Source organism: Candidatus Nitrospira neomarina (assembly GCF_032051675.1).
GTDB lineage: Bacteria > Nitrospirota > Nitrospiria > Nitrospirales > UBA8639 > Nitrospira_E > Nitrospira_E neomarina.
On sequence record NZ_CP116968.1, the window covers coordinates 461,371 to 518,187 of the forward strand.

Here is a 56,817-nt window from a genome sequence, read left to right on the forward strand (position 1 = left end):
TATCTCACGGCGATTGTCCTTGGATTCGCTCATACCCTTGGCGAATTTGGTGTGGTCTTGATGGTGGGAGGGAATATTCCAGGAAGAACAAAAGTACTCTCTATTGCCATCTACGATCATGTGGAAGTATTGGAATATAGCCAGGCTCATGTCCTGTCGGCAGGACTTCTCGTCTTTTCATTTCTGGTCCTCCTTATGGTCTATACGGTGAACCGCCGTTTGCCTATCCACGTCTCATGAGCGAGTTGACAGCCAGATTCGAGGTGGTGTTTCACTCATTTCGCTTGCAGGTGAAGGCGAGTGTACCCGCCGAAGGGATCACGGTCGTCTTCGGTCCTTCCGGATGTGGTAAGACCACCCTCTTGCGCTGTCTCGCCGGATTGGAGCGATCCCCGGATGGCTTTCTCGCCCTCGGAGAACAAGTTTGGCAGGATGAAACTCACAATATTTTTCTTCCACTCTCCCAACGTCCGGTTGGCTATGTATTTCAAGAGCCCCGTTTATTTCCCCATCAGAGCGTCCGATCGAACTTATTGTACGGATGGAAGCGGATACCGAAATCGGAGCGCCGCATTTCACTTGATCAGGTCGTCGAGATCCTGGGTTTAAACTCGTTGTTGGAGCGCCGTCCAACCCACCTGTCTGGCGGAGAACAGCAACGAGTGGCCATTGGGCGTGCTTTATTAACCAGCCCGCGACTGCTCCTCATGGATGAACCGCTCAGCTCCCTTGATATCCAACGAAAGCGGGAAATCATGACATTTATCCAACGGCTGGATAAGGAATTCAGGATACCCATTATTTATGTGAGTCATGCTTTGCATGAAGTGGTGCAACTCGCCAGGACTCTCATCCTGCTGAAGGAGGGGAGCGTGGCCGCTATCGGGCCACTTGCTGAAGTGTTTTCTCAAGTAGGCAGTCGCCGCGTCATTCCGGACAGCCACATTGGTGCAGTCATTGACACTCGTGTGGCGGAGCATGATGTAGAATTCGGGCTCACCACTCTCAATTTTTCCGGAGGTCAACTGTCAGTGCCCCATCAACATTCATCCATAGGAGAATTATTACGCGTGCAAATCCTTGCCCGGGATGTCAGTCTTGTGGCAAGCCCTCCTGCATTCCAAACCAGTGTGCTGAATGTGTTACAGGCGACGGTCCTGGAAATCGGCCCCATCGAGTCTGGTCAACCCTTTGTCGATATCAAACTGGATATTGGTTGTCCCTTGCTGGCCACCATTACCCGAAAATCATTAGCGACCCTCCAACTCCATCCAGGGCAGAAAGTTCATGCTCAAATCAAAGCTGTGGCCCTTACCCACGATTCCCTGGAATAAATATCTATTCTCCCTAAATTCTTTCTGGATGCGAAAGGCAACACGTTTATTTCTTGGTTGTGGGTGCAACCCAGAATGCCAAAGTGGCATCCAGACTGTTTCGACGCACGATTGCAATGGGTTGTAGTTAATGATCACCAGGATATGTATAAGGTGCTGGAGGATCGGCTGACGGTCTTGGGTATGGCACGTTGAAAGCCAACAATGGGACCATTGTGGTCCTTCCAGTTGTCACATGTGCAATGTCGTGGGATTGTGAAGTCACGGGAATGAATGGACTCTCTCTGGTGAGTGAACAGCACATCAATTTTTGTAACACTTTTTACGGAGACAAGACTTAAGCGAAAAAATCTGGTTCTTGTGTGGACTTACATGATTTGTGATCGTATGAAATTTATGTATGTGGAGGCTCTATGAGTTTTTGGCCCATTCCTATTGACCATCTTGAGGTCTATCTCTTTTTGGCCTCAGCGCTTTCCCTGGTAACCTGGCTCTACCTCTCGTTTGGGCATGGTCGCTTCTGGTATGCCGACCAGCGACTTGGTAGCGAGGGGTTAATGACTTTCAACACCACACAATGGCCAACCATCGTTGTCGTAGTTCCCGCCCGGAATGAGGCGGATGTCATTGAGCGGACGTTGCGGTCTCTCTTAGAGCAAGACTACCCAGGGGAGTTTCACGTTGTGATGGTGGATGATCAAAGTGAGGATGGTACCGGCGACATTGCACGTCAGCTTGCTATCGAACACCCAGGGGGAGCACGCCTTACTGTGAACGTCGCTGAGGATCGGCCCTCTGGATGGCTGGGAAAGGTCTGGGCCCTCCATACCGGATTGCAATACGCTGAGCAACACTGGCCCAATGCCGCCTATCGATATTTGACGGATGCGGACATCGAGCACAGCCGGGGAAATCTGCGTGAGCTGGTTTCCAAGGCCGAATTCGAGGAACTTGATCTGGTATCGCTCATGGTCCGATTGCATTGTGAACATGCCTGGGAGAAGCTGCTGATTCCAGCATTTGTGTATTTTTTTCAAAAACTCTATCCCTTTCCCCTCATTAACGATCACAAATCAACTGTGGGAGGTGCAGCTGGAGGTTGCATCCTTGTGAGGAATCGTGCACTGCTTCAAATTGGAGGGATCGAGGTCATTCGTGGTGAAGTAATTGATGATTGTGCCCTTGGGACGGCAATGAAGCGAATAGGAAAAATTTGGGTGGGTCTTACGGATTCAGAGCACAGCATTCGCCCCTATTTAAGGCTTCATGACATCTGGACCATGGTAAAACGGACGGCTTACACGCAACTGAGATATTCCCCTTTGATGCTTGCGGGTACCGTCATGGGTCTGGTGGTTGTCTATCTTCTCCCACCGCTTGTTGCTTTGACCTGGCCACTTCACGGAAGTGCTTTGGCGGGAGGGCTGGCGGTCTTCGCTTGGCTGATCATGATGTATACGTTTCAACCCACCTTGCGATTATACGCACTGGCTCCAACCTATGGTTTGGTATTGCCCATAGCCGCCTTCCTTTACCTGGGAATGACTGTAGACTCGGCTTACCGATATTGGTTAAAGATCGGGGGACAATGGAAAGGACGGACTGGAATTGGCTGCACTGATTGAGTTTTGGTTTTCTTTCAGGATAGTTGGCTGCCAGGGAACACTCAGGATGCCAGTCGCCACGTTTTTCAACCTGCCAATTTTTCCAAAAATTTTTCAATATTCAATAATGGTTAGATGGATAATGGTATAGGAAAACCAACAAAGGAAAAGGACCACTGAAGGGTCAAGAATACGGATTTCGGCCAGTTTCCGCTATAAGTTCATGGCGGATTTTTTATAGAACAAGGAGCCTGCTGGCCCCAGCACTCTGCTGATCATAACTCCAGCACACTTCGATTTCCTGATATGGAGTTGGACGCACCGGTTCAACGGTATCCGTGTGCGTCCATCTCTCGGTTTCAACGCTTTTGAAGTGCAACGCGCCGGTTCCACGTTCCAATAACATTCAACAACGGTTATCCTTGATTCAATATCTTGCCTTCATCCAATCCGGGGAGAGAGCTTTAATCTTTCTCTACAAAAGCCACATCGGTGACCTTATCTTCATCATCGACAAATAGGACGACTTCTTGCCCTGAAGAAAGCTTTTTGAGCTTTTCCTGAATCAGAGGACGCACTTCATACTGGTGTTCCTTTCCCCCATCCGGTTGAACGGCAATCATGTTATTTTTCAGGGGTTGCTTCAGAACTCCTGAAACCTTTTTGAAATTCCCTTTCAGAGGAGACTTTTTTTCCCCGAGATGTTGGGCTTTGTCCACTGTTGTCTGATTCTCGAATGTGACATCCACGATCTGATCCATTTCATCAATAAGGAAAGTGGCTTCCGCGCCAACCGGAATGGACGCCACTTTGCTCCTGGCCATTGAAATGATCTTATGCGATTCCTGCTGTCCCTCCTTCAACTGAATGACGGCCTTTTCGTGGCCGGTCACCAGTGGCTGGGCCAAAACACCATGGACCGTTCGATGATGTGACTCCTCTCCTGGCAGATGAACATCGACAATGAGGTTTTGGTCGTTGACGGTTATTTCAACGCGATCCCCATTTTTTAGAGGGGGGAGCCCTTTCTCCTCACGGAGATTCATGGGCAGATATCGAGGTTGCCCTTCCCCTGTGTTCACCTTGGCCTGCTCCCCTCTGATTTCTTCCACAGTCCCAATTAAGACACGCTCCCCGGACAGGGATTCACTACCTTTCGTGTTGTTTCCTTCATGGGCAATAACCGCACCGGGAATAACCAGACATCCAGTCAAAAAGCACAATCCAACCAGACCTAAGCGTCTCATTGAACCTTGTGCCGGTGGCGTCTTTGACGGTTGTTGCAATACGTTTGTGAAAGGCATGAAACGCTCCTTTGTTAATTTTTAAATGTTAAGAGATAGTACAACGTCTGAAATATACTCAATTGTTCCTCCCGGGAGACCTGAGGAAAACCCTGGGTTTGCACCTCACGATGTTAAAGGGAGAGAAAATAGCCTGGGAGGACACAAGGAGAGGGGACTCTAAGCTATCGCTATGAGGGCCGTTTCCCATTGGGCGTTTGAGTTGATTTCGATAACAGGAGTAAGCCAAGACAGGCAGAGAGGCAGGATGCGATTAAAATAGCTAATTTGGCCGTTTGCAGATCGGAAGATCCCTGAAAAGCTAACGTTCCAATGAAAATAGCCATGGTAAACCCAATACCCCCCATAAATCCCAAACCAATAATTTGAGGCCAATGAAGGTGAGATGGAAGATCAGAGCTACCAAATCGGACCACCAACCAGGCTCCAAGGCAAATGCCCAAGGGCTTGCCGAATAATAATCCCAGACCAATTCCTAGTGAGAGGGTATTGCTGAAGAGTGAAGAGTCGGTGGTCATTACCACTCCCGCATTAGCCAGAGCAAAGATAGGCATGATGGCAAATGTGACCCACGGGTAGAGAACATGTTCGAGTTTTTGCAGAGGGGGTTGGATTAAATCGTTGGCCGTTTCAAGTGCATGGACGGCTTGTGCCTGTTCTTTATTTTCCAGAATTGAAACCCCAGGAACTTCAGCTCTTTGGAATTCCTGACTGAACTTTTCGCTTTTATGCGCAAATTCTTTTTTGGTCATGGCGGAGGTGGCTGGAATAGTAAAAGCCGCAAGCACACCGGCAATCGTGGGGTGAAGACCAGAAAAAAGAAACGCCAACCATAGGCCACCAATGCCGAATAGGCCATAAATAAATGGAGAACGGATTCCCAACCGGTTTGCACTCATCAAGATTACTAAAAATCCTAAGCCAGTCCCAAGACTGATCCATGAAATATCCGAGGTATAAAAAAAGGCAATTACGAGAACAGCTCCTAGATCGTCAACGATAGCCAGAGTCGTTAAGAAAATTTTAGCCGAAAAAGGAATTTTTGAGCCCAATAGACCCAACAGGCCAATGGCAAAAGCAATATCGGTGGCCATGGGAATTCCCCAACCTGAGCTGTAAGGGGTTTGAAAATTAAGCAGAAGATACACCATTGCGGGAAGAACCATTCCGCCAACAGCCGCCGCAATGGGAAGTATGGCTTGACGGGGTTCGGATAATTCTCCGACCAATATTTCCCGTTTAATTTCGAGTCCAATGACAAAAAAGAAAATGGCCATCAATCCGTCATTGATCCACAGTAATAGGGGTTTTTCCAATAAAAAAGGACCAAAGCCAATGGTAAACGGTAGTTCCCAAAATGCCGAAAAATGAGAGCCATAGGCTGAATTGGCGAGAACCAGGGCGATTGCGGTGCAAATCAAAAGCACGATACCACCGGAGGCATTTTGTTTGGTGAATTCCTCCAAGGGCGAAAGGAGTTTTTCCACTGGGCGGCTTTTAACGGATTGTTTGGCTTCTTTTACAAGATCCATGGAATGAAAAGTCCTGGAATAATGTTGTTGCTCACAATTGGGGATAAATCTGCGGACTCCATGAAAATTTGCCTTCCCACCATTTCGTGTAACACGTTCAATAATGTTGGCATACGTTTTTTGCTTGTTGAGATCGGACGGATTCGTCTGTGTTGCGGGGATGCTTTCTTCCCAGAATCGGAGTGAGGCGATACCAAAAGCCCGGATGTAAACACCTGAAGATTATCGAGTTCCCATTCGCGATATTGCTTATGATACTGCGCGTTAAAAATGAAAATCTAAGACAAAAGTTTAAGAAAGGAGGTAGTTTTGTCTCTTGAGGTGTATCTGCTCCCATCTAGTAGGATGAGTGATATTTATTATGTGAGAACACCATGCAAGGTTCTATGTATGGCAACAATTATTAGAGGAGGCAGGCCATGTTGAAAACCGTTCAAACTTTTTTAAAGATTGCGGTGGTAATGGGATTGTTGGTGGGGTGCCAATCTATGACCGGACAGTCCACTGGAGATTACGTTGATGATGCCAGTGTCACTGCCGCAGTGAAAACCAAACTCGCGAATCAACAACCCACTTCATTGTCTCGGGTAGAGGTTGAAACCGTAAAGGGTGTGGTTCATCTTATGGGTGTAGCCAAAACTGAAGAGGACAAAGCGGAAGCGGGCCGTCTGACCAAGCAAGTCAAAGGCGTCAAGCGAGTCGACAATGATCTGAAGGTACAATCCCCTTAGTCAGATCCGTCATGAACCGGAAATCCCCGCCTCGGAGGAGGGGCGGGGATTATTCATCTAAAGAAAGAATAAAAACGGAATCTTCAGTCTCAAACCAAACGGCCTCCGAAATTTCGAATCCAGGGATGTGGCCTGACTTACAAATACCACGATAGGGATGACGGGTAGGACGATCATTGAAAAATGGGATCTCAGAAAATACGACCATGGTGGATGCGTGCCCTTATCCTCACCTCGGGGATTATGGGTTTCATCCTACTGCTCTTGGTGGTCACCTCATTTTTTATTGATGAATCGTTGCGGGCCTACATTGAAACCAATCTCAATACACAACTCAAAGGCTATACGGTTGAGTTAGAGACCGTTGATTTTCATCCACTTGGTTTCTCCATTGACTTTGAAAATTTGACGTTACGACAAGAAACAAACCCAGAGCCTCCCCTACTCATCATTCCATTCTGGAGCGCGAGTATTCAGTGGACGCAATTATTCAAAATGGAGATTGTCAGTGATCACCTTATTAAAAATGCCAAAGTGGTCTTTGCCTACCCTCAGGCCGAAAAAGAGGTTAAAGATATAACAGACGTCAAAGACAAAGGTTGGCAAGAGGCCTTATACGCATTGTATCCCGTCACCATTAATACTTTTCGAGTTGAAGATAGTTCATTGTCATACCGGGATCAGTCTGACCATCCTCCTTTGGAACTGACAAACCTGCAATTAAATATTGAAAATATACAGAATATTCGTTCAAAAAAGGGAGAATATCCCACGACCGTCCATCTGGAAGGATCTCTTCCCCAAGCAGGGCTTGTGAGTATTTCGGGAAAAGGCAATTTCTTGGCTGAACCGTTTCCAGGAATAGCCGTAGATTTTGATATGAAAAATGTCCAACTCCAATCGTTTCTTCCTGTCTCCACCCTTGTCAATGTGGAAATACATTCCGGAACGTTGAACGGACATGGACATATCGAATACTCCCCTTGGGCAAACATGGCTCAAATTGTCAGGTTGGAAATAGAAAATCCCTATATTCACTATGTGGAGAAAGATTCTCCTACCAAAGCACAAAAGGCCAAGCGGGAGTCCTCAACGCCAGACACGGATGATTCAAAAAAATCCCAAGACCCCTTCAAGGTGGCGATAGACTCCGCATCGGTGAAAAATGGCGAATTTGGGTATAAGAACCAAACAACGACCCCCCCGTATACGATTTTTGTTAATCATGTGGACATCCAGGTAACCGGGGTGGGAGTTCCAAAAGTTACCCAAAAAGGAGAATTAGAACTTTTCGGGAAATTTATGGGAAAGGGGAAGACGTCAATCAAAGGAGGATTCCGGCCGGAGGTGAAACATCCTGATTTTGATATAAAAGTGAAAATAGATAAAACAGATATGACCACCTTAAACGACGCATTCAAAGCCTTTGCAGGATTTGATGTTAAAAGCGGGGAATTTTCGTTAATTTCTGAATTACATACTGATGGTGGCCGGGTCCAGGGGTATATTAAGCCATTTTTCGATAAACCTGAAATTTACGATCTTTCACAGGACAAAACCGACAATATCTTTCAACAGTTATATGAGGGTGTGGTGAGTGCGGTAGCTTCTCTATTGGAAAATGTGCCGAGGGATCAGGTGGCCACGAAAACCGATATTACCGGAAACCTGGACAATATCAAGATAGGGACATGGGAACTGATATGGAATCTTTTCAGAAATGCGTTTGTTGATGCTATGACACCCGCCTTTGAAAATTTAAAAACCCTTGGAAAGAAGAATTAGGCAATGAGGAATGTTTATTCCACCAAAAACAAAAAAAAAGACTGGGGTTATATGTGGGGAAGTATGATTCCTCATTTCGGCTGTTCAATGGAAATGGTTCTCGAATTTTCTTAACCACAAAGGAGGCGAAAAATGAATATTAACCATTATGTGTGGGTAGTGTTTTTGATCACGTTGTTGGCGATAACCGGATGTAATACTATGGAGGGTGCCGGCGAGGATGTGCAAAAAGCAGGCAAATCAATTGAAAAGGCAGCCGATTAAAATCCATTCCTAAATAGAAGGCGGAATTTCCTAATCCAAAATTGGGAAATTCCGCCTTCTTCTCTCGAAAATATCTTCCCCCTTCCCAAGCCTAACACCTGAGGCAATCCTGCATGAGCACGTGTCTGGATTCCTTTCCGCATCTCGCCTCAACCCTCCTATGGAAACGAACGAGCTGGCCTCTGTAGTCGTCTGAAAATAAACATCTGGATAAAAAAGAGTGAGTAGAAAACCAATTTATACGTTGGTGAAGAGGGGTTTGTCTTGATATTAAATAGTAAATAAGAATGAAGAAGTGGGTGGTCCGCCCACAGGATTTTTAAGGTGTAGGAAATCCCATTAAAGGAGGTGGATAAAAAAAGCGAAGGAAATGGTTGTAGAAGCAGTTTGAAAATTTTTCATATTTACACAACATTCAAGGAGAACAACATGAACAAGGATCAATTCAAAGGAAATTGGAACCAGTTTAAGGGCGAAGTGAAAAAAAAGTGGGGAAAGTTTACCGACGATGAATTAACTCAAATCGAAGGTGATTACGATAAATTTAAGGGAAGGGCTCAAGAATTATATGGAGATCAAAAAGACGAAGTAAATAAATGGACTGAGGATTGGCAGGCGAAAAACCAACCAGTCCGATAATCCTATTCACTTCACTTATAGTGAAGATCAGGATACCCATCATCCCCAGGAGACGGGAGATTACAGCCCCGCTCCTGGGTAAATGAGAATGCCTTCGGTGATAGTAAGTGCCTCCACTATTCATTCTGGAATGTTCTGTTCCACCTTGATTTACCCAAGATACGCGGACGAAGGAGTAAAACAATGAATATGACGCCAGATATATTAAAAAATAACATAGCCGCAACCGTGGCAGCCGTTTTTCTCATGAGTGCTCATGCTTGGGGGGCAAACGGGATGGATTATTCTGTTACCGCGGAAGAAGGAGTTGAAAAGGGGTATATCCATAAGGTGTATAATGAGGACCAATTCTATGGTAATTGGAAGCAGCTCAAGGGAGCGCTCAAGGAAAACTGGGGAGAGTTTACGGATGATGATCTGCTGGCAATTGAAGGGCGCACAGACCGTTTCGAAGGGAAACTTCAGGAGCGATATGGAGAACGAAAAGAAGAAGTCAGGGCATGGGTGGATGAATGGTTGGAAAACCATCCTTATGATGCCCGCGATCAGAAGAATTAATCATAGGGAATCTGAAAGACCGAATTGATTCCGGCGCGAGAGGGCTTTCCCGTTGCGCCGGATTTTTTTTGCCACCTCAAGAAAAAAATACTGTTGTGATTACTCTCAAACTTTCCCTTTAATCCACTATGCCGTTTATTCCTGCCTATAACAGATTTGAGTGTACCTGAAATAGTATTAAGTCCCCCGTACCTTTCGAATAGCGGTGGGTTTTTCCTCTGCCGAATAACGGATTTCCGCTGTGTCGCCCACTTCAATTCCTTCATCTACCAACGTCATGGAGGTAGTCTCTACACGAATTTCCTTATTTTCGGAGTCCTTGATCATATAAGTTTTGTCATCAATAGACATGACTTCGCCTACAACTAATCTGGCATGTTCGGAAGGTTGGTCGGTGGAGGAGGGGTTCGCAGTATTGGAATCCACGGGCGGAGGGGGAATTTCCTGCGAATTACCGGAAACCGTGGGTTCAACCGGTGGATTATTAACGGGTGCGGTTTCATCCTGACAACCAACCATAGCCAAAAAAAGTAACGGCACATACCATCGGAAATTTTTATTAGACTGTTGTTGGTTCTTATGGTGTCGTCTCATTGGTTGTTCCTACCTTTCTTGTTTTAAAACTTGCATAATTGATACTTCGAATCGCTTGATAATTTGAAAACCTTGTGATTCTTCATAGTATGGTTAATAAGTCGGGACTTGCGAAACTGTTGAAAACCCTGGAAATGCAGGGATTTTCTTGCGGGGTTGAAGGGGAAAACCCTAGCCAAGACGGCGTGCTGGCTGTGAAATCTTACCTACGATGGTAGGAGTGATAGGGTACGCCTCTGTATTCTTTCGGTTTCTCAGCTCAGGAGAGGATTTGTGTTTTCAACCAAGAGAGATGAAAAGAAAAATCCCCTCCCTGAAAATGGAGTGGAGCACATTTTTGTAAAATCCGGAAAATTCTTGTCTGATCCCTTTTTCAGTTGGTTCCATTCTTGTGAAATCATTGTAATGGGAAGAGATACGTAACCTCGATTCTTCAAGAAGGCTTGGCCCTGTTGACTATAGAGGAACTTGAATAATTCAATTGCCGCCTCGTCCGGATGTGTTTGCGGATTTAGGTTCAGATACCCGTACAGGTACTGTGTAAAAGCATATGCCGTGTTCAACCTGGAATTTTTGTCAATAGGTAATTGTTTGGAACTTTCCCGTAATGGAACAATTCCTACCTGCGGCGTAACCGAGCTGAGTTTCGTAAATCCAAGAGCCCCTTTTTCTTTCCCCACAGCAAAAACGACCTGACCGGAACTGGGATGTCGATGAACGCGATTATGAAAGTCCTTCCCCTGAAGGGCCTGAAATTTGAAGAAATCATGCAAGCTGACTGATGCATCATAGCCATGCAGAATTATTGACCGGGAACGCCAATCTCCTTTGAGATCCAGATCACTCCATGTCTTCATTGGGGGAATTTCTCGTGAAGGGGTTTGAGAAAAGATAGCATCTATTTCCTTTTGAGATATTCCCCGCTGAATAAGCGGATTTGAAAGATGAACAATGAGTACGACCGGATCAGCGGCAATCTTCAATTGGGTTGGCTCGTATCCCCAGTAGTCCATGAACCCCAGGCGCTCATGGTCGTTCATTGGTTCACTCATTATGGCAATCGATGAGTGTTGAGAGATCTGCCACCACGGCGGAGTTTGGGTCGTCTCAATACTTCGTGCCTTCACGGTCAGAAGCTTTTGCACGTTCGAAAAAGAATGTTCGATATCCTCAGCAAGAGAGAGTGTTTCATTTTCTCCGAGAACAAACAATTTTTCCGGAGAGAGTAGTGGTGCGGGTGTGTAATGAAGGCAGCTTTCTATGCCCGCCCTGCCTGTTCGGGTTGGAAATGTGGGTGACAGGCCGGATGGGCGAGTAATGGAAAATTTGGCATTTGCCAAAATTTGGGAGAGAGGCTTGAACTTGGACTCCGCTCCTGCCAGTTCCTGGAGAAGGAGTATCATTGTGCCCACAAAGAAAATGACCCATGACATTCGTTTCATAGAAATGTGCCAAGAATAACCCTTCCTGGGGAATTGCGACCGTTGGCGGCTTGTAAATTAGTTCCCCGAAGAGCATTGCGGAGAAAGGCAAGAATGTCTTATTGCACCTCATGCTCCACACGATGAATTTTCGATGTAAGAAAACTTTGTAATTTGGCTTCGTCTTCGGTGGATAATGATGTTTGCAAAATCGTTCCCTCCACGCCTTTCCGTTTCAATTCATTAATCACTTTATCCCGTGTCACTTTTTTCAGAAGAAGGAATAAAGCGGAATGTCCCGGTTGAATAGTGTTTCCTAATTCTTTGATGAAATTATCGTCAATGCCAATGTCCGTTAACCACCCGGTAATACTTCCTGCTGTGGCTCCTGCCAGTCCTCCCGCGGCCCACCCGAGTATGGGATTAAAAAACAGCACGCCAATTAATAGACCCCATAAACCTCCGTAGAGCACTCCTCCTACCGTCCCGGAGGCAACCAAATTGTAAGTTTGATTGATGGTGACTTTCCCGTTCTGATTTTTCACGACCACGACTGCATCTTCTAAATCAAGAAGGTATTGCTTCTGCATGGTAAAAAGTAGTTTCCGTACTTCTTCCGCTTTTGTCTCATCAGCAAAAGCCACGACGATTAATTCGCTCATTCTTTCTCCCTTCTTGTCTGCTTAATTTGTTTTTTGCTTGCATCGAACCCGGAAATGCGTGAGACATCCCCTCGTGGGGCAAGGCGTCGAGTAGATGCCTTGCCCCAATGGAGAACTTCTCCCTTTCCAGAGTAAGGACCTACCTCTTACGAAACGTCCGGATCAACCCACAAACGGCTTTTAACCCGCTTTGCGCCGGCTTCATACGCATTTTCTACTGCGTCCGCAATTTCACCTTTATTCTCGACCCCACCATACAGTGTGGCTACTCCGTTTCTTACTCCGACCGAGATATTGTCTGAATTGACAAATGGACTGCTCCACAGCTCATCCTCAATCTCCTTTTTTAGTTCTCTGTCTCCCATGTCGGCCCATGGGCGCTCTTCAGTCTCACGTTGAGAAAGTTTATTCCGAACCTTCCAGGCTCCCGAATCATACGCAATTTCCTGAGCATCGATCATGGCGCTCCGATCTTCCACTGAGCCGGAAAGCGTAGCGACCCCACGATTAACGGATACCCGAACATTGTCATCATCAACAAAAGGGCTCATGGCAAAATTTAACTTGATACGTTGACGAAGTTCCGAATCCGTCAAAACGTAGTCATCATAATCGTATCCGTAATCATAATCGTACCCAAAACGATCATCGAGATATGGATCATAGTCATAATATGGGTCGTACTCATAGTAGGGATTCATGTCGTAATCGTCATGGACGACTTGGCTTTGGGCAAGGCCTGGTGCTCCGCCTACACCCATCAGAAATGCTATGGCTAAAGATGTTCGATGTAACGTATGTAACAATTTCATCGTGAGGTTCCTCCTTGACTTAACTAAAGTGGTAAAGGTTAGCGATTGAATCCCCTGGACTGGGTTCTGGTGGTCGATTCAAAATATTCATCCTGTCCGGGTCCACGGTCATAGGGTCTTTGTTGTCCGCGGTCCATAGACTGTTCGCTGTAAAACCTCTCCTTTCCACGGGCATGGGCACGTCGATCCTGTTCCATTGACCAAGGCATCTTGTCTCTATGGGAATCACGGTAGGAATCACGGTCACGTCTTGAAGATTCGCCCCTTCTCCCACGATCTTCCCAAGGGTAATCCGAATAATAAAAATCGTCAGAATAGTATCGCTGGGTGCCTCCGCGTTCCATTCGGCGATTTTCATCCTGATTTCTTACATTGTGTTCCCTGTCCCGGAACGAAGATTTCGATGTGCGATTTCGGGTACGATCAAAATTCTGCGTATTTTGCCGGATATTCCGTTTTTGAACCCGGTCGTAGCTGCCTCCGCTTCCTTGCCAATGATCGCTGGTGTACCCATCCCACCGGTTGGCGGAAAAATTCGGTTCATCCGGATTAAATAATCTTACGCCATCATCCTGTGACCGATTGGAAGACATCTCCCTATTCGACCTATTTCGGGATTGCCAATTCTGATCTGCCTCAGAAAAACCCCGTTTGGCATATTTTAAAATCATGGCCTGGATAGGTTGAATGTCCGATTCCGTATACCACCCTCGTCCTGCACTTCGATCCAGCACGTCGACCGCTTTGCGAACCAGGTGACGTGCATAACCGGGCTCCCCATTCTCCAATCCCACAGCCGCTTCATTTAATAAATCCAAAATTGTGGATTGAGGGGACCCCCCTGGGATGTTCATAAAAATGTTACGAATTTGTGGTTTACGAAACTCACGGGCAACATCCTGAACCCATTGTGCGGACAATTCCTGCTGCGGGGCAGGCGCGATCCAGGGGGCGGCATGGACGGTGGATATCTTTGATATCTCATGGTCATTGCCTCCCCACGGCATTCCCAACAACGATAGTACTCCTGCAACTAAAAATGGTCGTGCATAAGACCGGTTCATCACAAACCTCCTTTCTGGAATTGGATGTGTAAATTGTGAATGCGATGAGACTGCCTCATCGCTGTGATGGTTGGAAATTAACTCTGAAATATCCGATGGCAAACCCTCAAAAACCCTGGAAATGGTCAGAAAAAGAAGCTGATCGTATTGAAATTGACTATTGGTGTGGAGCTGGGCAGAGGGGCTCTGCGTTCTGTCCAAGTTGGCGGTCAGGAGGCTGGGTGGATGCGGAATTAGGGGATCAAGAAGATATCCTCCAGGGTTAATGCCAGTGTGTGACGTTCGAGTGATACCGTAAAGTGGGGAAATGAAGCGTGGGAAAATCTCGGTTTTATCAAGTATAAGTTTATCTGTGTTCCTTGGATTAGGAATGGTGGGAAGTGCCCAAGGTCAAGAAATTGCCATCCCCCATGTTCTGGAAGACCTAATTGATGACATGCCGGAACGCTACCGGACGGAGTTAACTGAGATATATGATGACCGGCAGTATGAGCCGTTGTGGCTCTCGCAATCACAAAAGCTGAATGCAGAGGGACAAACGCTACTTCAGATTCTAAAGGGAGCCGAACAATTAGGATTAAACCCGACCGACTATGATTATTCTGAACTCCAGTGGTTACAACGAACCAACCAATTGTTCTCTGAAGAACGTCCGGTATTCCGAACGAATGTTCTTGCCAGATTGGAAGTCGTCCTTTCGAAAAAATTTTTGAAAATGTTGGATCACGTCACGTCGGGACGTTTAACCCCGGGCCAAACCAACGAAAAGTGGTATTTGCAAGATGAGAGACCACTCCTCACTCGCATAATGCTGCAAACCCTTGAAACGGGGGTTACGGCAACCTTGGATTCCTTAGCTGGGGCCCATGAAGGTTATAAGCCCTTACTGCATGCGCTTGAAGAATATCTCACAATTAAGGCCGAGGGCGGGTGGCCGGCTATTCCCGATGGACCGTTGCTTCTCAAAGGGACAAACAGTGAACGAGTAAAAGTTCTACGAAGGCGATTGGCTGCGACAGGAGATATGAAAGAAGGGGCCGATCATACGAAAATTTTCGATCAGGAAGTGATGGAGGGAGTAGAAAAATTTCAATCCCGACATGGTCTAGCCGTAGACGGAATAGTCGGACCCACCACATTACATACGTTGAATATCCCGGTCGAGTCACGTATTCAACAGCTGTTGGTGAATTTGGAGCGGCGCCGTTGGATGCCGAGAACATTGGGTCCGGACTATATAGTAGTGAATATTCCGGATTTTCGACTCATGGCCTATCGTGACGGAACATCACAATTGGAGATGCCGGTCATCGTAGGAAAGCCGATGACCCAAACTCCCATTTTCACTGACATTCTGGAATATCTGGTATTCAATCCATATTGGAATGTCCCGATCAGCATTGTCCGGGATGAAATCCTTCCAAAATTTCAAGAAGATCCAACCTATCTCGCTGAAAGAAATTTTGAAGTGGTAGACGTGGATGAACAGCCCATGGACATTGCTCACCTGACTTCCGAAAACATTCAAAACGGCACAATACGTATTCGGCAGAAACCGGGCCCGAATAATGCGCTAGGATTGGTTAAGTTCATGTTTCCCAATGATCATGCCATTTATCTTCACGATACACCTGCCGATCATTTGTTCGATGCGTCCGAACGGGATTTTAGCCATGGTTGTATCCGCGTTGAACGACCGACGGATTTGGCGGCATTTCTTTTGAATGAACAGTGGAATCAAAAGGATATCGTGCTTGCACTCGAAAGTTCAGAGCGGCGTGTCATTAAACTTTCTCAAGCTATACCGGTGTATATTTTGTATTTTACGGTCTGGGTGGCTCAGGACGGAACGCTTCAATTCCGTCATGATCCTTACGGTCACGACGATCGTTTATGGGCTGCCTTGCGGCCCCTCCTATCTCTGGCCAAGAATCCAATCAATCTATTTCGTCAACATTCTGCAGGGTAATGATATGTCTGTATGGTTAAGTCGTATCTTCATGATGATGTGGTGCGGAGGAGGAATTATGGTGGTCATGCTGTCTCATGATCCTGCAGCCGCCACACAGGGTTCGCCATACGATTCGGAACGTCTATCGTTTTCCGTCAAGGTTAAAGACGAAGTGAATCCTTATCGGGTCTTGGGAATTTATGTCATGCCATCCCAAACTATCGAGTTAGAATGCGTCTTTACTCATCCGCAAAGCTCTTTTGCGGTCTCCAGTGAGGCTGGGGTCCTTGAGGGATATGCGAGAGAACGATGGAAATGGAAGGCCCCCCAGGAACAGGGAATGTACCCCATCATGATTACCGACACGACCACCAATTCCATCATGACATTGAATGTGTTTGTCATGGTGCCGTTTGCTCATGATAGTGAAAAGTTGAACGGCTATCGAATCGGTCGTTATCAGCACAAGCCATTAAAAGATAATCCGACGTACAATCGGCCTCAGGGCTTTATTGAGGTGACGCAGAACAATCGGAATGTACCCGTTTCCCCCCATTTTACGCTAGGGCAATTTTTGGGAAAACAACCCAGCGGCTTTCCGAAATATCTGCTGGTAAGAGAGCGACTGTTGCTCAAATTGGAAATGATGCTCGAAGCCTTCAATCAAGAAGGGATTTCAACGTCGACGCTTCATATTATGAGCGGTTTCCGCACCCCGTTTTATAACCACTCCATTGGAAACCGGACCAAATACAGTCGTCATCTTTATGGTGGCGCAGCCGATTTTTTTGTGGATGTGGATGAGGACAGCTATATGGATGATGTCAACCATGACGGTAAAGCCACGATCACTGATGCCATTGTCCTGGCCGATATTGTAAAGAAGAAGGCTCGTGAAACTTGGTATCGACCCTTTATCGGGGGATTAGGAATTTATGGACCCAAACCACATCGAGGGCCATTCGTTCATGTTGATGTTCGAGGATTCCCGGCACGATGGACTCAGCCGTAAGGTTCAGAGGCATTAAATTTCTTGAGTGATGTTGAACCTGACCTCTGTCGAGACAACTAATTTGGTGAACAATACCCTTCACTATTCACATATCTCAGGTATCACTGTAGTTCAGAAGTGCCTGGAACCTATCAACGGAAGCGGTATTGGTCTCAATTCCAAACTTTTAACCCAATAGGATCTTATCACTGGAATCGGAGCGTTGGTCTCTCACTCTTAGCCTGGCTCTTTTTTTCTTGTCCACAGCGGTCATCGGACTGGTCGGCTGGAAACTCACTCAATTGGTAGACCGGCTGGCTGATCGAACAGGAATTGGCGAGGCGCTTGCGGGCGCCGTTTTTCTGGGGGCCAGTACATCCTTGCCGGGCATTGTTACTTCCATGACAACCGCATGGGGTGGTCATGCTGAATTTGCGGTGAGTCATGCCCTGGGAGGCATTGCCATACAAACGGCATTTCTGGCCATTGCCGACATGACCTATCGGCATGCCAATCTGGAGCATGCCGCCGCGTCCTCCGCCAATCTCATGAACGGGGTGCTCCTCATGAGCATGCTCTCGCTCATTTTACTCGCCATCGTGGGGCCTGAATTCAGCCTGTGGAATGTGCATCCGGTCACTCCCTGTGTCGTCGGGATATATCTTTTTGGTCTTCGGCTGGTGCATCATTCCCATGTTGAGCCCTTATGGAGTCCCAAGTTAACTCCCCACACGAAACCCGATGAACCGGAGACAGGCAACCGTCATGAAAATCTTCCGAAATTATTGATGGCGTTCACGGCTTCTGCCGTGCTCATTGGAACGGCCGGGTGGGTTCTTGCCCGTTCAGCCGTCTCTCTTGTGACTCATACCGGACTTTCTGAAACGCTTGTGGGGGGAGTCTTCACGACCATGAGTACTTCTATGCCGGAATTGATCACCTCACTTGCCGCGGTGCGTAGGGGAGCGCTGACGCTTGCCGTAGGAGGAATTATAGGAGGCAATACCTTTGACACGCTGCTGGTCGCGTTTTCCGATTTCGCGTTTCAAGACGGTTCGATTTATCATGCTACGACGAATCAGCAAGTCTATCTGATCGCCTTAACTATGCTCATGAACGGTATTTTACTGCTTGGATTGCTGCGTCGGGAGGAACATGGCATCGCCAATATCGGATTCGAAAGTTTTTGTATTTTGCTTGTCTATTTGGGAGGAATCACTATTCTTTTCCTTACTTGAACTTTTTAAACCCGCTAAAGGTTTTTTAATCAGCCGGATCATCGGGCATGAAGGGAGATATCAATGTGAAGATACTGGCACGTCCTTCATTCCCGATTCCCCGGCCTAAAACTATTCAGAATAGTAAGTTTTTTTAAGGCGACATATTAATTGAAATCGCGCTCCTTCTGTCAAAATCACAGCAGCGCCAAGGAGATTTTGATGGATATGAGTGAGAGCACCTTCCAGTCCCAAACCCTTCCTTCACAACGTCAGCGTCCATTCCATTCATTGTAGCAACCGATGGAGACTTTTTCGCCACCAAGGTAGAATTTTGATAGCCTCTGTTCATTCCTTCTTCTCCTGATGCCGCAGCAAACTGGGTTTGAGAAACGGCATCTTGGAGGTATCTAGTTTGGACCATTCAGGAGCGGCGATGTTTTGTTGTATGTGACTTCCAAATCCGCTAGCACCGCATCCATTTCTGTTTTGTTCCTCTGCCACCCTTTGGGATCACTGACATTGAGATTTTCAGCAACACGTTCCGCATGCTCCAATTCTTTTGTCAGCTTCATCACGGGAGCATAGAGTTCCTCTTTTCTCTCTTCGCTAGTGGCATGCGTCCGCATTTTTGCTAGGTCATTTAGAAGCTTACGTGATTTCTCTATTTTTTGGTGGACATCTTTAATATAGGGTTCGTGATTCTGCTGAACATCCTTTATCAGAGCCACGGGAGGAATAGGTGTCTGTTGAAAATTCATGGTCTTCCCGAATGATATATTCAAAAAAGAGAAAACACAAAGGATCGTGGTGATGAAGAAGATGAATGATTTTTGTGAAAAGTTCTGTTGCATACATACTCTCCTTTCTTAATACTCCTTTTTGAGTGGGTGAAAAAATAATGCACCTTAGGTAGAATGAAAATCAGGACCATACCGCACTCTTAAACGATTACGAATCCGTTCGGCTCCCGAATTCCTGGCGACTTCTCTAGCTCGTCTCCATTCCACGATAGTAGGAACGGTTCCCTTGAGGGTGACGGTGCCATTGGAGACGGTAACCCTAATATCCTGCTCAAAAAGACCCGGATCCCACCAAAATGCACGTCTGATCTCTTCCCAAATTTCCTCATCCAATTTATCAGGCGATTGGATTTGGAGGTAATTCACGACATTGATGACGCCCTTTACTCTTGCCGCGGCGCGAAGGGTTTGGGAAACTTCGGTAGGAGAATTCAGGTATCCCTCGAGAGATACTTTTCCACTATTGGCTGAAATCTTAATTTCGTAGCGATCGATGAGAGGATGCTGATTGAACGCTTCCCGGACCCGTTTTTCCAGATCGCGATCAGTAAGTCGCACGGGAGGACGAACTTTAATGAAACTGCGTACCCGCCAAATGCCTTCCGTATTCCGTGTCGTCTCTTCCGCAGCGTATTTAGCGGCCAGGTTATCCACAATTCCGGTAAGGAAAGCCGTGCCTTCGACAACACGCACGTCGATGTCAACATCCTGAAGGCGGGGTTCATATGTGAAGGCTGTCCGTATCGCCTCTGCTGTATGGGTGTTTGATGTGAATACATCTTTGCGATGACGAAGCATTTTGTCCCGTGCCCACCATTCAACTTTGAGTGGGGCCACATTGACGTCTTTAACCCCACCCACCCAGGCATCTCTATAGGCGCTATTCTTTTCAGCCAGGCTCCCCACCGTACCGGTTAACGTCACATGCCCCTGGTCGACCATGATGCCGATGAGGCTTTCATGGACCCAGACGTCGGATTGAAGGCGGCGGAAAATTTCCGCTTCGATTTCTGAGTCGGGACGAAAAGCCGGCGGGTTCACGGTAATCCGGCTTCTGAGAGATTGAACACCTTTTACCGATTTGACTACTTCCTCAGTCAATTGCTTTTCCTGCCAACTTTCTACTGTTCCAGTCAGCATGACGCGACCCTGCCTCACCTGTACGGTAATTTCATAAGAGTCTGATGCCGGATCTGAGGCCAAGGCGGCATACACCTTGAATCGCAGTTCTTCGTTGCCAATCCGGCTGGTAGGGCTCACGGCGATGGTATTGATAAGCGCTTGAACTCCTCGAATGCTGGAAACAACTTTTCCTGCACGCTCCCTGGCCAGCATTGTAGGGACCTCACCCGACAGCATAACGACTCCATTATCTGTATGGACATCAATGCCATTTGAGGGGACCGTCTGATCGACGAGTAAACGACTTTCAATAGCGACGGTAATATCCTTGTCCGTAATGATAGTCTGGTGCACTGCGGCCAAACCAACTGATGGCAAGGCCAACATTAATAACATTACCCTTACAGGAAGAGTTATGAAGCCTTGTCGAAAAATGTTTTTCATCTGGATTAACCGAGGGTGTTGAAATTATCCCAATATCCCGATTTCTCTCTCAGGCCAAACATTGACCTCGACCGGTGTTTACATCCGTCTAACCCCATTTAGGAGAAGACCACTGGAATACATCTATTGAAATGATGGGAAACGCGTAGCTTTTTCGTTCTGTATACACGAAATTGGAGGAAAAGGGTCCTATGCGAAACCCTGGAATTCCGGGATGCGAAGGGTAGTTTTAGGCTAGGCGCCTCATGCCGGAGGGATTTATGGAAAAGTCATTGTGAGAGTGCACATGAATTTAACAGACCTCAATCAACAGCATATGCGGAGAGAGCATTGGCAATACGACGAGACATTAAAATGTATGCCAATTGGCATGTATTCCTTTATCGTTGTTGTGGATTTGACCACGAACTGATCGGCACGGTCGAGATCGAATTTTTGGGTGAGCCTTCGATCACTTTATCGCTGTATACGAGATAGATGAATGTCTGACGCTTCTTGTCAAAGAATCGGACCACCTGCAGTTTTTTAAAAATCAGTGATCGACTCTCGTGAAACACCTTCTCTCCTTCTTCAAGCTCACCAACAATGCGAATGGGACCGACCTGGCGGCAGGCAATTGAGGCATCTGAAGTGTCCTCAGCGACACCAACCATGCCTTTCAATCCTCCTGTCTTCGCTCGACTCAGATGGCAGGTGACTCCTTCAATCTTGGGATCATCAAATGCTTCAATCACAATTTTGTGATCAGGACCCAAAAAATTGAATTTTGTATCCACACTTCCGATTTCCTCCGCATAACTCGAAGGGACGATCAGAGCGGAAAAGAACAGAACCTTTAAGAAAAATTTCAGCATGTACGCCTTCTCCCTTAACCGGTGTTTGGCCTTATCCAAGATGAATAATTCGATGGGCTTTACTTTACTCTATAGTCCTTATAACTCAAAACTGGACAAATTCGGAACCTCTTCATCCAGAACGTCCACGGCTAGACGCTCCAGGACACAGGGTGTTCTTGTTCCTTGCTCCGCGGGGGTGCGACCATTACATTCCCACTCCTTGCAGTTTATCGATTACCAACCGGACAATAGAAAAATATAGGATAAGACTCGTCACATCCGTGGTAGATGTGACCATGGGGCTACTAGCGACGGCAGGGTCGATATCTAATTTGGTCAAGAGGACAGGAAATAATACTCCGAGGAGATTGGAGACTACAACGACGGCAACCATTGCTAATCCCACACCGACGCCCACAACTATCCCTCCCCATGCATAACCGATACAACCCGCACCGATTCCCATTGTTAAGCCCAGAGTGCTCCCTACGGCTAGCTCTTTCCAGGCTGTGTTCAACCATTGTGAGGCTTTCAGGTCCTCAATGGCCAGGGATCGAACCATCAGCATGGCGGCTTGTGCGCCGGTGTTCCCCCCGCTTCCCATTAACATGGGAATAAAGAATGTTAAGACGAGTGTGGAAGCTAGGATTTCCTCATACACGGCGATGACACTGGAAGCAGTGAGATTGACCAGAATTAATGCCATCAGCCAGGGAATGCGTTTGCGATAGAGCATCCATATGCCCGATTCCCGGTAACTGGTTTTCAACGGTTCGACGGCTGCTCCTTTTTGAATGTCTTCCGTGGCTTCTTCTTCGGCCACATCCAACACATCATCGGCCGTCACGATTCCGAGTAGGGTGCCGTTGGTGTCAACGACAGGAAGGGCAAACAGATCATATTTTTGCATCATGCGGACGGCTTCCTCCCGATCGTCCCAGGCCGAGAGTGAGGTAAAGGATTGGTCCATGATGCTCTCGACTGTCTCCAAAGGATCGGCTAATACAAATTGGTGTAACTCTAACGCATCTAATAATTTCCCATTTTCATCTGTGATATAGATGGTAGAAATTGTCTCGCAATCACTGCCTTTCCACCGTATATGGGTCAGGGCTCGTTGGATGCTCCAGGCGGGAAGCACAGATACATAGTCGGGAGTCATTAATCGACCGACACTTTCATCGGGATACCCCAAGAGCTGTTCTGCTTCCTGCCGGTCTTCAGGACCTAAAAGGGTGAGTAAGTGGCTGATGGCGAGGGCGGGCAATTCCTCTAGCACTCCTGTCCGATCGTCAGGCCTCAGTTTGGCCAACAATTCACCCGCTTCCCTGTCGGTGAGTTCGGTCAATAACGAAGCTTGAATTTCCGGCGTCAGGTATGAAAACAGTTCACCGGAATCAGTACGAGAAAGGAAATTGAATACGAGGACGCGGGCCGCTTTGGGGGTATTCGACAGGGCCTCAGCTACCTCTGGAAGCGGAAGGCCGTTCAACAGCTCTCGCAATTCAGTCCACTTTTGTTGTGCAATCAACTCCTCTACCGTAGATAGCTCCATTTATGACTCCTCCCATCCGGTATAGCGAATGACTGACGAGCTTACCTTATTCGACTTTGTATAAATAAAAGAATAGATCATTCTTCCAGAACCCCCGCGGTTAGTGCCCAGTGAGGCAGAGGGGGAATTTTAGTTTGAGGATTATAGACAACAAAGTAAACACCAGGGTTCTTAATAGGGTCGTTTTGTCACGTATTCGTGGTAAGGTCCACCGGTGAAAGGTGATGGAAAGAAGTACTAAGTTAGACATAAGAAGCATGTTTATAAAATACGAAGGAGGAGTAGGATGATCGTCAAGGATATTATGACCCCCGTGGCAGAGGTCTTAAACGGCTATGAATATTTAGATCGGGCCGTCCTGTCTATGAAACGACTCGGTTTAAGCCGTTTGCCTGTCGTTGATCACAACCGGATCGTGGGAATTCTCACTCACCAGAACATTGATATAGAAAGTACTCTTGGTGGTTGGGATCTCACGGAGACTCAGGTTCGAAATGCCATGATGGCCGGAGACATGACCTGTTCCGAATATCTCACGGTCGATGAGATGACCCGACTTCTGAAACGAATGCAGAAGAGTTGTCTGGTCGTATTAAATAATGAGGGGCACGCTGTCGGGATTGTTTCGGAGGAAAATATTTCAGGAAGTTCGGTTTAAAGAAGTCATGCCCCATACGGAAAATACTGGCGAAGACTTGAAGTGCGGAAACACATAAAGTCGACGGATTCCGTGATGTTCCGGCCAACGCCCGTTCCCCAACTTCCGATGATTCTTTCATTTTCAATTGATGTATAACGATTTGAAGTCTCTTCACACGCCAATGTCAGACTTGCATTCGGCAAAAAACTCTGCCCTTCCCGCGGCAAATGGAGGATTTGGATCATTGCTCAAAGGAATCGTAAGGAATCTTTTGGGGAAAAGTTCCATTGTCGGAAGGGGAGGCTTGATACGTTGATTTTTCGTCCTCCAACCGCATCTCACCATAAATGAGGTACCCGTTGACTGCTCGTGCGGATTCGCGTACCCATCCCATGGCTAAGAGAATGATCACCGTCAACCCTGCCAACGTCACCAACATACCCGCCATCCTTCGCGGAGCTTCTGACGCGGATCTCGAAACGGTGGCGGGGGGCATTCGCCCAAACACCCGCAAAGAGTACAGCCAATGTCCGAATCCAAAGACCACAAGGCTTGAAAGCGCAAAATATTTATACGGTTGCATCTTCCCCAAAGAATTAATTTCCTGATCGGTCAACCGATTAAGAAGAGGGATATGCTGCAATTGATAGGGCATCGCCAACATCATTGCGGCGATCACGATGACCGTGAGTGACAATGGGATGAATCCGATGAAAGATGGAGGCGGTTTTGACTGGGACCGAACCATCTGCATGACATACAGAGAACCGACCAGTATTAATAATCCATACAATAACGCCACGACATCAAAAAGCCACGAACGTTCTCCTAGCATCACGGTATAAAAGGCCTGGGGTTGTCCATATCGCAAATGAAGCAAATATTGATACCCCACCACCGGCATGACCAGCAGAGCTCCATAGCCAATGACAAAACAGTAACTTCCTCCCTTTTGGAAAAAGTTGCGATCTGTATCGGTTGTAGATTTCAGATAACGTACGGCACAGATCCCACCAAGGGCAAAGCCCGCCCACGTCAGATTGCCAAACCACCGGTGAAGATCCAAATGAATCATCGTGGGATTGAACACATTCTCCCATGCCGAATGAATGGGATCCGGCGTCAGCATATAGGAAGCGGTAATATCGATCATAAACATGGCACTTAAGGCACAGCCTGCGGCAAGCCATATAAAGGCCAAGTGCACCTTTTGTCTCCACCCATGCCGTCCCCACTCCCAAAGGTAATACCAGGCATAGGCAAAAATCGCTTCTCCCAAAAACAATGCGGCCTCTCCCAAAAACGGCCAAAACATGATGTGAAACAGACGGTGCCAGAATTGAGGCCAATAGATGTTCAGAGCAAACACCAGAACGACGCCAAAGAATGAAATGCTCGCAGTGGAAATCACCAATGCAAATGCAATCAGCTTGGCCAACCGGTGGAACCATTCTTTTTCCGTGACATAGCTGAATGTTGCCGTCACGGCTCCGATCAAGGATGAACCCACAATGAAGGTGGCAAATAAACTATGAGTCAGGGCAGAAGCGGCAATGGCCACACGCCCGACGGTAAGAGAAATTTCCAGTGGCTCAAGAGTCATGGGAATGTTTGGCTTCTAAACGTCGATTCCATCTGATTGTTGATAATTCCATGAATGGTATCGGGTCCTCTTGCCACTTCCCGGATGGTTCCCATTGTCAAATAGAGGACCAGCGCGGCCAGACCAAGGGCCATGGCGATGAAATGAATGAACGGCTTGTTGAGTGAGGGCGTTGAGCCACGCATCCAAACAGGAAACACATACCGAAGGTACCAACCCGTTTGAAACAGCACGATAAAATTCACGATACGCCGATACAAAGGATACGGCGCCAGAACGACCATCAACACGATTGTCAGCACATAAAATACCTCAGCCCGGTAGGAATGTCCCCGCTCCAGATGAACCGAGCGAAAAATGAGATGGCTGCCTAACAGGAGTAGGGCCAGGAGGGTAAATTGCCCTATCACGAGCAGAACCGTTTGGCCTTCATAGAGGTTCTGCAGAATATCCGGCTGTGCATTCTGTATGTGTTGCGCGAAGACGAAACCGGAGACCGGCTGAATCATCAGGCTCACAATGCCGATGGCCATGCCTGTTTTGATGAGTGTGAGGTAATAGGCATCATTCTTTGTTTGACCGGAATGGTTCCAAAGACGCCATCCGGCATACGCCGCCATGACATATCCGGCGATGACCAGGTTTCCAAAGAATCGATGGACCATCAAGGGGACCCATGTCGGGTTCCAGAGCCTTGCCCATCCATTATCGCCCTGAACAGGAGTCATCATAAATGAACCGATCCCGTCAAGAATTCCACCCCATATCAGAATGAGTACGGCGGCGACCGTTCCCAACGTGATATGCCAGGTGATACTTTTCGAACGAAGCCGATCCCAAAAATGATAATAGGGATACAGGCACAACACTTGAATGAAAAACACGATCAAAGCCAGATGCAAAGGATAGCGGAAGTGGTTAAACAGGTAGCTATTTGTGAGAGGGAAAAGTCCGATGAATAATTCCAGCATAAAGACAGCCAACACGATGCTGGTGGTATACGTCACCAGCGTAAATCGTGTGGCCAGATACGCAAAATCCGTGAAATAAGGGCGACTGCGTCCCAATCCTTCCGCGATGGGAGCCAGAACCATGAATCCCACACCAAGACTCGCGAGGGTAATATGGGCCAAACTGAAAAAGCCGATCCAAAAGCTTGAACTCGTCATTCTGTTTACCACATTTCCAAAGACGCTAATTAACTCGGCGGATTCCGTTTCTGCATCAAGAGACTGGCGGATGGCGCATGATCCGAAAAAGTCCGAAGAAATGCCACTAAGGCCCATCTTTCTTCCTGAGAAAGAAATGGTTCAAACGCGGGCATCACATGTTCTCCATGAGTGACAATGGTATACAGCCCCTCATCCGGTTTCTGTTGTACCGCCGAAGCGTGAAGATTGGGCGGCAGGTCCGGCAGATACCCGGCAACCGGTCCGTCACCCATTCCCTGTTGTCCATGACAATGGGCGCAATTGATTGCAAAGAGCCGTGCGCCATCGAGCGGATTGTTTGTCTGTTCCAGCGGAGATGTCGCAAGGGAAAATGGCGTCTTATTCGGAGAGCTTTCCGGCGGTGAATGTACCCGTGGAGCTTCTTGATGAGAAAACGACGGTTGTTCTTCCATATCTTCCGAGCATCCCCATAGAAATAGTCCAGCCAACAGAATCCAACTCAGGAAACGGTACGAGCGGTTCCAATCAACATGGTTCAGCATCTTTCCTCGGTCCTTCAGTTACCCGCTATGGTCAGGATTTCCACTTCAGAAGCCCCGGCTTTTTGAAGCAGGCGGAAAATAGAGTGAGCCTTGGTTGTGTCGTTCCCAACCTGTATTGATAGACCTACCGACCCCTCATCAATGCGCGGATCATTTCGAAGGCCCGACTGTTGCACGAAGGCAATTTTGATCGCCGCCGCAAAAAAGGTCACGACAATTGCCATCAGCATCATAGTTTCATAAGAGATAATTCCTACTATCGGAATACTCACAATGGGTTTTCCGCCCGTCATTAAGGGATACAACAGCGCGGTTCCTGCGGCGAAAAAAAGGCCGATTCCAATTCCCACAATCCCTCCGATAATGGTCAGGCGATGGAGCGGAATGCGAACCGGTTTATTGAGCAGCGAGGATTCCAGCGGAAGAGGGGAGAGAATTTCCATAAGGATATCGGGAATGCCCTGGCGTCGTAATTGATCAAGCACAGGAGGGAGAGAAATCGCCGGATCGAATAATCCCAGCACCACCTGTCTGTCTGCCGTCTCAGTGTTCTTGGGCATGTTTTTTTCCCAGTTTTTCTTCCCAGATTGAAATCACCGGAACGAATTTCACCGCAAGGGAATACAACAAGAGAGCCAGGGCCAACGTTCCAACCAGAATGGCGAGTTCGATCAGCGAAGGGAAATACTCATCCCACTGAAATGACAGTCTCGGATGGGCGAGGGGAGGGACAATGATCAGCATGCGCTCTATATACATACCGAGATTGATGATCAACCCCACCATCATGAGTCCTACCGGCCATTGTCGAAAACGAGGCCATACCAGCGTTAGCAGAGGAACGACATAAATACAACTCACCATGAACCAGAACGGGACGGCATAGGCTCCGTAGAGGAGAGAATTCTGCACGGCAATATGATCCGGCACCTTGCCATACCAGATCGTTAACTGCTCAGCAAAATACATATAGGCCAGGACCAGGGTCGTGACGAGCAACAATTTCCCGAGTTTCTCAAAATGTTCGGTTCGAACATAATTTTGCAAATGATACACTTTCCGCAGAACGTAGAGACCAATCAACACCATCGCGAGGCCTGAATGCACCGCGCCGACCACAAAATAGGGAGCGAAAATAGTCGAATGCCATGCCGGCACGAGAGCCATGCTGAAATCAAAACCAACAATGGAATGCACCGAAATCATGACCATCACGATCAGGGGCGTGATAATGCGTATGGCCATTTCCAATGTGCGCCACTGCGCTTGAGATCCATGCCATCCGATCGCCAACCAGCGATACACCGTTTTTCTCCAACCGTGAATTCGATCCCGGGCCAGCGCAAAGTCGGGAATTAAGGGCAGATAAATATAGATGGTGCTTGCCGTCGCATACGTAAAAATGGCTGTCGCATCCCACATCAGCGGAGATCGAAAGTTCGGCCAGAGTTCCCGTTGATTGGGGTATGGAATCAGGTAATAAAACCGCCAGACCCGACCCAGGTGATAGAACACGAATAACGCGGTGACGAGAAGGGCCACAACGGTCATGAGCTCAGCTATGCGCGTGATAGGGCGACGCCATTCCGCATTGGTTAACCGCAAGACACCGGAAATAAACGTTCCGGAATGGCTGACGCCGATCCAGAAAACGAACGAGGCAATATAGGAACCCCAGAAAATGGGATGATGCAAATCGGTTTGTCCGATTCCGGTTTGAATTTGGTAGGTCCAGGCTCCTGCGCCCGCTGCGACAAAGCAGGACAGCACGCCTACCCAGAGATAATAGGTCCAGGTCGTGGTCTGAAGCGGCGAGAGAAGGTCCCGGTTGATCTTGGGCATTTCCTCCCACACCGTTGGTCGGTCGGTCATTCCGACAGCCTCCGCAAATACGTCACGGCCGGATGCGTACCCAGAGATTCCATCAGATGAAATCCCCTCCGGCTCTTCTTCAAGTGAGACACCCGGCTGTCGGGATCATTCTGATCACCAAATATCAGGGCGGATGTGGGGCAGGATTGCACACAGGCGGGTGTGATTTCTCCATCCCTGACCCGGCGGCCTTCTTTATGAGCCGCTTCCTTTCCACTTCGAATTCGTTGCACGCAAAACGTGCATTTTTCCATCACACCACCGGATCGAACGGACACATCCGGATTCAACTGCTCCGCCAACGGCTCGTCCCAACTGGGGTCGAACCAATTGAATTGACGGGCGACATAGGGACAGTTATTCCCGCAGTATCGAACACCGATACAACGATTATAGACCTGAGCATTTAAACCCTCAGGGGTGTGATACGAAGCATAGACGGGACAGACGGGTTCGCATGGAGCATCGTCACAATGCTGGCACATGACCGGAAGGAATTTGGCTTTGACGTTGGGATAGTCTCCTTCCCAATATCGCTCAATGCGAATCCAATTGATCGCTCGCCCTTCGGCCGCTTCCTCCTCCCCGGAAATGCGGATATTGTTTTCGGCATGACACGCCACCACACAGGCTTCACATCCGGAGCACCGGTCCAGATCGACGACCATTTCCCACTTATAGGGGGATGCCGCCTGTTTTGAGTATTCATTTGTTGCTTGAGGATCTTGACTCATTACAAACCTCCCGTTTCCTGTATACGCCCGAAGACAGGGTTCTTTCCGGACTGCTCCAACATCGGCAACCGCGATCCGCCTTTGATACGCTCAACACGCACGCGCGTCCCCCCTGTGGCCAGAGATCCTGATTGCTGATCAAAACTTGGACCAAGCAAGACCATGGGATTCATTCCGCGCCCCTGGGCATATCGTCCGTACGCACGGTGCCCCTGGCCCATGGGAACGGCAATCATGTCGGGATGCAGACCTGGAAACACCATGACGGACGCTTCGATCGATCCATAATCCGATGTGACTCGAACCCGGTCGCCAGGATGTATTCCTAACGCCTGGGCCGTGGTTGGATTGAGTTCAATCCAACTTCCCCACATGCCGGTGGTCAAAGGATCCGGCAATTCTTGAAGCCAGGGACGATTGGCCCCACGCCCGTCATGCAATCCCAGGGACGGATAGGGATAACAATACAGAGGGTAGTCGGAGGAGTTCCCCAGGAATTGCGGCGGTTCATAGGTGACGGAGGGTAGGACCGGGTTCATCTGACGCATGGGGATGTTGGAAGGCCACAACCCGCCTTTCTGCAAAGTCTCTCTCCATCGGGTATCAACTGACTGTGGCGAATCATGCTTCGTAAGGACAGTCTGCCACCGGCTCTTCAGCATATCGTGATGGGTATTCCAGGGGACCCGTTCACGGAGAGATCCGCCCAATCGATGAGCGGCCTCCAACCACACATCACCGATGGGCCTTGTGTCATAGAGAGCACGCACCACAGGCTGCGAGGCACTCCAGATCGGCACGGGGGTCGTATCCTGTTGAACAACATCACCCCACGATTCCAGCGGGTCATGATCCGGCAGAATCAGATCAGCCATCAGCGTCGAGTCATCCAGGAAGGAACTGAAGCTCACGATGAACTGCGCATGGTCAAACACCCGCTCAAACTTCAGTGACGGTGGAAGGGTGAACAGAGGATCCGCGCGATACAGATGAAGCAGCGTGCGGGAACCTTGCTCAAATTCCCGGGCCAAATCCAGGAGCGTGCGCTCACTGGCCAATCCGGGTCGGGCGAGGTCCACCGGCGAGTCAGGAGGTTCCATCCATTGGAGTCCGCCGCGTCGCCCAATAGCGCCGATCATCACGTTGAGTGCATTAATGAGGATAAGCGTTGATGTGCCGTTGGTCTGGGCCGCAGCCGGACCTCCACCCAGAACAAGCGGAGCATTCGCTGATGCCAGTTCATGGGCCACTTGAGTCATGACCTCTTGCGAGACTTCTGTGTTGGCCGAAATATCTTCCAATGAGAAAGCAGAAAAGGTGTGGTGAAAAGATGGCCGGTGAAAAGAAGAAAGTCCTGTCAGGCCATCCCGTAATAAAACCTGTCCAATGCCCATCGCCAATAACCCTTCGGTTCCCGGCCTAAGAGGAATCCATTGATCCGCATTCGACGCGGTGAGCGATAGACGTGGCTCCACCTGAATGAAACGACCTCGAACCAACGGACGACCCTGCCGGAATTTTCCATAGGCCACACCAAAGGATACTGGTGAGAGCCAGTGTTCTAGGAATGGGGCACCGAATGACAAGAGGTAATCCGCATTTGCCAGGTCATAATATGGAAGGGCATGGGTTCCAAAGCTGAGATGGTTGGCTGTTCTGAGAGTCTGTTCCCCCGTGGATTCATACATCACGAGACGACCGGATAGGGAATCCATCATCGTGGTCAACAGGCTGGCTAATGTGCCTGACATCGGACGGGCAACCATGGCGGACTTTCCGGCATGGGTTCCGAGTTGCTCCACCCATTCTGCTAGGCCTTCTTCCCAGGTGATCGGACGGAATTGGCCTTGACCTCTTTTGCCTTCACGTCTGAGAGGCCCTTGAAGGCGGTCGGGATTGTACAGACCCTGAAGAGCGGCTTGTCCTCGGGCACAGAGTTTTCCCTCATTGACCGGATGTTTGGGATTGCCTTCAATTTTTTTTGCGCGCCCTTCCATGACGCGAACCATGGTCCCGCAACCGGCTTCGCATTCCTGACATGTGGAGGCATACCAATTCGCCACTCCGGGAACAATATCCTCGTCCGGCAACAGATAGGGCACCAGGTTATGCACCTCTCGCTCACATCCCGGCAGAGATGACCCGGCTGCTGTCAGTCCAAGAATCTTAAATAAAGTCCGGCGGTATAGGTCCATGGCCGTGTCCTTTTACTTGTGACAGGTCCAACAATCGTGAGAGGCTCCTCGTTGTTCATGGCAGGTCAAACACCAGCCCATTTCATAGGTGGGAGCTCTCGGGGTGCTCGACATGCGGGCAACATTTCCATGGCATGAGGTGCAGGACAGGCCCGCGAACAGATGCATTTCATGCGTGAAGTAGACATGATCCGGAAGGCGCTGCAGTCTGACCCAAGGGATCGGCCGTTTTACTTTCCAATAAATCTGCAGCATTTTCATATCCGGTGTCGTTTCAGAAAGGGACTCATGACATGTCTGGCACAAAGCCATGGAAGGGACACCGGCCACTGGAGATTGTGTGGCATACCGGTGACAAAATTGACAATGGATATTCAACGTTCCCGCATGTTGTCGATGACTGAAACGTACAGGTTGCTGATCTTGAACAGGCAGGTCGGCACTTCCGATGGAATAGAGTGCACCGATCCCCATGGCAAAACCTCCGGCTAATAACGCCAAGATGACTCCTTTTATTCTTCCAGACTTCATTCTTGTACAGATGTGAGGATGATAAGTGACCTATGGCTGATGTCCCTTCATTCTTGTCCGCTTCGGCCCATGGCCCCCCACAGGCTTACCGGGCCTTGAAATTCTGAGGGATTTGATCCGTCGTTGAGTAGAATTCCCATATGAGGAATTTCCACTTTTCATCCTTCATGTCCGGCCAATCATTTTTATTAAAGCCTGGGGCCTTTTCTAATTTTTTCGGCTGAATATCCAGAGTCAAATACTCGCGATCCGGTTGGTGGGCAAGCGAGGCCCAGGGGACAGCAAAGAGCTTATCTCCCATACCTAAAAACCCTCCAAAGGATAAAACTGCATACCCGACTTCTCCATTGCTTCCAATGACCAGTTCCTCAATCTGCCCAATATCCTCACCTTGCAAATTCTTGACTGATTTTCCAACCAGCTCACTCGCTTTGTAGGAGCCCTGGTTAGGGGAAAAAGCCATAGCTTGGGAACAGGGCTCAGGGATGAAGATGAAAGCGAAAAAAGTCATTAAAAAGGATACCGGCATAGAGACCTCCATCGTGCGGCGGATTCATAGGTCCTTTTTACTAACATTCACTTAAGAAGCAGGGTACTCTGTTCAATGTAGATTCCTATTCCACTCACTAAAATAGATAAAATGTGTTGGTCCATCAGCACTTTGTCTAGCATCCTCTAAAGACCCCTCTGTAAACGTAGGTTAACTATGAAGGAATCACGAAATTGGCACAGTCAAGGGTTTTTGATAGTGGCGGATCCCATCGAAATCCACTAAAAGGCAGCAGGCTGATTTTGTCATACATGGATGAAGGAGGCGCAGATGATTTTCCTTGTGACAGAGGACCAAAAATTTGTAGAGATGATGACAGGCCGGTTGCGAAAAATGGGAAAAGGTGCGATGGGAATTTCCCCGACTCAAAATTTGCGGATGCACCTTCGACAAACCCCTCCAGATATCATCATCCTGGATGGTAATTGCCCGTATATTGATACGATAGAAATTTTACGGGATCTGAAATCTGCCGGGTTTAAAGGCCAAACGATTGTGTTGGGAGGCGGAACTTCTGAACCATTCGTTCCTGAGGTGTCCCGTTTTGGTGCTATTCAAACGGCTGGTCGTCCTCTGGCCGTCAATCGGGTCATGGGTGCTATCCGAATTGCCCAAGAGCATTTGAATTTGGATTTATGTTATTCCTCGGCAAACAGGCAGGCAGAGTCCTGGGCATGAGGCCGGAATTGTTAAAGGCGGACTTGAATTCAAAAATTTATTCAATGTAAAAAATCCGACCTAATCGAAGGGAGTATGTTGTTATGCCAAACACCAATGCATCATTTTCTGCCTTTTCCCGGGTAGATCAATTGAAACAGCAATTGAAAAAGTTGGAGAACCTGAGTGAATCCCCGGTCGATACCAAAGTGTTGGACCAGTTTGATCGTGAGACTGAGGAGATATTGAAACGGGTAGACGGAAGAGAAGGCAAAATGGCTGCCTATAATTTTGCTACCATGGCAGAAGCCGAAGCCTTGGTCAATCTTCCTGAGTCTGCTCAAGAACCCACCTCCCGTGACCTTTTACAAAAGTCCCTGCAGCAAAGACGACAGGTGTTATTGGGATTGGTCAGTGAAATGGAAAGCCTGGAAGAAACAGAAGCCGAAGTTCTTACCGGAGAAGATCGAGAAGATCCTCCGCTCATGGGATAATCCAGAAAACCAGGTGACAAAATGGGTCTGAGGGAATATCGTCTGAATGATCCCTGCCTGTTTTACCGCGGGCTTATCCCTTCAATCATTTGGCCAGTTAAGAGAATCCCATTGCCCGTGCCAATAGAGGGCAAATCTGCCTGGTCATCATGAGTGGCAGAGCCATATCTGCTGCAGCCAACCAATAATATAGTCTAATATAGCCTGCTCAAGTCGCCATCAAGCGGCGCGAGTACAGAGGGCTAACAAGCATCAGAGATGCTCGTGCGTCGGTTTTGTTTTGAGTGGTCTATCAATCTCCTCTTCTCTCAAGAAATTCTGTAAATGTCATGTTCGATCAACCTGACGCGACTTAGGTAAGCGATTGTGTTGAACTCTCACTTCGAGGGCAAGGGTCGGCCCTGGCCTGTTTGAGGGCATACGCATACCATTCCAGTTCTTCAAAAAACTCTCGGGCCTTTTGATAAAAACGTTGATCAACAGGCGTGCCATCTTCCTGAAAGGCGTCTTGAACATGGGAGATGGGGAACAAAGATGGAATACTGGACATTCCCAATTCAGCCAACATGGCCCTGAGGGTCATGGCGGCACGGACTCCGCCGAACGCACCTGCTGAATAACAGACGATGGCGGAAGGTTTCCGAAAGTATTCCTCAAGAAAATGGTCTAATATGTTCGAGAGGGCAGGAGGAATGGTATGATTGTACTCGCCCGACACAACAATATACCCGTCAGCCGGAATAATCAGGTCAGCCACCTGTTGGAGAGATTGAGGAGCCTGACCAGGCTTGAATTCCTTATACATTTTATCCAACAGCGGGAGGGAGTAGAGAAGGGGATCAATGAGTGTTGCGACATGGCCGCGGGTATGGCAGGTGTTCAGCATAAAACGAGCGGCCTTGATACCCTGCCGGTCGGTTCTGACCGATCCATAAATTATAGCCAAATTTAGTGGCATGGAAATCATCCTCCTAATCGAACGAATTTCACCGCAGCATCACTCGTTGATAAGGGATAAACCGCGCAATATTTTCCCCAACTAAAACCTTCATCTCGGCAGTATAAAACGTGTGTTCAGCCGCAGAGTGTGGACAAATCTTATATGAGCCTTTAAAAAAGATCTATTGAGCGCCACCATAATTAACCATAATCTGCTCTATACAATCCATCCAGTGTATGGTTCCGGAAAAAGGTGTAGTAGTAAGAATTGGCCTGGCCTACCTCTCGGTGTGAAAAGAGAAGCCCTTGAGAAGTCGGAATGTGGAAAGGTCATGATACCTAATTGGATTGATATCTCAATGCCTCTGTATCCGGGAATGGTTCAAAGACCCGAAGACCCACCTTTTCAGATGGAACGGGTGAGGGACAGGAAAAATGGGGAAAAATTTCATATCTCCAAAATCTCAATGAGTTCTCATGCCGGAACGCACATTGGTGCTCCGGTGACATGTGGAAATTCTTTTCACGATAATGAACAAACAGAGTTCTCAGCAACAATCGGTCTGGCCAAAGTGATTGAGATTCAAGATAAGAATTCTATAAAAGCGGAAGAACTCAAAAAACACCGGATCTATTCGCATGATCGGATTCTCCTGAAAATACGAAATTCGGCATCTGACTGGGACTCTGGACATCCCCATGAAAATACGATTTTTCTTGACCGAACTGCCGCGGCATGGCTTGCCGAACGGCGGGTGAGCACCGTCGGAATTGATGCGCTGTTCATTGGAGGGAAACACGAAAGTGAGATTGCACGCCTGCTTATTCAAGCCGGGATTGTCATCATTGAGGGACTCGAATTTTCCCGAGTGAAACCGGGCGAGTATATGCTCATCTGTTTACCCTTAAAAATTCCAAAGGGAGATGGTGCTCCAGCCAGGGCCATTCTCCAACCGGTTCGGTGAGGGTGAGGAAGGTTTTTGAGTAAGTGGCTCATGCCGATGAAGGGTTATCCATTCCTGAAGAACGGAAGGATCAGGATGTTTATGAATGGCTTCTGTGACACATATGTAAGTTCGGTGCCTCCACCCCTTTTGCCGAACTTGGCTCCCTCCGATGCCTGACATCCAACAGAAGGTACCCTCGGAATCCGAACATGAGGGTTCCTCTCCACCTCTTTCATCCACATTCGAAGCTGGCCATCTATCCCAATTATTTCAGGGACCGATCAATATCCGGTCCATTGCCCTCACCGGATTGTTTCTGTATGCCTCACTCATGGTGATGTATGTGGCCAAAGCCATTATGCTCCCTGTGTTCGTGGCTTTATTTCTGAATCTCTTGTTAGCTCCTCTTGTGCGGGGAGTTGAAAAAATTTATATTCCCGCGCCCCTGGCGGCTGGGGGGATCCTTCTCGTATTAATCAGTACTCTGACGTTTGGAATTATCCAGTTGTCGACTCCTGCTTCTCTCTGGCTGGACCGTGCCCCGGAAGCCTTAGAACAGGTAGAGCGTAAAATTCGGACCATCAAAAGCTCGGTCCTGGAAATGGGGAAGGCGACCCAAGCGCTGGAGCATATGGCGAGTCTTTCGGAATCCCGGAAAGCGCAAAGAATTGAGGTGAAAACCGACAGTTTGGGAGGACTCTTGATTGATTGGACCACGGAATTTATTCTGGGGCTGGTCTCAACCATGATTTTACTGTATTTTTTCCTTGCCTCCGGCGATTTATTTCTGGAAAAACTCGTAAAAGTTCTTCCACGATTTTCAGATAAACGACGAGCGGTGGAAATTGTCCGTGGAATAGAAGGAAATATCTCCAGTTACCTTGTCACGGTGACGAGTGTGAATGTCGGTCTTGCGCTGGTGACCAGTTTTGCCATGTATCTGCTCGGCATGCCTAATCCGTATTTATGGGGAGCGATGGCGGGTATTCTGAATTTCATCCCTTATGTGGGTAGTATTATTGGTTTAGGCGCGGTGACATTGGCAGCGACCATCACCTTTGATCATATGAACATTGTGGCTATGGTGTCCGGGACCTATCTATTGCTGACGGCTATTGAAGGAAATTTTATCACACCCCATTTATTGGGACGAAAATTGACATTAAACCCTGTGATAATTTTGGTGAGTGTCTTGTTCTGGGGCTGGTTGTGGGGAGCCGTCGGGGCGCTACTCGCTGTCCCCTTTGTCGCATCCCTTAAAATTATTTGCGATCAAATCGAGCCGCTCAATCCCATTGGAGAATTTTTAAGTCGTTAAGTTTACAATAGTTAGGGCCAAATTTCTGTCTGGCTACGCGGATTAAGGCGGGATGATGAATTCCAATGATCTCGCGACAAGGTAAGTGACTCATGCCGGCTTGGGTATCAAATTGGTTGAATAAACTCCGTGCGAGTCTCTGGCTCATACCCACTTGCATGGCCATTGCCGCGATTTTCCTCTCATTGGCCGTTCCGTATCTCGACGTGTTCTTTTCTCCCAAGAAAATTGACTCTCTTCAATGGCTGAGCAATATGGGACCGGAAGGGGCGATGACTCTGCTTTCGACCATTGCCGGTTCCATGATTACCATTGCCGGTGTCGTGTTTTCCATCACAATTGTGGCCCTGACCCTGGCTTCGGGACAATTCGGTCCACGTCTGTTAGGGAATTTTTTGCGAGATCGGGGTAATCAAGTAGTGCTGGGAACGTTTGTGGCGACATTCCTGTATTGTCTGCTCGTTTTGCGAACCATCCATATGGATCCCAATGGCTATACCCCCTATTGGGGAACGTTGGTGGGCCTTATTTTGGCCGTGTGCAGCCTAGGGGTATTGATTTATTTCATGCATCATATTGCCGTTTCCATTCAGGCCCCGAATTTGATCGCTGCGGTTTATGGGGAATTGGAAGAAGACCTGACCAGACTTTTTCCAGAACGTTTAGGAATGGAGGAGGAGAATGAAGCGAACAAAACCCGTATTCCCTCTATCATGTCAAGGATAGAAAAAGAGGGAATGGAAATTCAGGCCGAAATTGGGGGGTATCTTCAGGCAATTGAAAATGATGCACTGATGCAAATTGCTCGTGAACAGAATTTAGTGATATTTCTTCATTATCGGCCAGGGCACTTTATCACCAAGGGAGCATCATTAGCCAAGGTGCTGGCCCTCGGGCCGATGGCAGATGTCGTAACACAACATATTAACAAGCAAATGATTTGTGGATCCAACCGAACCCAGGAACAAGATATTGAGTTTTCCGTGCTTCAACTTGTCGAAGTGGCGGTGAGGGCACTTTCTCCTGGAATTAATGATCCGTTCACTTGCATTCAATGTATTGATCACCTCAGCGCGATTTTATGCCAGCTTGGGCAAAGAAAGTTTCCTTCTCCTTTCCGGTACGATCCTGAGGGAGTTCTTCGTGTGATTGCTCCGTCTGTCACGTTTGAAGGCGTCATGAATGCGGCTTTTAATCAAATCCGACAACACGGAAAAGGCAATGTGGCGGTGATCATCTGTCTGTTGGAAGGTTTGGGGCGAATAGGTGAAACCCTGGAACGAAATGAGGATCGTGTGGCAATCCTTTGTCATGTCGAAATGGTCCAAAGAGGGAGCCGGGAATCCATCCAGGAAAAAAATGATTTAGAGGCCGTGGAGGATCGGTGCCGCCAGGTCATGGCCTCGTTAAGTATGGGAGAAAGCCGGAGTTCCCTTTTGATGGATAAAATATTGCATATCCTTCCCTAACTGTGTCTTTCACTCCTGCTCCTGGGACCATTGAGATGGCCCATTTTAGCCCTCCGGTTCATAATTCGTCGATTAAGACTTTCGGATTTCCCAGCATGGTTTTTCTGTAACGTTTGGAAAGCTGCCAGGAAACTTCCTCTCCTTTGACACCCAAACCTTAAATGACTGGAAACGCTCTGAGGCAGATGTTTGACTTTTCAAGGAGGCTGATGAAAATTTTGTACATTGTCTTAGAAACCCCAGAAAGTGGTTAATGAATTCATAGGAGAATTTCTACTTATGGTTATTCGAAATCAGGTGCCTGGCCCATTCCTCAATAAACATTAAGGTAAAAGGAAAAGTATGTTGAAACCGTTATTAGAAATGCGAGGCTATGGATTGCGAGCCATCGATAAAGACCTGGGAAGCGTCGATGATTTTTATTTTGACGACCGCTTGTGGGAAATACGGTATCTCGTGGCGGATACAGGAAATTGGCTTCCCGGAAGAAATGTGCTCATCAGCCCTGAGGCTCTTGAACCGTCTAATTGGGAGGATAAGGTCTTTCCCCTGACGCTGACTTCAACGGAAATTGAAGATAGTCCGGGTATAGAAACCGACCTGCCATTTTCCCTTCAAAAAGAAAAGGAATTACGCCTGTTTTTTAAATGGAGAGAATATTGGGACGATGATATTTTCATCCAACCTTCCGGTTTCACACCGATGAGTGTTCCCGGCGGGGAAGCCATCGAACCTGTGCTCAAAGATGGAAGGAACTTATCCGGCAAATTGAATGGAAACCCCCATTTGCGATCTGCGAATGAGGTTCAGGGGTATTACATCGGGGCCATGGACGGAGAGATCGGCCATGTGGACGATTTCATCGTGGACGATACCTCATGGCAAATCCGATATTTAATTGTGGATACCCATAACTGGCTGCCGGGGAAAAAGGTTCTCATGGCACACGAATGGGTCAGTTCTATCGATTGGAATAAACAAACTGTTGCGGTAGATATGACTCGAGACACCATTGAAAAAAGCCCTGAGTATGACCCCAACCAGCCCATCAATAGAGAATATGAAGTTAGAATGTATGAATTTTATGGTAAACCCCACGACTGGGAATGAATGAAATGCAGGACACCTTCAAGGCCTTTAACAAATGGAGCCGTCAATGCGAAATACCATTATGACCATTCCGTTGCCCACCGCTCTCGTTGGATTGGGTTTGTACTGGTTATGTAAAAGTTCCTCGGAAAGTTCTGTCGGGACCCTGAGATCCGATGGAACTCAATCTTTTCCTTGGCGTAAGCAGGGAGATGACCATCTGCCTATGGAAGAACAAGTCAAAGAGAGATTACACGATGCGAAGGATACCGTTGAGGGCCATATGACGGAGTGGAAGGATCAGGCGAGGCAACAGGCTTACGAATGGAAAAAAGAGACCGAACAAAAAATGGAAAATGTAAAGGGATACTTAACAGAGAAAGGGACGGTTGCCCGAGGAGAATTGACTCAGCTTTTGGATAATTATCCCCTCGCTGTCGGTGCAGGTATGGTCGCGCTCGGCGTAGCCGTCGCAGCGGCGATACCCGTGAGTCGAAAAGAAAACCAATGGATGGGACCTTCCCGAGAAAAAATGGTGGAATCTGTAAAGACGGCAGTTCGGTCGACGGCCGAAGATGTGACACAGAAAGCTGGAACCATCGCGGAGAAGGTATTGCAGAATACAGAACACTCAGCTTCATAAAACTCAAATACTCAATATTTTCATGGCATCATGAAGAAAGGAAATGCATGAATGTTTATGTCAAAAGAATTTTGATGCTTGCATGTTTTGCCGGATCTCTATTTTTTGTCGTGGGTTGTGAACAAGAAGGTCCTGCGGAACGAGCAGGCGAAAGCGTAGATGAATCAATGGAGAAAGCGGGAGAAAAGATGGAACAGGCCGGAGAAAATATTCAGGATTCGGCCAATTAGAAAACTCTTACTAAGGACGAGGGAATCATTGTCTCCATTTTTCCTCATTTGGAAGAAATTTTGTCCATTGTATAACACGTCTTGTAATGGCGACACTGACTCATGAAATCGGTAAGGTGCGGGAGAGAGGCATATGTGATGGAAATTCAAAATTTTTCTATACCCTGACGGAAAGGAGAAATGATGACCACTGCCAATGCTAAAAAATGTGCTCACCCTGCCTGTACTTGTGAAGCCCCTCCAGGAAAAGAGTTTTGTTCCGAAAATTGCTCATCTTCTCAACCTTCTAAAGGCGGAAAATGTCAGTGCGGACATTCCGGATGTGGGCACGAAGGTTAACGGCACGCATGCTCAAAGGACGAACATCAGTCGTGTTCTCTGGGATATAGCGGAAATTTTAAAAATATGATGGAGGCGAACATGAATACCCCCAGGCAATATATGAAATGGTTGCTGAATATAAAACTTATGATGACATTGTCTGTCCTGATGGGGGTTCCGGGATTCGCTTTTGGTAGTGATCTCACAGGACACATCCCTGAACACGACCGTTCGGGGACGACTCCATTACAGGGAGACCGTCAACTAGATGAAGGTCATCGAATTATTCAAGGGGTAGTAGAGGAAGTGAACGAAAATACGTTACGGGTGGATGCGGGTGAGGCTGGAGAGTTAGCCCCCCGATACCTGAATTTGAGTAATTCCGAGAAGAATGATGATTTCAAAGTAGGTGACACGGTTCAGATCGAAGTTAACGCCCAAAATAAGGTCGTAGGTTATCAACCGGTTCACAAAAATGGAGCGAAGCCTTAATTCGCCGTGACCTGAGCTCGAAACGGGGAATGCACACACCCTCAATAGTGGGCATACAAGTCATTCCCGATTGAACAAAACATTCCGCCCTTTTTGGAAGGGAACAAAGGAGAATTCCATATGTTAAGTTGGGCCATTACATTTCTAGTCATTGCTCTGATTGCAGGAGTGGTCGGCTTAACCGGCGTAGCCGGTACAGCGACCAACATTGCCTGGGTGTTATTTGTCGTATTTTTGATAATTTTTGCCTTGAGTTTTATTACGGGAAAAAGACCTCCGGCCTAGCAGGAGAATTGATGGGGATGAATCCCGTCATTGATCAGAAGCGGGATGTTTTGCGGTTGCGACACGATTGAATCTGACTGCAGAAAGTTTTCTACAAAAGAACCATCGAAACGTAAGCCAGGGAATAGGTGGTTGGAATCATGATCATTACCCCTGACGATGTCTTTCGAACTGCAATGATTTTCCACTTTCAGGAAAAAGGACTGTGCCTTTTCTAGACCGGAACATAGACAGGATGTGAATTCACTGGTGGAAAAACATGCCCCGGACGTCATTAGCCTGGACATGTCCATTGCCGATCCCAATGGGGCAACCTCCTGAAAGATCTGCGTGCCACAGGTTTCGGCGGAAAAATAATCGTGATCAGTGGACCCTCCAATCGCCCATTAATAGTCAACATGCATCATCAGAAGGTCGATCAAGCCATGCGGAGAACTCCAACTGATCCTATTGGCCCTTTTATCGATCAACTGAAAAGCATAATCCAAGTGATGTTCCGTGAGGAAGTAACCAGAAAACCCTATGAGAATTAGGGTGAACGGTTTTTTTATATTTTTATAATTTTTATAATTGATAACGGGAATAGAAAAGGATTCAGTGATATGGCAAGGCCAATTTGGAAAGGGCACATTACCTTTGGCCTTGTCACCATTCCTGTTGTCGTTCATTCAGCGGAAAAACAATTTGACTTGCATTTCCGATTGTTGGATAGCCGGAATCATGCCAGGGTCCGGTATGAACGCGTGAACGAGGAGACGGGTGAAGAGGTTCCATGGCAGGACATTGTGAAAGGGTTTGAATATGAAGAGGGTCGGTATGTTCTTTTAAATGATGCCGATTTCGAAAAAGTTGCCATTGAAGTGAATAAATCAGTTGAAATCGAAAATTTTGTTAACGGAAAGGATATCGGTTACGAATATTTTGATAAGCCCTATTATCTTGTTCCCGATAAAAAGGGTGAAAAAGTCTATGTGCTGTTACGGGAAGTGCTTCGGCGGAGTGGCAAAGTCGGGATTGCCAAAGTCGTTATCCGAACACGCCAGTATTTAGCCGCCCTTATTCCTCAAGGACATGTTCTGGTGCTGGAGCTTCTGCGATTTCATCAGGAAATCCGTAATGTGAAAGAATTGGATGTGCCTGAAGCGGGCGTGAAATCCTACAAAATTTCGGAAAAGGAATTGACGTTGGCCCAACAGTTGGTGGAATCCATGAGCACTAAGTGGGAACCCCAGCGCTACCAGGATGATTACCGTGATGCCTTGTTGAAATGGATCGAAAAGAAATCGAAAAGTGCCCAGTCACGAACATCCATACCCCCTGTCGCAAAAGAAGAGAAAACAGGTTCAGGAAAAGTCGTTGATATCATGTCCTTATTAAAGAAAAGCGTTCAGAAGGCCCAACCCTCCGGTCGAGCCAAAAAACGCAAATCCTCCTCCCCTCGAAAATCCCGTAAGGCCAGTTAAAGTTCCATTCACCGTGAATTGCCGGCCTGACTGAGCAGAAAGGTCTTTGTTTCAGTTTTTTCAGGACTCAGACCCTCAAAGCTGCTCGCAGGGTGTCACAAACATGGGATTAAAGGAATATCAGGGTAAACGGCAATTTGGGAAAACCCCGGAACCTCGTGGGACGACCTCCCGGAATAAGGGGTCTTCGTTTGTTGTCCATAAGCATGCGGCAAGCCGGTTGCATTACGATTTCAGGCTTGAGCTGGACGGTGTGTTAAAAAGTTGGGCGGTTCCGAAAGGTCCCAGTTTAAATCCTTCCCTCAAGCGTCTGGCCGTTCATGTTGAGGATCACCCCGTCGAATATGGATCCTTCGAAGGAACCATCCCCAAGGAAGAGTACGGAGGAGGGACGGTGATGGTGTGGGATCGTGGCCAATGGGTGCCACAGGAAAATCCGCGACACGCGTATGACCGGGGACGATTGAAATTTCAATTGCAAGGAAACAAGCTGAAGGGAGGATGGAGTTTGGTTCGGATGGGAGGAGCCAAAGCCAAGGATGAAAAAAACTGGTTATTGATCAAAGAAAAGGATAAGGAAGCCCTCCAAGGGACACAGCCCGATATCATTGACACGGCTCCCCGGAGTGTGGCCACCAAGCGAACATTGGAGGACATTGCCGTGGGGACTGAGGAAAACAGCAAAAAAAAACATCCTTCCCCAATGAAGTCAGGCAACAAAACCGCCAAAAGTCGTTCCTCCCGCACCATCTCACGCAAGAAGACCACCGGACAATCCCGCGCCTTTGACCCATCCAAGCTTCCCTCCGCGGTGTCCGGGTCGCAACCGGCCACCTTTCGTCCTCAATTGGCAACACTGGTCAAGTCAGCTCCGACGGGAGACGATTGGCTTCATGAAATAAAATTTGATGGATACCGTCTTGTCAGTGTGGTGAAAGACGCCCGGATTCACCTGTTTACCCGGAACGGAAAGGACTGGACCAAGAAATTCCCTGGTATCGCAAACGCCTTGGCCCAATTGCCGGTGCGGCAGGCGATTCTAGATGGGGAATTGGTGGTCCTTCGTCCTGACGGAATTTCCGATTTCCAGGCTTTGCAAACTGTGCTGAAAGGGGAAACTTCCGATCCTCTTGTGTATTACGTGTTTGATCTTCCTTATTGCGAAGGGTATAACCTCTGCCGCACGCCCCTTCTCAAACGCAAGGGACTGCTATGGGAATTGATTAAGTGCCTGCCCGAGGCGGCCGCGTTTCATCTGCGATACAGCGACCACATCCAGGGTCAGGGAGAGCGGTCGTTCGAGCATGCCTGTCGAAAGGCTCTCGAGGGAATTATTTCCAAACATGCGATGAGCCCGTATCGTCAAACCCGCTCGAAGCAGTGGGTCAAGGTCAAATGCCATCACCGGCAGGAATTGGTCATCGGTGGGTATACCAATCCTTCGGGTTCCAGAATGTTTTTTGGAGCTCTGCTGCTGGGATATTATGATCAGGAAGGCCAATTACAGTATGCCGGACGGGTGGGAACGGGGTTTACGCAACAACGCCTTGCACGCATTCATGCCCTCTTGTCCAAACGTCATCAAGCGAGTCCCCCCTTTTTCCGGTTACCCAACGACCGCGGGCTCAAAACGGCGCATTGGGTACGCCCGGAATTGGTGGCGGAAGTTGAATTTTTGGAATGGACACGGGAAGGCATTCTGCGCCATCCCTCTTTTCTCGGCCTGCGCGAGGACAAATCAGTCAGAGACATCAGAAAAGAAAGTCCGACACCCTTGAAAGAGATCGTTCCCAAACCTTCCACATCCTCACGCGGTCGTAAAACTTCCAGGCGGGGTCATTCCCATCCGCGGGTGGAAATGGCCCTCACGCATCCGGATAAGATTCTTTATCCCCAACAGGGCATTACCAAAGGGGATCTCGCAGAATTCTACCAACACATCGCGGATTGGGTGTTGCCGCATGTGGCGGGACGGCCGCTCACGCTGGTGCGCTGCCCGCAAGGACATCAGAAAAAATGTTTTTACCAAAAGCATGGCTCCGGGTCTTTGTCGGAAAGCATCAGAACAATTCTCATAGAAGAAAAGGGCAGCAAAGAGGATAATTCCTATTTAGTGATCGATGATGTCCGGGGACTGATCGCGCTCGTGCAGATGGGGGTGCTGGAGATGCATCCATGGGGATGCCTGGAGGATCGAGTGGACCGGCCTGACCGGTTGGTGTTCGATCTGGATCCCGGACCCGGGGTCAAGTGGGAACAGTTGATCGAGGGGGCGGAACTCTTGCGCCGGAGACTGGAGGAGGATGGAATCGTCAGTTTTGTCAAAACGTCCGGGGGAAAGGGTTTGCACGTGGTGGCGCCCCTTGTCCGCCGGGCCAGCTGGGATGAGCTGAAACAGTATACCCGCAGGCTGGCGACAGAAACGGCAGAGCGACAGCCTTCCGCGTTTGTGGCCAATATGAGTAAGGCCAAGCGGAAGGGAAAAATTTTTATCGATTACCTCAGAAACGGATTCGGCTCAACGTCCATCGCGACCTACGGCGTTCGTGCCTTGTCCGGAGCGCCTGTTTCGACTCCGATCAGCTGGAAGGAATTACCCTCCCTATCCGGGCCGCAGGCCTATACGCTCAAGACGCTTCCGGATCGGCTGAATGCCCTCAAACGTGATCCCTGGGAAGAATTCTTTCAACTGCGTCAGTCCATTTCCCGGGCCGTGCTGAATGCGTAGCAGTCCGGTCCGGTAAACGTCCCGCGATTCACAGGAACGCATCCTTCCACGGCAATTCACCCGTTACTATTTCTTGCGGGCGCGTGTTTGTGCCGCTTTTTTTGCGGAAGCGGATTTCGCGGCTGATGATCGTGAAGCTGAAGCTTTGCCGCCTAACTTTCCGCCTTTCTTCGCTGGAGCGGTATTGGTGGCTTTTCCGCGTCCGGACCCACCCTTCTTTTTTCCTCCGCCGGTCATCTTATTCACCGTCGCCCATGCCCGTCGTTCGGCTTCGTCCTCCGAGACGCCGCGCTTTTCGTATCCCTCTTCAATTTTTTCCGCCTGACGCTTTTGTTTTCCGGTGTACTTGGATTTGTCTCCTCTTGGCATGAGGACCTCCTTGTTGTGGACAGAGCCGAAAAGAGAAATTTTTTCACCTGTACGCTCGAAGCGGAGAGTGGGTGAAAAATCTCAAAAGTGTGTTCCGAAAAATTGGAATATCCCATTTTACCGATGCCCTCAGTGGTGAATCAGGATACAAATACATTTGTGACACATTAAGATTTGTCCGATAGTAACGGGTCTTGTGTATCCAGTGAATGGCTAGGGTTAATCGCAGGTCAGCTACTACACCTGCACTGGTAATATTTTGGATCATGGTCGTCAACGTGAATTCTTTCCACCCCGATTTCAAAGATTGCCACATGGACCTATCAGGGGAACATGTCAATTAACCTGAAACGGAAAAGCCATGTGATTTTCCAAATGTGTCCACGGGCGAAGTCAGGCACATTCTTCCGTCCATGTCCTTCCGCGCAGGAGACGAATTTCCAGACGTCATGGAGGGATGAAAATCTGGAATACCCGCTTTTTAATGTCGCCCTCCCATAGTCAATCTCATCGGGCGATATGAGAGATCGTGTAAGGGAATGAATCCCCAATACCTCATGGCTTGCCATGACATTTACGGGAGCTGGTTAGAATGATCCGACAGATCCTTCTGCCTTTGCTGATAGCCTTCTGTGTACCGCCGGCAGTTCTATTAGGAGGAATCCGGCGGCCGAGGCTGGCGCCTCCGCTCGCCATCGCCGGAGCCTCAGTCACGCTGCTGACGGTGGTCATGTCCTGGAGGGGAGGCGGGCACACCCTTTCGTGGTCCTGGGTCCCAAACTTCAATATCCGGTTTATGCTTGTCAACGACGGGCTGGCTTTGCTGTATAGCCTCATTGCCGCCGGCATCGGCCTGATGGTGCTGGTGTATTCCTCCGGCTATCTTCCGCATTATCTCAAGAAACACGATCGCCCGTTGAACGTCCAGACATCGTATTATGCCTGGCTGGCGTTGTTTATGGCCTCGATGCTGGGGTTGGTTATGGCGGCCGATCTCATCCTGCTGTTTGTGTTCTTTGATTTGACCGCCGTCTGTTCGTATTTTTTGATCGCCTTTGACCGGACGGAGGAATCGCGCTCGGCGGCTTTGAGTGCGCTGTTGGTCACGGGCATCACCTCGGTCGGCATGCTCATCGGTATCTTATGGCTGTATGCGGAGCATGGCACTTTTTCGATTGGGGAACTGATCGACCGTGTCAAACCCGGTATCACGCTTTCCGGTGCCATGGGTCTTATGGCGCTCGCCGCCGTCGCCAAGAGTGCGCACGTGCCGTTGCACTTCTGGCTGCCGCGCGCCATGTCCGCACCGACGCCGGTTTCGGCCTACCTGCACTCAGCCGCCATGGTGGCCGCCGGGGTGTTCGTGCTGCACCGCCTGAATCCGCTGATCGCACAGGTCCCTTTGGTACAAACGGTGCTGATGATTCTGGCGGGCTTCTCCATTCTCATCGGGAGTCTTCTGGCGCTGGACGCGACGGACATCAAAAAAATTCTCGCCTATTCGACCGTCGCCCAATACGGCTATGTGTCTTTAATGTTGGCGGTGGGCGGAGTGACCGCCACCGCGGCGGCGGCCATCTATGTGCTCGTCCATGCGTTGTGTAAAAGCGCCCTGTTCATGGTGGCCGGAGCGGGCGAGGCGATGACCGGTACACGCTCGCTTGAGCAGCTTGGCGGTCTGGCCAGAAAACAGCCGATGCTGGCGATCACGAGCGTCCTTCCTGCTGCCACGCTGGCAGGATTGCCTCTCACGGCCGGGTTCTTTAAGGATGAAGGATTTTTCAAGATTGCCTCGGGGCACAGTTGGGGGATGACGGTGGTGGCGACGGCCGCCGCAGCGTTGACTCTCACCTATACCTGGCGGTTCTGGCACGGCATATTTTTAGGATCTCCCGGAGCCCCTGCCAAGCCGGCCAGCCGGCGAATGTTGTTCCCGATCGCATGTCTGGCTCTTCTGTGCCTAGTGGGCGGAATGTATATGGCGCCCGCCGTCCATCTGGCGACTGTGGCCGCATACGATGTGTATCCCCAGACTGCTCAGGAAACAGAGGTGTTGAGTTCGACATACCATTTTGCGGCGACCACCCCCAATGTGATGGCATTGACGGCCTATGGCGGAGGCTTCCTGTTATGGATCAGCCGCCGGTGGTGGGAAAGACGGTTACGCGGGCTGGTGCGCACGATGGAACGGGTAGGGCCGGACGTTACCTATGTGCGGCTGCTTGAGTGGACGTCCCGGTTGGCGGATTGGCTTCATCAGGTGGAAATGCGTGACCTGCGCGACCGGATTGCCGGTGTACTCATCCCCGCCGGTCTGTTGGTCGGGTTGGCGATTGTCGGAACATCCACCTACAGTTGGCCTGCCGTATCCGGGAGCAGTCTGACGCCCGTCGGATCGTCCTCGCTGCTTGGCCTCATACTCGTCCTGGCGGGTGCATCCGCCTTGTGTGTCGTGCGCCAACGTGATCATCTGGGACTGATTCTGACCTTGACGGCAACGGGATTTTTTCTGGCCCTGGTGTATGCCCTGCTGGGCGCACCCGATGTCTCGCTGGTGGCGGTGCTGGTCGAGACCGTGTTGACGCTGCTTTTGCTAGCGACCCTGTGGATTCTCCCTGCCTCGGTGCTGCAACAGGAAAAGGAGCGGGAGGCCCGCCGCCATGATAACCGGTGGTATACAGTGGCCGGGGTGATGGCGGCAGCACTGGTGTTCGTGTTGAGCATGACGGTCCTGTCCGAGCCCCGCCAGGACAGTGTGTCCAACCGGCATCTCGAGTTGGCCGAGCAGGTGCATGCCGAGAACATCGTGGCGGCCATTCTTGTGGATTTCCGCGGGCTGGATACGCTCGGGGAGGCCACGGTGATTTTTGTGGCGCTTCTCGGCGTGGGCACGCTTCTGGAAACCGGCGGCCGCTCGCGATCTCACACGATCATGATGAACACGGCATTCAACGAGAAACTGGCCATGGGTCTTCTCCTGCCCATCACGGTGGTGGGAATCGCGTTGCTGGTGAAGGGGTATCATGAAACCGGCGGAGGGTTTGCCGGCGGGATGGTGGTGGCATTGGGCATTCTGCTGCAATACATCGTGCTCGGTCATCAACGAATCAAGCAGGGGGTGCCGCAGGTCGGGTCGTGGGCATACGGCCTTGCCGCCGCCGGCTTGGGACTGATGCTGGCTGTCTCGTTCGCACCACTGATAACCGGTCATCCTCCGTTGTCGCATGTGCCGGGGCCGGGCAACGATCCGTTCACGCTCGGTTCGCTGGAGGGACATACGTCGCTGCTTTTCGAATCGGGGATCTTCCTGCTGGTGATCGGATTCACGGTTCTTATGCTGCAACATGTCATGGAATGGCGGGAACGGGCATGACGCTGTTGTTCTCTTTGGTGATTGCGATCCTGTTCGGGGCCGGCGCGTACCTCATGCTGACGCGGGATCTGTACCGGATCATTGCCGGCATCCTGCTGCTGTCCAATGCAACCAACCTGTTCTTGATGACCTCAGGCCATCATGTCGGTACCGTACCGATTCTCCCTCTCTCCGAACCTCAGGCGGGTGTGAGCGATCCGCTGGTGCAGGCCTTAACGCTGACGGCCCTGGTGATCACGTTTGCCGTCACGGCGGTCCTGGGAAGCCTGCTCATCCGTGTCCATGCCAGTCACCGCAGTATCGATATGGAAGACATGGCGGAAATCGAAAACCGGGAGGAGAAGAGGCGGGAACGTCTCGGGGGGGTGGATTAACATATGCTGCTCTCGGTGCCGTTGGTTACGGGTTGGGCTGTCGCCATTCTTCTGGCGTTATTGGACGGCCGCCGCCGGGGGATCGGAAGAATGGCCGTCGGGTGTCAGGTGTTGATCCTGGGCATGCTGATCTGGCTGCTGATGGATGTTGCCCGATCAGGTGTGCAGCACACGGTCACGGGAGGGTGGCCGGCGGGTATCGGCATCCGATTGCGCGGCGACCTGTTGGCATTGTTGTTTGCCACCGTGTCCACAGCGGTGCTGCTGGCCGCCATGGTGTATGAAGTCAGCCGGGGCGTGGTTTCCCGCACCTTTCCCTCGCTGGTCCTGTTTCTCGGCACCGGTCTGTGCGGGTTGTTTTTGACGGGTGATGTCTTCAACTTTTATGTCTTTTTTGAAATTTCCATGGTGTCGGCTTTTGCGCTTGCCAGTTACGGGGAGCGGCGCGCCGAAATCAGAACGGCCGCCATCTTTACCATGGTCAATCTGCTCGGTTCGGCTTTTTTGCTGATGAGTGTGGCAGCGATCTACCGCCTCACCGGGACGCTGGATATGAAGGATATCGCCTCGGCGCTGGCCGGCCGGGATGAACCGTGGATCATCGTGGCCCTCTTATTTGCCGCCTTTAGTCTGAAGCTGGGACTGTTCCCCTTTCACTACTGGCTGCCTGCCGTCTATCGTGATGCCCGCCCGGCTGTCGCCGCCATTCTCGCGGGGGCGGTGGCCAACATCGGCAGTTACGGATTCCTGCGGTTCGGAGCTCAGGTTCTGTCTCCGGTGCTGGAGTCGGGGCAGACCGTGGTGCTGACGATGGGAACGGCCAGCATGGTGTATGGGGGATTGCTGGCCGTGGGACGGCAGCCGGCGGCTGAAGTCCTCGCGTATTCCTCCATCAGCCAGGTCGGATATATTCTGATGGCGCTCGGCTTTGGAGGGTCGGCGGGCACCACGGCGGCGGTATTTTATAGTCTGATCAATGCGCTGAATAAGGCGGCCCTGTTTCTCGGGAGGGGGATGCGCGGAGGACTCGCCGTCACGGCGTTTGCCGTGGCGGCAATCAGTGTGGCGGGCGTCCCTCCCAGCGCGGGCTTTTGGGCCAAGCTGGCGATTTTTCGTGCTGCGCTGGAACAGCATAACGTCTGGCTGCCGTTTGTGGTGTTGATGGGAAGCGCACTCTCATTCGTGTATATGTTTCAAGCCTTTCAGCGGCTGTTTCTCACAGAAGAAAAGCAGGTGTACACCGGCCCGGCTTCCGTCAATTGTCTCATGGCGGTCTTGAGCGGATTGATCCTCGCGTTGGGGATCTTTCCGGATTTGTTGATCACGTTGAGCGGGCATGCCGCCACCCAGCTCCTCCACTCGGTTGAGGGGCCGGCGCCATGACGGGATGGTGGACGATTCCATTGCTCACAGGCTTATATGTGCTGGTCCTGAGCAGCATGAAACCGTGGGACTGGGTGATCGGTGGGGCACTGGCTTCAGGATTATGGTTTGCCTCACGGCATCTTCTTCATACCGTATCGCATAAGACAATGCCGCCGTTATGGTCCCGTGTGTGTTATACCCCTCTCCTGGCCGGAGCCGTGTTATGGGAGATCCTGAAGGATACCTGGCGTGTGGCTCTCCTGACGGTCGGATGGAAACCTGCCGACCGGCCGGGGTTCATCGAGGTCCCCGTCGGAAAGTGGAGCGACCTGGGAATAACTGTCGGCTGCATGCTCCACACGCTCACGCCCTGTACCTATCTGGTCGAGACGGATCTTGAACGGAAGGTGATGGTGTTCAGAGTCCTGGATGGCGCGGATTCTGATGCCGCCATCCGGCGGATTGAGCGTTTTTACCAACGATACCAACGACACGTGTTTCCCTGACGAGGCGATGATGTTGGACATGGTTTATGATGTCGCGCTGATGTGGGGGGCCTTGCTCATGATGGTGCTGCTGGGTTTCCTCATGTATTCCCGGTCATTTCTGATCCGGATTCTGGCACTGGATGTTCTTTCCATGGTCATGATTACGTTTCTCGTCCTGTATGCCCTTCAGCATCATGCCGCCTATTATCTGGATGTGGCACTGGCACTGGCGCTGTTGAGTTTTATCGGGACGCTTGGCGCGGCGGGCTACCATCGCCATCGGGGACCCACATGAACGTCCCGTTGTTCGATTGGATAGCGGCAGGGTTGATCCTGATGGGGATGGTGGTGCTCACGCTGGCCGTGATCGGCATGGTCCGGTTACAAGGCTATCATCTGCGACTGCATGCGGCCGGCATGGCCGGCGTGATGGGCGTGATACCCGTGTTGCTGGCTTCTCTGCTTATCGGAAACGGCCCCGTGATGTCGCGGGCGGGGTTGACCATCGTATTTGTGTTGCTGACGGCACCGGCTTCGTTACATGCGCTGGCGCTTGCCGGATCACGTGAAGCATCCGAATCTGCCGACACCATGCCTGAATCGACGGACCGGACGGATTCCACCAGCGACTCCCGTACGTCGCGCGGTTCATCTGCGGTTCCGGATGCGACGAATGAGAAATGATGGCAAGGGCGGGGACCGCTAAGCCGACAGGAGGGTCGGCCGATCCACGGCCTCGCTCTCCAGTGGGCGAATCTGAAGACGACCCGTTCTACACGGGCTGTTCTTCCTGCAAACAGTGTCTGAGATAATTCCAGGCCGGTTTCTTCTCTCCGGTATACGTGACGAGGTCCAGGTGATATTCGTGTTCATCCACGTGAAACCCTTCGATGGCATCCCGTGCGGGATCCAAATCGACGAGCGAATACCAGTAGATGCATTCAGCCGGGGAACGGATCGCCTCTTTCAAACGCTGTGATTGAGGCTCGCCTTCATTGGGATGTAACTGAGAAAAAGATGAGTTGGTGGCATATCCTGTTTCGGTCACCCAGATCGGGCGAGGGTCACAGTAGGGTTGGAGATAGGCGATCTTTTTCTCCCATCCCTCCCAATGGCTATACCAATCCCACTTCGGCTGGTCCGGCCACTACATGCCGGGGAACCCGTGAATGGCGACCACATCGATATGTTCCAATGCGCCATACCCGTGCATGAGGTTCAGCCAGTGGTGGTATGAAACCATTGGCACACGTCGACTCTCTCTTGAAGAGACAGCCTGGAACGTGTCATAGATAGACCGTGACGCGTCCCGCCACACAGAGACTTTAGGGGGAAAGTCTCTGTGTGGGAGACGCGCCGATCAGGTTATTTTATTGTAAGAGTTCAGCCGAGATGACGTGGAATTCTTTTTTCTGTGTCACCAACGCTTCAACGGTATCGCCCTTCTTCAATTCGCCTGATTGTTCGGCGGATTGGTCCAGGCGAAGACGGATTTCTTTACCGGAATTATCCCGGACGTAGTAGACATTTCCATCAACTTTGGAAATTTCTCCTTTAATGGTTCTTGTGAATTTTTCGCCCTGTGACGATGATGATTGTGAAGAAGATTGTGCCTGCATAGACTTTTCACCTTGTTGTGTGGAAGCTGCAGAAGAACCTCCCTCCTTTTTCACGGAAACCACATCATACGTCTCTTCCCCTTGAGGGATCTTGGCTTGTATTTTGTCGCCTTCTTTGGGTCGTTCTCCTTGAAAAGCCTTCTCGTCGAGGTGAAGACGGATCGTGTCACCCTTATCATTTTTGATAGTGAACACGTCGCCATCAATTTTATCCACGGTGCCTTTCACCGTCGCCATCTGGTTCTGTTGCTGACTGGTTCCTTGGGAATGTTGTGGCATCTGATCGCCGGCAGCCTGAAGAGTGCCAACGAAACCCAGGGTAAATGCAAAAGCGGGTACGACAATTTTCAATACGTGTGACATAACGTGAAACCTCCTTAATTTTGGTTGATAGTTAATAGTTGTCACTGTACGCCATTCATGCTGCAATCGTGCACTCTCATTAACCCTGGTTATGTGCTATTTTTCCCAGTATTTTCCGCAGATGCTATATAGATACGTCGCGGACCATGTGAGCAGCATGAACCCTGCCAATGATTCAAACATTGAGACCAAACGTAAGGGACCATTCACATGCTGGCTGGTGAAACCAAGGGTGGTAAAGTTTATTCCTGAAAAATATAGCCAGTCTCTGTAAGAGCCTTCAGGACTGCTGATAATTAGGCTCCCGGGGTACAAGGTCTTTTCCAGGCCTGCCAGATACGCCGCATATAAACTGATCTCCGCAAAGTGTGTCAGGGCCAACAGACAGAAAACGTAAAAGGTGACAAAGGGGGGAGAGGAGGGATGACGCGGCACGAGTCGGCTAATACCAAAGAGCAGCCCGACATGAACAGCCGCAAGCACAGCGGTTCCGCTTAACCCCAGCACAATGGACATCGTCAGAATTTTCCATCAAAAAGTTTCGACTGCAAATAATCATTTCTTTCCAATTCACCTTGGATGTCTAGTGGTACAGCACACACGCTATGCCTTCCCGACTGCCCCAAAATGTAGCCTCAGAACACTGGTATGCGTACCAACTATTTGCCCACGGAAGCATGTTGTGAAGAAGTCTTCCCAAGGGTGTCTGCCGAGTAGGCTTCGCGTTGGCCCATCGGTTCGGGTTCACCGGCCGTCGTGTCCACCCGCGTCTGACGTTCCATTTCAGAATTAATTTCGGCCCCGACCATGACGATGAATGCCGTCAGCCAGAACCACATAAGCAGAATGACTGCCGCGCCGAGTGACCCGTACGTCTGATTGTAACTACTGTAATCATTTGCATAAATGGCAAAAGCCGACGACCCTATTATCCACATTAGCGTGGCGATTCCGGCACCCCATGACACCCATTGCCACCTCGGGTAGTTCCGGCAGGGCGCATACCGGTACAGGATGGCCAATCCACCCATGACGATTACCGCCAAAAGCGGCCAACGACTGAGAGAAAGGACCGTTTGCATGATCTGGCCGAATCCCAGCATTCCTAAAACCGCCGGCAGCAGGGTAATGAGAAAGAGCGTCAGGATGACAAACACAAGACTTCCAACCGTCAATCCTATCGCCAGCGCGGTCACTTTGATGAAACTCCGCTCTTCTTCTTCATTGTAGGCAATGTTCAAGGATGTGATCATTGCAGACATGCCCTTAGATGCGCTCCAAATCGCAAAGAGCAATCCCCCTATCGCTCCAAGACTTAACGCTGATTGGCCGCTGGTGGAAATGGTTGTCAGCTGCTCTTCGATCAACGTTTGGGCGTCTTGCGGGAGAAAGGAACTGAGAGAAGTAATTTGTGCCTGGACATCAGAGACCTCGGTAATCAATCCATACAGCGACACAATGGCGGCCAACGCCGGAAAGAGCGCGAGGACGGCATAAAACGCCACTCCTGCGGCGACGATCGAAACGTTATCCTGTGAGATCTGATCCTTCACCCGCAGGAGGATGTCCCACCACCCCGCATTCGTGATTTGGCTAGGTTGGGTGGCGTTCCGGCCTCTTGGGCCGGACTTCTTTTCGGTTGTGTAGTTGGAGGACATATTCCATCCTTTTGTTGCAAAATTTTGGTCCAAATGAAAAATTTTCATTGAGGAGAACGGACCGGAACAGAATACTCAGACAAGCATTAACGCACCTGTCATTATTGAGTCATACACACTAACCATTTGGCGAACCGGCTCATGCAACCGTTGATGCGGCTGTCGCTCTTTATCTCAGGCCGACCTGTTCTTTCATCGCCTCACTGGCTGCCCGCTGCGCCTCACTCACGGCTTCTTTGGCCATGGGCATAATCTCTTTGGCGGTCGCCTTGGCTTCTTGTAGCAACCGGTCGCGTGTTTCACCCATCCATTGATCTTCCTTTTCAGACCGGGGCAGGGAAAGGCCGATAGCAGTTCCAATGGCAAATGCCATGGCCCCGATCGCCAGAGGGCTTTCCTGTATATACCGGGACACTTCAACTTTCATGCGTTCGCCCTGCTCGCGTGTGTGCTCCCGAATTTCATCAGACCGGTGTGACGCCTCTTCTTTCCAGTCTTCTAATGATTCTTTCGCCTGGTCGGTCCATTCTGATATCTGTTCTTTTGCCTGTTGCCCTGAAGCCTGTGCTCTTGCTTTCATGGCGTCCAGGGATCCTCCCCGGCGGGATGGTTGTCGGGGAATCCGTCCAGCTTCAATTCCGGGAGCATACTCCGGCCACTCTTCATAGGGATCAAGGGAATAGCCATCGCCATAATCGCCATTTCGGTTTCTTCCAAACCTGTGTCTTTCCGATGACGAATTTGCGGCTTGTTTCATCATCCATATGAGCCCCATACTCACAAGGGCGGCAGGCACGGGATTGTTCAGGACCCGTTCTACCAGCATGGATTGCCATTGGTTCACTTTCGTCCGGGCATGTTCTTTTGCCGTTTCGACTTTATCCATGGCTGCATTTTTGACCTGTTCTTTAATGGTATCCGGAGACAGACGTTGTTGAAGTGTATGAACTGTCTCGTCCAGTTCCGCTCTGGTTTCTCGGATTTGTTCGCGAAGCCGGTCAGGATCTTCAATCTTTTGCGATTCTGACATTTTTAATTGAGTGCGTTGGTCGTCCACTGTTTGGTCTCCTT

60 protein-coding genes (2 of these 60 cut by a window edge) are annotated in these 56,817 nt (G+C 49.5%); 31 read left to right on the plus strand and 29 right to left on the minus strand.

Annotated features, from left to right (window positions below; genetic code table 11):
* The 3 genes from modB to PQG83_RS02015 form a co-directional block, all read left to right on the plus strand.
* A protein-coding gene (modB, locus tag PQG83_RS02005) for a molybdate ABC transporter permease subunit (protein WP_312746191.1) crosses the window boundary here: on the plus strand, positions 1-240 show its 3' end. It extends 444 nt beyond the left edge of the window; only the last 240 of its 684 coding nucleotides appear in the window; the start codon falls outside the window, past its left edge; it ends in the stop codon at positions 238-240.
* Entirely contained in the window at positions 237-1,334 is a 1,098-nt protein-coding gene (modC, locus tag PQG83_RS02010; RefSeq protein ID WP_312746194.1) for a molybdenum ABC transporter ATP-binding protein, read from the plus strand. Before modB ends, modC begins: the two co-directional genes overlap by 4 nt.
* A gap of 413 nt (positions 1,335-1,747) precedes the next feature.
* Positions 1,748-2,959, plus strand: coding sequence for a glycosyltransferase (locus PQG83_RS02015; protein WP_312746197.1), 1,212 nt, complete (start codon positions 1,748-1,750; stop codon positions 2,957-2,959).
* A gap of 214 nt (positions 2,960-3,173) precedes the next feature.
* Here the strand turns inward: PQG83_RS02015 and PQG83_RS02020 are convergent, their stop codons facing one another.
* From PQG83_RS02020 to nhaA, 3 genes are all read right to left on the minus strand, one after another.
* Positions 3,174-3,344 (minus strand): hypothetical protein, encoded by a 171-nt coding sequence (locus PQG83_RS02020; RefSeq protein ID WP_312746200.1) that lies wholly within the window; start codon positions 3,342-3,344, stop codon positions 3,174-3,176.
* A 58-nt stretch (positions 3,345-3,402) separates the two neighbouring features.
* Positions 3,403-4,242: a hypothetical protein gene (locus PQG83_RS02025; RefSeq protein WP_312746202.1), complete on the minus strand. Its 840-nt coding sequence runs from the start codon at positions 4,240-4,242 to the stop codon at positions 3,403-3,405.
* Between the two features lie 170 nt (positions 4,243-4,412).
* Positions 4,413-5,774: a Na+/H+ antiporter NhaA gene (gene nhaA, locus PQG83_RS02030; protein WP_312746204.1), complete on the minus strand. Its 1,362-nt coding sequence runs from the start codon at positions 5,772-5,774 to the stop codon at positions 4,413-4,415.
* Between the two features lie 419 nt (positions 5,775-6,193).
* On the opposite strand from nhaA, the gene PQG83_RS02035 reads away from it, so the two are divergent.
* From PQG83_RS02035 to PQG83_RS02055, 5 genes are all read left to right on the plus strand, one after another.
* A complete protein-coding gene (locus PQG83_RS02035; RefSeq protein WP_312746207.1) occupies positions 6,194-6,505 on the plus strand; it encodes a BON domain-containing protein in 312 nt (103 codons plus the stop codon).
* A gap of 183 nt (positions 6,506-6,688) precedes the next feature.
* Positions 6,689-8,290 (plus strand): DUF748 domain-containing protein, encoded by a 1,602-nt coding sequence (locus tag PQG83_RS02040; RefSeq protein WP_312746209.1) that lies wholly within the window; start codon positions 6,689-6,691, stop codon positions 8,288-8,290.
* Between the two features lie 132 nt (positions 8,291-8,422).
* Positions 8,423-8,554 (plus strand): entericidin A/B family lipoprotein, encoded by a 132-nt coding sequence (locus tag PQG83_RS02045; protein WP_312746211.1) that lies wholly within the window; start codon positions 8,423-8,425, stop codon positions 8,552-8,554.
* 429 nt (positions 8,555-8,983) lie between these two features.
* Positions 8,984-9,193 (plus strand): CsbD family protein, encoded by a 210-nt coding sequence (locus PQG83_RS02050; protein ID WP_312746214.1) that lies wholly within the window; start codon positions 8,984-8,986, stop codon positions 9,191-9,193.
* Positions 9,194-9,523: 330 nt separating this feature from the next.
* Positions 9,524-9,751, plus strand: coding sequence for a CsbD family protein (locus PQG83_RS02055; protein WP_312749159.1), 228 nt, complete (start codon positions 9,524-9,526; stop codon positions 9,749-9,751).
* Between the two features lie 177 nt (positions 9,752-9,928).
* Here the strand turns inward: PQG83_RS02055 and PQG83_RS02060 are convergent, their stop codons facing one another.
* From PQG83_RS02060 to PQG83_RS02080, 5 genes are all read right to left on the minus strand, one after another.
* A complete protein-coding gene (locus tag PQG83_RS02060) occupies positions 9,929-10,345 on the minus strand; it encodes a hypothetical protein (RefSeq protein ID WP_312746217.1) in 417 nt (138 codons plus the stop codon).
* Positions 10,346-10,599: 254 nt separating this feature from the next.
* Positions 10,600-11,787, minus strand: a complete 1,188-nt coding sequence (locus PQG83_RS02065; protein ID WP_312746220.1) for a PstS family phosphate ABC transporter substrate-binding protein — start codon at positions 11,785-11,787, stop codon at positions 10,600-10,602.
* A gap of 98 nt (positions 11,788-11,885) precedes the next feature.
* On the minus strand, positions 11,886-12,428 hold the full coding sequence (locus PQG83_RS02070; protein ID WP_312746224.1) for a DUF1269 domain-containing protein: 543 nt from the start codon (positions 12,426-12,428) through the stop codon (positions 11,886-11,888).
* Positions 12,429-12,574: 146 nt separating this feature from the next.
* Complete coding sequence (locus tag PQG83_RS02075; RefSeq protein ID WP_312746226.1) at positions 12,575-13,240, minus strand: BON domain-containing protein; 666 nt, start codon at positions 13,238-13,240, stop codon at positions 12,575-12,577.
* A 38-nt stretch (positions 13,241-13,278) separates the two neighbouring features.
* Positions 13,279-14,304 (minus strand): hypothetical protein, encoded by a 1,026-nt coding sequence (locus PQG83_RS02080; protein WP_312746228.1) that lies wholly within the window; start codon positions 14,302-14,304, stop codon positions 13,279-13,281.
* A gap of 95 nt (positions 14,305-14,399) precedes the next feature.
* On the opposite strand from PQG83_RS02080, the gene PQG83_RS02085 reads away from it, so the two are divergent.
* The 4 genes from PQG83_RS02085 (at position 14,400) to PQG83_RS02100 (ending at position 18,484) form a co-directional block, all read left to right on the plus strand.
* A complete protein-coding gene (locus PQG83_RS02085) occupies positions 14,400-14,570 on the plus strand; it encodes a hypothetical protein (RefSeq protein WP_312746229.1) in 171 nt (56 codons plus the stop codon).
* 104 nt (positions 14,571-14,674) lie between these two features.
* Complete coding sequence (locus tag PQG83_RS02090) at positions 14,675-16,273, plus strand: L,D-transpeptidase family protein (protein WP_312746230.1); 1,599 nt, start codon at positions 14,675-14,677, stop codon at positions 16,271-16,273.
* 4 nt (positions 16,274-16,277) lie between these two features.
* Positions 16,278-17,267, plus strand: a complete 990-nt coding sequence (locus PQG83_RS02095) for a hypothetical protein (RefSeq protein WP_312746233.1) — start codon at positions 16,278-16,280, stop codon at positions 17,265-17,267.
* Positions 17,268-17,488: 221 nt separating this feature from the next.
* Positions 17,489-18,484 (plus strand): sodium:calcium antiporter, encoded by a 996-nt coding sequence (locus tag PQG83_RS02100; protein WP_312749160.1) that lies wholly within the window; start codon positions 17,489-17,491, stop codon positions 18,482-18,484.
* Positions 18,485-18,873: 389 nt separating this feature from the next.
* Here the strand turns inward: PQG83_RS02100 and PQG83_RS02105 are convergent, their stop codons facing one another.
* The 4 genes from PQG83_RS02105 to mgtE all read right to left on the minus strand — a co-directional run bounded on the left by PQG83_RS02105 (position 18,874) and on the right by mgtE (position 23,223).
* Complete coding sequence (locus tag PQG83_RS02105; RefSeq protein ID WP_312746236.1) at positions 18,874-19,224, minus strand: hypothetical protein; 351 nt, start codon at positions 19,222-19,224, stop codon at positions 18,874-18,876.
* A 147-nt stretch (positions 19,225-19,371) separates the two neighbouring features.
* The gene (locus PQG83_RS02110) at positions 19,372-20,775 is read right to left on the minus strand and encodes a BON domain-containing protein (RefSeq protein ID WP_312746239.1); all 1,404 of its coding nucleotides are present in this window, start codon (positions 20,773-20,775) and stop codon (positions 19,372-19,374) included.
* Between the two features lie 437 nt (positions 20,776-21,212).
* A complete protein-coding gene (locus PQG83_RS02115; protein ID WP_312746241.1) occupies positions 21,213-21,686 on the minus strand; it encodes a CreA family protein in 474 nt (157 codons plus the stop codon).
* A 187-nt stretch (positions 21,687-21,873) separates the two neighbouring features.
* Positions 21,874-23,223: a magnesium transporter gene (gene mgtE / locus PQG83_RS02120; protein ID WP_312746243.1), complete on the minus strand. Its 1,350-nt coding sequence runs from the start codon at positions 23,221-23,223 to the stop codon at positions 21,874-21,876.
* A gap of 286 nt (positions 23,224-23,509) precedes the next feature.
* On the opposite strand from mgtE, the gene PQG83_RS02125 reads away from it, so the two are divergent.
* Positions 23,510-23,881: a CBS domain-containing protein gene (locus PQG83_RS02125; RefSeq protein WP_312746246.1), complete on the plus strand. Its 372-nt coding sequence runs from the start codon at positions 23,510-23,512 to the stop codon at positions 23,879-23,881.
* Between the two features lie 223 nt (positions 23,882-24,104).
* Here the strand turns inward: PQG83_RS02125 and PQG83_RS02130 are convergent, their stop codons facing one another.
* From PQG83_RS02130 to PQG83_RS02170, 9 genes are all read right to left on the minus strand, one after another.
* A complete protein-coding gene (locus tag PQG83_RS02130; protein ID WP_312746248.1) occupies positions 24,105-25,466 on the minus strand; it encodes a cytochrome ubiquinol oxidase subunit I in 1,362 nt (453 codons plus the stop codon).
* Positions 25,463-26,635, minus strand: coding sequence for a cytochrome ubiquinol oxidase subunit I (locus PQG83_RS02135; RefSeq protein ID WP_312746250.1), 1,173 nt, complete (start codon positions 26,633-26,635; stop codon positions 25,463-25,465). The genes PQG83_RS02130 and PQG83_RS02135 overlap by 4 nt, the downstream gene beginning before the upstream one ends.
* Before the next feature lie 29 nt (positions 26,636-26,664).
* The gene (locus PQG83_RS02140) at positions 26,665-27,180 is read right to left on the minus strand and encodes a c-type cytochrome (RefSeq protein ID WP_312746253.1); all 516 of its coding nucleotides are present in this window, start codon (positions 27,178-27,180) and stop codon (positions 26,665-26,667) included.
* 14 nt (positions 27,181-27,194) lie between these two features.
* Complete coding sequence (locus PQG83_RS02145; protein WP_312746256.1) at positions 27,195-27,740, minus strand: quinol:electron acceptor oxidoreductase subunit ActD; 546 nt, start codon at positions 27,738-27,740, stop codon at positions 27,195-27,197.
* A complete protein-coding gene (nrfD, locus tag PQG83_RS02150) occupies positions 27,724-29,052 on the minus strand; it encodes an NrfD/PsrC family molybdoenzyme membrane anchor subunit (protein WP_312746259.1) in 1,329 nt (442 codons plus the stop codon). Before nrfD ends, PQG83_RS02145 begins: the two co-directional genes overlap by 17 nt.
* Complete coding sequence (locus PQG83_RS02155; RefSeq protein ID WP_312746262.1) at positions 29,049-29,786, minus strand: 4Fe-4S dicluster domain-containing protein; 738 nt, start codon at positions 29,784-29,786, stop codon at positions 29,049-29,051. The genes nrfD and PQG83_RS02155 overlap by 4 nt, the downstream gene beginning before the upstream one ends.
* Complete coding sequence (locus PQG83_RS02160; protein ID WP_312746265.1) at positions 29,786-31,981, minus strand: molybdopterin-containing oxidoreductase family protein; 2,196 nt, start codon at positions 31,979-31,981, stop codon at positions 29,786-29,788. Before PQG83_RS02160 ends, PQG83_RS02155 begins: the two co-directional genes overlap by 1 nt.
* Before the next feature lie 12 nt (positions 31,982-31,993).
* On the minus strand, positions 31,994-32,482 hold the full coding sequence (locus tag PQG83_RS02165; protein WP_312746267.1) for a cytochrome c3 family protein: 489 nt from the start codon (positions 32,480-32,482) through the stop codon (positions 31,994-31,996).
* A gap of 115 nt (positions 32,483-32,597) precedes the next feature.
* Complete coding sequence (locus tag PQG83_RS02170; RefSeq protein ID WP_312746269.1) at positions 32,598-33,041, minus strand: PRC-barrel domain-containing protein; 444 nt, start codon at positions 33,039-33,041, stop codon at positions 32,598-32,600.
* 291 nt (positions 33,042-33,332) lie between these two features.
* Here PQG83_RS02170 and PQG83_RS02175 point away from each other — a divergent pair, with 291 nt between their 5' ends.
* Together PQG83_RS02175 and PQG83_RS02180 are read left to right on the plus strand one after the other, a co-directional pair.
* Complete coding sequence (locus PQG83_RS02175; RefSeq protein ID WP_312746271.1) at positions 33,333-33,740, plus strand: ANTAR domain-containing protein; 408 nt, start codon at positions 33,333-33,335, stop codon at positions 33,738-33,740.
* Positions 33,741-33,823: 83 nt separating this feature from the next.
* Positions 33,824-34,213, plus strand: a complete 390-nt coding sequence (locus tag PQG83_RS02180; protein ID WP_312746274.1) for a hypothetical protein — start codon at positions 33,824-33,826, stop codon at positions 34,211-34,213.
* Between the two features lie 352 nt (positions 34,214-34,565).
* On the opposite strand, the gene PQG83_RS02185 is transcribed toward PQG83_RS02180, so the two are convergent.
* Positions 34,566-35,171, minus strand: a complete 606-nt coding sequence (locus tag PQG83_RS02185) for an NADPH-dependent FMN reductase (RefSeq protein ID WP_312746277.1) — start codon at positions 35,169-35,171, stop codon at positions 34,566-34,568.
* A 340-nt stretch (positions 35,172-35,511) separates the two neighbouring features.
* On the opposite strand from PQG83_RS02185, the gene PQG83_RS02190 reads away from it, so the two are divergent.
* The 10 genes from PQG83_RS02190 to ligD all read left to right on the plus strand — a co-directional run bounded on the left by PQG83_RS02190 (position 35,512) and on the right by ligD (position 46,137).
* The gene (locus tag PQG83_RS02190) at positions 35,512-36,117 is read left to right on the plus strand and encodes a cyclase family protein (protein WP_312749161.1); all 606 of its coding nucleotides are present in this window, start codon (positions 35,512-35,514) and stop codon (positions 36,115-36,117) included.
* A gap of 151 nt (positions 36,118-36,268) precedes the next feature.
* Complete coding sequence (locus PQG83_RS02195) at positions 36,269-37,417, plus strand: AI-2E family transporter (protein ID WP_312746279.1); 1,149 nt, start codon at positions 36,269-36,271, stop codon at positions 37,415-37,417.
* A gap of 92 nt (positions 37,418-37,509) precedes the next feature.
* Complete coding sequence (locus PQG83_RS02200) at positions 37,510-38,886, plus strand: DUF2254 domain-containing protein (protein ID WP_312746282.1); 1,377 nt, start codon at positions 37,510-37,512, stop codon at positions 38,884-38,886.
* Positions 38,887-39,228: 342 nt separating this feature from the next.
* Positions 39,229-39,996, plus strand: a complete 768-nt coding sequence (locus tag PQG83_RS02205) for a PRC-barrel domain-containing protein (RefSeq protein ID WP_312746284.1) — start codon at positions 39,229-39,231, stop codon at positions 39,994-39,996.
* Between the two features lie 46 nt (positions 39,997-40,042).
* On the plus strand, positions 40,043-40,618 hold the full coding sequence (locus PQG83_RS02210) for a hypothetical protein (protein WP_312746286.1): 576 nt from the start codon (positions 40,043-40,045) through the stop codon (positions 40,616-40,618).
* A gap of 47 nt (positions 40,619-40,665) precedes the next feature.
* Positions 40,666-40,848 (plus strand): hypothetical protein, encoded by a 183-nt coding sequence (locus tag PQG83_RS02215; protein WP_312746289.1) that lies wholly within the window; start codon positions 40,666-40,668, stop codon positions 40,846-40,848.
* 420 nt (positions 40,849-41,268) lie between these two features.
* A complete protein-coding gene (locus tag PQG83_RS02220; RefSeq protein WP_312746291.1) occupies positions 41,269-41,661 on the plus strand; it encodes a hypothetical protein in 393 nt (130 codons plus the stop codon).
* Between the two features lie 120 nt (positions 41,662-41,781).
* Complete coding sequence (locus PQG83_RS02225; protein ID WP_312640197.1) at positions 41,782-41,946, plus strand: DUF1328 domain-containing protein; 165 nt, start codon at positions 41,782-41,784, stop codon at positions 41,944-41,946.
* Between the two features lie 602 nt (positions 41,947-42,548).
* Entirely contained in the window at positions 42,549-43,409 is an 861-nt protein-coding gene (gene ku / locus PQG83_RS02230; protein ID WP_312746292.1) for a non-homologous end joining protein Ku, read from the plus strand.
* Positions 43,410-43,512: 103 nt separating this feature from the next.
* Entirely contained in the window at positions 43,513-46,137 is a 2,625-nt protein-coding gene (gene ligD / locus PQG83_RS02235; RefSeq protein WP_312746294.1) for a DNA ligase D, read from the plus strand.
* A 66-nt stretch (positions 46,138-46,203) separates the two neighbouring features.
* On the opposite strand, the gene PQG83_RS02240 is transcribed toward ligD, so the two are convergent.
* On the minus strand, positions 46,204-46,506 hold the full coding sequence (locus PQG83_RS02240; RefSeq protein WP_312746297.1) for a hypothetical protein: 303 nt from the start codon (positions 46,504-46,506) through the stop codon (positions 46,204-46,206).
* 592 nt (positions 46,507-47,098) lie between these two features.
* Between PQG83_RS02240 and mbhE the strand changes: the two genes are divergently transcribed.
* The 6 genes from mbhE to PQG83_RS02270 are packed head-to-tail and all read left to right on the plus strand — an operon-like array spanning position 47,099 to position 52,790.
* Complete coding sequence (mbhE, locus tag PQG83_RS02245; protein ID WP_312746299.1) at positions 47,099-49,879, plus strand: hydrogen gas-evolving membrane-bound hydrogenase subunit E; 2,781 nt, start codon at positions 47,099-47,101, stop codon at positions 49,877-49,879.
* Positions 49,876-50,253: a sodium:proton antiporter gene (locus tag PQG83_RS02250; RefSeq protein ID WP_312746301.1), complete on the plus strand. Its 378-nt coding sequence runs from the start codon at positions 49,876-49,878 to the stop codon at positions 50,251-50,253. Before mbhE ends, PQG83_RS02250 begins: the two co-directional genes overlap by 4 nt.
* 15 nt (positions 50,254-50,268) lie before the next feature.
* On the plus strand, positions 50,269-51,636 hold the full coding sequence (locus PQG83_RS02255; RefSeq protein WP_312746302.1) for a complex I subunit 5 family protein: 1,368 nt from the start codon (positions 50,269-50,271) through the stop codon (positions 51,634-51,636).
* Positions 51,633-52,124 (plus strand): Na+/H+ antiporter subunit E, encoded by a 492-nt coding sequence (locus PQG83_RS02260; RefSeq protein WP_312746303.1) that lies wholly within the window; start codon positions 51,633-51,635, stop codon positions 52,122-52,124. The genes PQG83_RS02255 and PQG83_RS02260 overlap by 4 nt, the downstream gene beginning before the upstream one ends.
* Before the next feature lie 7 nt (positions 52,125-52,131).
* A complete protein-coding gene (locus PQG83_RS02265; RefSeq protein WP_312746305.1) occupies positions 52,132-52,401 on the plus strand; it encodes an MrpF/PhaF family protein in 270 nt (89 codons plus the stop codon).
* Between the two features lie 41 nt (positions 52,402-52,442).
* A complete protein-coding gene (locus tag PQG83_RS02270) occupies positions 52,443-52,790 on the plus strand; it encodes a cation:proton antiporter (RefSeq protein ID WP_312749163.1) in 348 nt (115 codons plus the stop codon).
* Positions 52,791-52,878: 88 nt separating this feature from the next.
* On the opposite strand, the gene PQG83_RS02275 is transcribed toward PQG83_RS02270, so the two are convergent.
* From PQG83_RS02275 to PQG83_RS02300, 6 genes are all read right to left on the minus strand, one after another.
* Complete coding sequence (locus PQG83_RS02275; protein WP_312746308.1) at positions 52,879-53,154, minus strand: hypothetical protein; 276 nt, start codon at positions 53,152-53,154, stop codon at positions 52,879-52,881.
* A gap of 322 nt (positions 53,155-53,476) precedes the next feature.
* A complete protein-coding gene (locus tag PQG83_RS02280) occupies positions 53,477-54,088 on the minus strand; it encodes a hypothetical protein (protein WP_312746311.1) in 612 nt (203 codons plus the stop codon).
* A gap of 96 nt (positions 54,089-54,184) precedes the next feature.
* Positions 54,185-54,604 (minus strand): ion channel, encoded by a 420-nt coding sequence (locus tag PQG83_RS02285; RefSeq protein ID WP_312746314.1) that lies wholly within the window; start codon positions 54,602-54,604, stop codon positions 54,185-54,187.
* A 143-nt stretch (positions 54,605-54,747) separates the two neighbouring features.
* Positions 54,748-55,746: a YihY/virulence factor BrkB family protein gene (locus PQG83_RS02290; RefSeq protein ID WP_312746317.1), complete on the minus strand. Its 999-nt coding sequence runs from the start codon at positions 55,744-55,746 to the stop codon at positions 54,748-54,750.
* Between the two features lie 169 nt (positions 55,747-55,915).
* Positions 55,916-56,803, minus strand: coding sequence for a DUF3618 domain-containing protein (locus tag PQG83_RS02295; RefSeq protein ID WP_312746319.1), 888 nt, complete (start codon positions 56,801-56,803; stop codon positions 55,916-55,918).
* On the minus strand, positions 56,779-56,817 hold the end of the coding sequence (locus PQG83_RS02300; RefSeq protein WP_312746321.1) for a phage holin family protein. Its footprint extends 354 nt past the window's final position; the window shows 39 of its 393 coding nt (coding positions 355-393); its start codon lies beyond the right edge, outside the window; it ends in the stop codon at positions 56,779-56,781. Before PQG83_RS02300 ends, PQG83_RS02295 begins: the two co-directional genes overlap by 25 nt.

Coding starts and splice junctions, on each gene's coding strand:
- PQG83_RS02270 (WP_312749163.1), top strand. CDS start 52,443: ATGGGGATGGTGGTGCTCACGCTGGCCGTGATCGGCATGGTCCGGTTA.
- PQG83_RS02040 (WP_312746209.1), top strand. CDS start 6,689: ATGGGATCTCAGAAAATACGACCATGGTGGATGCGTGCCCTTATCCTC.
- nrfD (WP_312746259.1), bottom strand. CDS start 29,052: ATGACCGACCGACCAACGGTGTGGGAGGAAATGCCCAAGATCAACCGG.
- PQG83_RS02195 (WP_312746279.1), top strand. CDS start 36,269: ATGCCTGACATCCAACAGAAGGTACCCTCGGAATCCGAACATGAGGGT.
- PQG83_RS02075 (WP_312746226.1), bottom strand. CDS start 13,240: ATGAAATTGTTACATACGTTACATCGAACATCTTTAGCCATAGCATTT.
- PQG83_RS02050 (WP_312746214.1), top strand. CDS start 8,984: ATGAACAAGGATCAATTCAAAGGAAATTGGAACCAGTTTAAGGGCGAA.
- PQG83_RS02035 (WP_312746207.1), top strand. CDS start 6,194: ATGTTGAAAACCGTTCAAACTTTTTTAAAGATTGCGGTGGTAATGGGA.
- PQG83_RS02095 (WP_312746233.1), top strand. CDS start 16,278: ATGTCTGTATGGTTAAGTCGTATCTTCATGATGATGTGGTGCGGAGGA.
- PQG83_RS02160 (WP_312746265.1), bottom strand. CDS start 31,981: ATGGACCTATACCGCCGGACTTTATTTAAGATTCTTGGACTGACAGCA.
- PQG83_RS02110 (WP_312746239.1), bottom strand. CDS start 20,775: ATGTTGGCCTTGCCATCAGTTGGTTTGGCCGCAGTGCACCAGACTATC.
- PQG83_RS02070 (WP_312746224.1), bottom strand. CDS start 12,428: ATGAGCGAATTAATCGTCGTGGCTTTTGCTGATGAGACAAAAGCGGAA.
- PQG83_RS02135 (WP_312746250.1), bottom strand. CDS start 26,635: ATGACGAGTTCAAGCTTTTGGATCGGCTTTTTCAGTTTGGCCCATATT.
- PQG83_RS02260 (WP_312746303.1), top strand. CDS start 51,633: ATGACGGGATGGTGGACGATTCCATTGCTCACAGGCTTATATGTGCTG.
- PQG83_RS02065 (WP_312746220.1), bottom strand. CDS start 11,787: ATGAAACGAATGTCATGGGTCATTTTCTTTGTGGGCACAATGATACTC.
- ligD (WP_312746294.1), top strand. CDS start 43,513: ATGGGATTAAAGGAATATCAGGGTAAACGGCAATTTGGGAAAACCCCG.
- PQG83_RS02125 (WP_312746246.1), top strand. CDS start 23,510: ATGATCGTCAAGGATATTATGACCCCCGTGGCAGAGGTCTTAAACGGC.
- PQG83_RS02200 (WP_312746282.1), top strand. CDS start 37,510: ATGCCGGCTTGGGTATCAAATTGGTTGAATAAACTCCGTGCGAGTCTC.
- PQG83_RS02045 (WP_312746211.1), top strand. CDS start 8,423: ATGAATATTAACCATTATGTGTGGGTAGTGTTTTTGATCACGTTGTTG.
- PQG83_RS02175 (WP_312746271.1), top strand. CDS start 33,333: ATGATTTTCCTTGTGACAGAGGACCAAAAATTTGTAGAGATGATGACA.
- nhaA (WP_312746204.1), bottom strand. CDS start 5,774: ATGGATCTTGTAAAAGAAGCCAAACAATCCGTTAAAAGCCGCCCAGTG.
- modC (WP_312746194.1), top strand. CDS start 237: ATGAGCGAGTTGACAGCCAGATTCGAGGTGGTGTTTCACTCATTTCGC.
- mbhE (WP_312746299.1), top strand. CDS start 47,099: ATGATCCGACAGATCCTTCTGCCTTTGCTGATAGCCTTCTGTGTACCG.
- ku (WP_312746292.1), top strand. CDS start 42,549: ATGGCAAGGCCAATTTGGAAAGGGCACATTACCTTTGGCCTTGTCACC.
- PQG83_RS02145 (WP_312746256.1), bottom strand. CDS start 27,740: ATGCCCAAGAACACTGAGACGGCAGACAGACAGGTGGTGCTGGGATTA.
- PQG83_RS02240 (WP_312746297.1), bottom strand. CDS start 46,506: ATGCCAAGAGGAGACAAATCCAAGTACACCGGAAAACAAAAGCGTCAG.
- PQG83_RS02115 (WP_312746241.1), bottom strand. CDS start 21,686: ATGCTGAAATTTTTCTTAAAGGTTCTGTTCTTTTCCGCTCTGATCGTC.
- PQG83_RS02265 (WP_312746305.1), top strand. CDS start 52,132: ATGATGTTGGACATGGTTTATGATGTCGCGCTGATGTGGGGGGCCTTG.
- PQG83_RS02290 (WP_312746317.1), bottom strand. CDS start 55,746: ATGTCCTCCAACTACACAACCGAAAAGAAGTCCGGCCCAAGAGGCCGG.
- PQG83_RS02080 (WP_312746228.1), bottom strand. CDS start 14,304: ATGAACCGGTCTTATGCACGACCATTTTTAGTTGCAGGAGTACTATCG.
- PQG83_RS02020 (WP_312746200.1), bottom strand. CDS start 3,344: ATGTTATTGGAACGTGGAACCGGCGCGTTGCACTTCAAAAGCGTTGAA.
- PQG83_RS02190 (WP_312749161.1), top strand. CDS start 35,512: ATGCCTCTGTATCCGGGAATGGTTCAAAGACCCGAAGACCCACCTTTT.
- PQG83_RS02085 (WP_312746229.1), top strand. CDS start 14,400: ATGGCAAACCCTCAAAAACCCTGGAAATGGTCAGAAAAAGAAGCTGAT.
- PQG83_RS02015 (WP_312746197.1), top strand. CDS start 1,748: ATGAGTTTTTGGCCCATTCCTATTGACCATCTTGAGGTCTATCTCTTT.
- PQG83_RS02220 (WP_312746291.1), top strand. CDS start 41,269: ATGAATACCCCCAGGCAATATATGAAATGGTTGCTGAATATAAAACTT.
- PQG83_RS02215 (WP_312746289.1), top strand. CDS start 40,666: ATGAATGTTTATGTCAAAAGAATTTTGATGCTTGCATGTTTTGCCGGA.
- PQG83_RS02105 (WP_312746236.1), bottom strand. CDS start 19,224: ATGAATTTTCAACAGACACCTATTCCTCCCGTGGCTCTGATAAAGGAT.
- PQG83_RS02025 (WP_312746202.1), bottom strand. CDS start 4,242: ATGCCTTTCACAAACGTATTGCAACAACCGTCAAAGACGCCACCGGCA.
- PQG83_RS02205 (WP_312746284.1), top strand. CDS start 39,229: ATGTTGAAACCGTTATTAGAAATGCGAGGCTATGGATTGCGAGCCATC.
- PQG83_RS02180 (WP_312746274.1), top strand. CDS start 33,824: ATGCCAAACACCAATGCATCATTTTCTGCCTTTTCCCGGGTAGATCAA.
- PQG83_RS02210 (WP_312746286.1), top strand. CDS start 40,043: ATGCGAAATACCATTATGACCATTCCGTTGCCCACCGCTCTCGTTGGA.
- PQG83_RS02130 (WP_312746248.1), bottom strand. CDS start 25,466: ATGACTCTTGAGCCACTGGAAATTTCTCTTACCGTCGGGCGTGTGGCC.
- mgtE (WP_312746243.1), bottom strand. CDS start 23,223: ATGGAGCTATCTACGGTAGAGGAGTTGATTGCACAACAAAAGTGGACT.
- PQG83_RS02090 (WP_312746230.1), top strand. CDS start 14,675: ATGGTGGGAAGTGCCCAAGGTCAAGAAATTGCCATCCCCCATGTTCTG.
- PQG83_RS02155 (WP_312746262.1), bottom strand. CDS start 29,786: ATGAGTCAAGATCCTCAAGCAACAAATGAATACTCAAAACAGGCGGCA.
- PQG83_RS02140 (WP_312746253.1), bottom strand. CDS start 27,180: ATGCTGAACCATGTTGATTGGAACCGCTCGTACCGTTTCCTGAGTTGG.
- PQG83_RS02060 (WP_312746217.1), bottom strand. CDS start 10,345: ATGAGACGACACCATAAGAACCAACAACAGTCTAATAAAAATTTCCGA.
- PQG83_RS02280 (WP_312746311.1), bottom strand. CDS start 54,088: ATGTCACACGTATTGAAAATTGTCGTACCCGCTTTTGCATTTACCCTG.
- PQG83_RS02170 (WP_312746269.1), bottom strand. CDS start 33,041: ATGCCGGTATCCTTTTTAATGACTTTTTTCGCTTTCATCTTCATCCCT.
- PQG83_RS02250 (WP_312746301.1), top strand. CDS start 49,876: ATGACGCTGTTGTTCTCTTTGGTGATTGCGATCCTGTTCGGGGCCGGC.
- PQG83_RS02185 (WP_312746277.1), bottom strand. CDS start 35,171: ATGCCACTAAATTTGGCTATAATTTATGGATCGGTCAGAACCGACCGG.
- PQG83_RS02225 (WP_312640197.1), top strand. CDS start 41,782: ATGTTAAGTTGGGCCATTACATTTCTAGTCATTGCTCTGATTGCAGGA.
- PQG83_RS02285 (WP_312746314.1), bottom strand. CDS start 54,604: ATGTCCATTGTGCTGGGGTTAAGCGGAACCGCTGTGCTTGCGGCTGTT.